This window comes from Bordetella genomosp. 11 (assembly GCF_002261215.1).
Lineage (GTDB): Bacteria > Pseudomonadota > Gammaproteobacteria > Burkholderiales > Burkholderiaceae_B > Bordetella_C.
The window spans coordinates 4,682,284-4,737,522 of the sequence record NZ_NEVS01000004.1 but is presented as its reverse complement, the minus strand read 5'-3'; the positions used below and the strand labels follow the sequence as shown (position 1 = coordinate 4,737,522).

Annotated in this window: 62 protein-coding genes (2 of these 62 cut by a window edge); 51 read left to right on the top strand and 11 right to left on the bottom strand. The window is 64.6% G+C overall.

Features of this window, described 5'->3' with window-relative positions:
- The 4 genes in view from CAL28_RS29080 to CAL28_RS29065 are tightly spaced (at most 40 nt apart) and all read left to right on the top strand, a layout consistent with a single transcriptional unit that may run on beyond the window.
- A protein-coding gene (locus tag CAL28_RS29080; protein WP_094844421.1) for a type VI secretion system Vgr family protein crosses the window boundary here: on the top strand, window positions 1–1,552 show its 3' portion. The gene continues 818 nt to the left of window position 1, outside the view; only the last 1,552 of its 2,370 coding nucleotides appear in the window; the start codon falls outside the window, past its left edge; the stop codon is at window positions 1,550–1,552.
- Window positions 1,553–1,589: 37 nt separating this feature from the next.
- Window positions 1,590–1,985: a hypothetical protein gene (locus tag CAL28_RS29075; RefSeq protein WP_094844420.1), complete on the top strand. Its 396-nt coding sequence runs from the start codon at window positions 1,590–1,592 to the stop codon at window positions 1,983–1,985.
- Between the two features lie 40 nt (window positions 1,986–2,025).
- The gene (locus CAL28_RS29070) at window positions 2,026–4,626 is read left to right on the top strand and encodes a DUF2169 family type VI secretion system accessory protein (protein WP_094844419.1); all 2,601 of its coding nucleotides are present in this window, start codon (window positions 2,026–2,028) and stop codon (window positions 4,624–4,626) included.
- Window positions 4,627–4,639: 13 nt separating this feature from the next.
- Entirely contained in the window at window positions 4,640–5,032 is a 393-nt protein-coding gene (locus CAL28_RS29065) for a DUF4150 domain-containing protein (RefSeq protein ID WP_094844418.1), read from the top strand.
- A gap of 406 nt (window positions 5,033–5,438) precedes the next feature.
- Here CAL28_RS29065 and CAL28_RS29060 read toward each other — a convergent pair whose 3' ends face one another.
- Window positions 5,439–5,876: a lysozyme inhibitor LprI family protein gene (locus tag CAL28_RS29060; RefSeq protein ID WP_141218264.1), complete on the bottom strand. Its 438-nt coding sequence runs from the start codon at window positions 5,874–5,876 to the stop codon at window positions 5,439–5,441.
- 287 nt (window positions 5,877–6,163) lie between these two features.
- A complete protein-coding gene (locus CAL28_RS29055; RefSeq protein ID WP_094844416.1) occupies window positions 6,164–6,883 on the bottom strand; it encodes an FHA domain-containing protein in 720 nt (239 codons plus the stop codon).
- A 415-nt stretch (window positions 6,884–7,298) separates the two neighbouring features.
- On the opposite strand from CAL28_RS29055, the gene CAL28_RS29050 reads away from it, so the two are divergent.
- The 17 genes from CAL28_RS29050 (at window position 7,299) to CAL28_RS28970 (ending at window position 20,051) form a co-directional block, all read left to right on the top strand.
- Complete coding sequence (locus CAL28_RS29050) at window positions 7,299–8,549, top strand: serine/threonine protein kinase (protein WP_141218263.1); 1,251 nt, start codon at window positions 7,299–7,301, stop codon at window positions 8,547–8,549.
- A 300-nt stretch (window positions 8,550–8,849) separates the two neighbouring features.
- Window positions 8,850–9,227: a 30S ribosomal protein S12 gene (rpsL, locus tag CAL28_RS29045; protein ID WP_066641807.1), complete on the top strand. Its 378-nt coding sequence runs from the start codon at window positions 8,850–8,852 to the stop codon at window positions 9,225–9,227.
- Between the two features lie 230 nt (window positions 9,228–9,457).
- Window positions 9,458–9,928 carry a 30S ribosomal protein S7 gene (gene rpsG, locus CAL28_RS29040; protein WP_066641805.1) on the top strand — a complete coding sequence of 157 codons (471 nt, stop codon included), beginning with the start codon at window positions 9,458–9,460 and terminating at the stop codon, window positions 9,926–9,928.
- 18 nt (window positions 9,929–9,946) lie between these two features.
- Window positions 9,947–12,052 (top strand): elongation factor G, encoded by a 2,106-nt coding sequence (fusA, locus tag CAL28_RS29035; RefSeq protein WP_094844414.1) that lies wholly within the window; start codon window positions 9,947–9,949, stop codon window positions 12,050–12,052.
- Window positions 12,053–12,129: 77 nt separating this feature from the next.
- Window positions 12,130–13,320: an elongation factor Tu gene (gene tuf, locus CAL28_RS29030; protein WP_094844413.1), complete on the top strand. Its 1,191-nt coding sequence runs from the start codon at window positions 12,130–12,132 to the stop codon at window positions 13,318–13,320.
- 62 nt (window positions 13,321–13,382) lie between these two features.
- Entirely contained in the window at window positions 13,383–13,694 is a 312-nt protein-coding gene (gene rpsJ, locus CAL28_RS29025; RefSeq protein WP_066357409.1) for a 30S ribosomal protein S10, read from the top strand.
- Window positions 13,695–14,077: 383 nt separating this feature from the next.
- A complete protein-coding gene (gene rplC / locus CAL28_RS29020; protein ID WP_176464132.1) occupies window positions 14,078–14,767 on the top strand; it encodes a 50S ribosomal protein L3 in 690 nt (229 codons plus the stop codon).
- 5 nt (window positions 14,768–14,772) lie between these two features.
- On the top strand, window positions 14,773–15,390 hold the full coding sequence (gene rplD / locus CAL28_RS29015) for a 50S ribosomal protein L4 (protein ID WP_094844411.1): 618 nt from the start codon (window positions 14,773–14,775) through the stop codon (window positions 15,388–15,390).
- Entirely contained in the window at window positions 15,387–15,683 is a 297-nt protein-coding gene (gene rplW / locus CAL28_RS29010; protein ID WP_066357397.1) for a 50S ribosomal protein L23, read from the top strand. Before rplD ends, rplW begins: the two co-directional genes overlap by 4 nt.
- Entirely contained in the window at window positions 15,684–16,511 is an 828-nt protein-coding gene (gene rplB / locus CAL28_RS29005; RefSeq protein ID WP_094844410.1) for a 50S ribosomal protein L2, read from the top strand.
- A 12-nt stretch (window positions 16,512–16,523) separates the two neighbouring features.
- Window positions 16,524–16,799, top strand: a complete 276-nt coding sequence (gene rpsS, locus CAL28_RS29000) for a 30S ribosomal protein S19 (protein ID WP_066641797.1) — start codon at window positions 16,524–16,526, stop codon at window positions 16,797–16,799.
- Window positions 16,800–16,802: 3 nt separating this feature from the next.
- A complete protein-coding gene (rplV, locus tag CAL28_RS28995; RefSeq protein ID WP_094844409.1) occupies window positions 16,803–17,132 on the top strand; it encodes a 50S ribosomal protein L22 in 330 nt (109 codons plus the stop codon).
- Window positions 17,133–17,141: 9 nt separating this feature from the next.
- Complete coding sequence (gene rpsC, locus CAL28_RS28990; RefSeq protein ID WP_066641790.1) at window positions 17,142–17,942, top strand: 30S ribosomal protein S3; 801 nt, start codon at window positions 17,142–17,144, stop codon at window positions 17,940–17,942.
- A 2-nt stretch (window positions 17,943–17,944) separates the two neighbouring features.
- A complete protein-coding gene (gene rplP, locus CAL28_RS28985) occupies window positions 17,945–18,361 on the top strand; it encodes a 50S ribosomal protein L16 (protein WP_066357379.1) in 417 nt (138 codons plus the stop codon).
- Between the two features lie 10 nt (window positions 18,362–18,371).
- Entirely contained in the window at window positions 18,372–18,563 is a 192-nt protein-coding gene (rpmC, locus tag CAL28_RS28980; protein WP_066641789.1) for a 50S ribosomal protein L29, read from the top strand.
- A gap of 2 nt (window positions 18,564–18,565) precedes the next feature.
- The gene (gene rpsQ / locus CAL28_RS28975; protein ID WP_094844408.1) at window positions 18,566–18,847 is read left to right on the top strand and encodes a 30S ribosomal protein S17; all 282 of its coding nucleotides are present in this window, start codon (window positions 18,566–18,568) and stop codon (window positions 18,845–18,847) included.
- A gap of 361 nt (window positions 18,848–19,208) precedes the next feature.
- Window positions 19,209–20,051: a hypothetical protein gene (locus CAL28_RS28970; protein WP_094844407.1), complete on the top strand. Its 843-nt coding sequence runs from the start codon at window positions 19,209–19,211 to the stop codon at window positions 20,049–20,051.
- Window positions 20,052–20,184: 133 nt separating this feature from the next.
- Here the strand turns inward: CAL28_RS28970 and CAL28_RS28965 are convergent, their stop codons facing one another.
- Window positions 20,185–21,612 (bottom strand): NAD-dependent succinate-semialdehyde dehydrogenase, encoded by a 1,428-nt coding sequence (locus CAL28_RS28965; protein ID WP_094844406.1) that lies wholly within the window; start codon window positions 21,610–21,612, stop codon window positions 20,185–20,187.
- Between the two features lie 313 nt (window positions 21,613–21,925).
- On the opposite strand from CAL28_RS28965, the gene CAL28_RS28960 reads away from it, so the two are divergent.
- The 23 genes from CAL28_RS28960 to CAL28_RS28850 all read left to right on the top strand — a co-directional run bounded on the left by CAL28_RS28960 (window position 21,926) and on the right by CAL28_RS28850 (window position 36,418).
- Window positions 21,926–22,681, top strand: a complete 756-nt coding sequence (locus CAL28_RS28960; RefSeq protein ID WP_254926265.1) for an aspartyl/asparaginyl beta-hydroxylase domain-containing protein — start codon at window positions 21,926–21,928, stop codon at window positions 22,679–22,681.
- 433 nt (window positions 22,682–23,114) lie between these two features.
- Entirely contained in the window at window positions 23,115–23,492 is a 378-nt protein-coding gene (gene rplN / locus CAL28_RS28955) for a 50S ribosomal protein L14 (RefSeq protein ID WP_066357374.1), read from the top strand.
- Window positions 23,493–23,502: 10 nt separating this feature from the next.
- On the top strand, window positions 23,503–23,823 hold the full coding sequence (gene rplX, locus CAL28_RS28950; RefSeq protein ID WP_094844405.1) for a 50S ribosomal protein L24: 321 nt from the start codon (window positions 23,503–23,505) through the stop codon (window positions 23,821–23,823).
- A gap of 12 nt (window positions 23,824–23,835) precedes the next feature.
- Window positions 23,836–24,375 carry a 50S ribosomal protein L5 gene (gene rplE, locus CAL28_RS28945; RefSeq protein ID WP_094844404.1) on the top strand — a complete coding sequence of 180 codons (540 nt, stop codon included), beginning with the start codon at window positions 23,836–23,838 and terminating at the stop codon, window positions 24,373–24,375.
- Between the two features lie 11 nt (window positions 24,376–24,386).
- Complete coding sequence (gene rpsN, locus CAL28_RS28940; RefSeq protein WP_094844403.1) at window positions 24,387–24,692, top strand: 30S ribosomal protein S14; 306 nt, start codon at window positions 24,387–24,389, stop codon at window positions 24,690–24,692.
- Between the two features lie 10 nt (window positions 24,693–24,702).
- Window positions 24,703–25,098, top strand: coding sequence for a 30S ribosomal protein S8 (gene rpsH / locus CAL28_RS28935; protein ID WP_094844402.1), 396 nt, complete (start codon window positions 24,703–24,705; stop codon window positions 25,096–25,098).
- Window positions 25,099–25,108: 10 nt separating this feature from the next.
- Window positions 25,109–25,642 carry a 50S ribosomal protein L6 gene (rplF, locus tag CAL28_RS28930; protein WP_094844401.1) on the top strand — a complete coding sequence of 178 codons (534 nt, stop codon included), beginning with the start codon at window positions 25,109–25,111 and terminating at the stop codon, window positions 25,640–25,642.
- 21 nt (window positions 25,643–25,663) lie between these two features.
- Window positions 25,664–26,029 (top strand): 50S ribosomal protein L18, encoded by a 366-nt coding sequence (rplR, locus tag CAL28_RS28925; protein WP_094844400.1) that lies wholly within the window; start codon window positions 25,664–25,666, stop codon window positions 26,027–26,029.
- A 15-nt stretch (window positions 26,030–26,044) separates the two neighbouring features.
- Window positions 26,045–26,566 carry a 30S ribosomal protein S5 gene (gene rpsE / locus CAL28_RS28920; RefSeq protein WP_094844399.1) on the top strand — a complete coding sequence of 174 codons (522 nt, stop codon included), beginning with the start codon at window positions 26,045–26,047 and terminating at the stop codon, window positions 26,564–26,566.
- 3 nt (window positions 26,567–26,569) lie between these two features.
- Window positions 26,570–26,755, top strand: a complete 186-nt coding sequence (rpmD, locus tag CAL28_RS28915; RefSeq protein ID WP_066357352.1) for a 50S ribosomal protein L30 — start codon at window positions 26,570–26,572, stop codon at window positions 26,753–26,755.
- 9 nt (window positions 26,756–26,764) lie between these two features.
- Complete coding sequence (gene rplO, locus CAL28_RS28910) at window positions 26,765–27,205, top strand: 50S ribosomal protein L15 (protein ID WP_086067516.1); 441 nt, start codon at window positions 26,765–26,767, stop codon at window positions 27,203–27,205.
- A 10-nt stretch (window positions 27,206–27,215) separates the two neighbouring features.
- On the top strand, window positions 27,216–28,547 hold the full coding sequence (secY, locus tag CAL28_RS28905; protein WP_094844398.1) for a preprotein translocase subunit SecY: 1,332 nt from the start codon (window positions 27,216–27,218) through the stop codon (window positions 28,545–28,547).
- Window positions 28,548–28,555: 8 nt separating this feature from the next.
- On the top strand, window positions 28,556–28,774 hold the full coding sequence (gene infA, locus CAL28_RS28900; RefSeq protein ID WP_066357346.1) for a translation initiation factor IF-1: 219 nt from the start codon (window positions 28,556–28,558) through the stop codon (window positions 28,772–28,774).
- 34 nt (window positions 28,775–28,808) lie between these two features.
- Window positions 28,809–28,922: a 50S ribosomal protein L36 gene (gene rpmJ, locus CAL28_RS28895; RefSeq protein WP_066357345.1), complete on the top strand. Its 114-nt coding sequence runs from the start codon at window positions 28,809–28,811 to the stop codon at window positions 28,920–28,922.
- 40 nt (window positions 28,923–28,962) lie between these two features.
- The gene (gene rpsM / locus CAL28_RS28890; RefSeq protein WP_066357338.1) at window positions 28,963–29,328 is read left to right on the top strand and encodes a 30S ribosomal protein S13; all 366 of its coding nucleotides are present in this window, start codon (window positions 28,963–28,965) and stop codon (window positions 29,326–29,328) included.
- A 15-nt stretch (window positions 29,329–29,343) separates the two neighbouring features.
- Window positions 29,344–29,745, top strand: coding sequence for a 30S ribosomal protein S11 (gene rpsK / locus CAL28_RS28885; protein ID WP_006216516.1), 402 nt, complete (start codon window positions 29,344–29,346; stop codon window positions 29,743–29,745).
- 11 nt (window positions 29,746–29,756) lie between these two features.
- The gene (rpsD, locus tag CAL28_RS28880; RefSeq protein WP_094844397.1) at window positions 29,757–30,380 is read left to right on the top strand and encodes a 30S ribosomal protein S4; all 624 of its coding nucleotides are present in this window, start codon (window positions 29,757–29,759) and stop codon (window positions 30,378–30,380) included.
- 184 nt (window positions 30,381–30,564) lie between these two features.
- The gene (locus tag CAL28_RS28875; RefSeq protein WP_094844396.1) at window positions 30,565–31,551 is read left to right on the top strand and encodes a DNA-directed RNA polymerase subunit alpha; all 987 of its coding nucleotides are present in this window, start codon (window positions 30,565–30,567) and stop codon (window positions 31,549–31,551) included.
- A 219-nt stretch (window positions 31,552–31,770) separates the two neighbouring features.
- A complete protein-coding gene (gene rplQ / locus CAL28_RS28870; RefSeq protein WP_094844395.1) occupies window positions 31,771–32,163 on the top strand; it encodes a 50S ribosomal protein L17 in 393 nt (130 codons plus the stop codon).
- Window positions 32,164–32,345: 182 nt separating this feature from the next.
- Window positions 32,346–32,687: a divalent-cation tolerance protein CutA gene (gene cutA / locus CAL28_RS28865; RefSeq protein ID WP_094844394.1), complete on the top strand. Its 342-nt coding sequence runs from the start codon at window positions 32,346–32,348 to the stop codon at window positions 32,685–32,687.
- 148 nt (window positions 32,688–32,835) lie between these two features.
- Window positions 32,836–34,812, top strand: a complete 1,977-nt coding sequence (gene dsbD, locus CAL28_RS28860; RefSeq protein WP_094844921.1) for a protein-disulfide reductase DsbD — start codon at window positions 32,836–32,838, stop codon at window positions 34,810–34,812.
- A 172-nt stretch (window positions 34,813–34,984) separates the two neighbouring features.
- Window positions 34,985–35,827: a hypothetical protein gene (locus CAL28_RS29660; protein ID WP_141218262.1), complete on the top strand. Its 843-nt coding sequence runs from the start codon at window positions 34,985–34,987 to the stop codon at window positions 35,825–35,827.
- Between the two features lie 93 nt (window positions 35,828–35,920).
- A complete protein-coding gene (locus CAL28_RS28850; RefSeq protein WP_094844392.1) occupies window positions 35,921–36,418 on the top strand; it encodes a hypothetical protein in 498 nt (165 codons plus the stop codon).
- A 21-nt stretch (window positions 36,419–36,439) separates the two neighbouring features.
- On the opposite strand, the gene hemB is transcribed toward CAL28_RS28850, so the two are convergent.
- Complete coding sequence (gene hemB, locus CAL28_RS28845) at window positions 36,440–37,459, bottom strand: porphobilinogen synthase (protein ID WP_094844391.1); 1,020 nt, start codon at window positions 37,457–37,459, stop codon at window positions 36,440–36,442.
- The gene (gene yihA, locus CAL28_RS28840; RefSeq protein ID WP_094844390.1) at window positions 37,456–38,079 is read right to left on the bottom strand and encodes a ribosome biogenesis GTP-binding protein YihA/YsxC; all 624 of its coding nucleotides are present in this window, start codon (window positions 38,077–38,079) and stop codon (window positions 37,456–37,458) included. Before yihA ends, hemB begins: the two co-directional genes overlap by 4 nt.
- Window positions 38,080–38,289: 210 nt before the next feature.
- On the opposite strand from yihA, the gene CAL28_RS28835 reads away from it, so the two are divergent.
- From CAL28_RS28835 to ccsB, 3 genes are all read left to right on the top strand, one after another.
- Window positions 38,290–38,991: a c-type cytochrome gene (locus CAL28_RS28835; protein ID WP_176464131.1), complete on the top strand. Its 702-nt coding sequence runs from the start codon at window positions 38,290–38,292 to the stop codon at window positions 38,989–38,991.
- Between the two features lie 229 nt (window positions 38,992–39,220).
- Window positions 39,221–41,224: a cytochrome c biogenesis protein ResB gene (locus tag CAL28_RS28830; RefSeq protein ID WP_094844919.1), complete on the top strand. Its 2,004-nt coding sequence runs from the start codon at window positions 39,221–39,223 to the stop codon at window positions 41,222–41,224.
- A 63-nt stretch (window positions 41,225–41,287) separates the two neighbouring features.
- Entirely contained in the window at window positions 41,288–42,577 is a 1,290-nt protein-coding gene (ccsB, locus tag CAL28_RS28825; RefSeq protein WP_440588451.1) for a c-type cytochrome biogenesis protein CcsB, read from the top strand.
- Between the two features lie 102 nt (window positions 42,578–42,679).
- Here the strand turns inward: ccsB and lysA are convergent, their stop codons facing one another.
- The gene (lysA, locus tag CAL28_RS28820; protein WP_440588425.1) at window positions 42,680–43,972 is read right to left on the bottom strand and encodes a diaminopimelate decarboxylase; all 1,293 of its coding nucleotides are present in this window, start codon (window positions 43,970–43,972) and stop codon (window positions 42,680–42,682) included.
- Window positions 43,969–44,277: an LPS translocon maturation chaperone LptM gene (gene lptM, locus CAL28_RS30145; RefSeq protein ID WP_254926264.1), complete on the bottom strand. Its 309-nt coding sequence runs from the start codon at window positions 44,275–44,277 to the stop codon at window positions 43,969–43,971. The genes lysA and lptM overlap by 4 nt, the downstream gene beginning before the upstream one ends.
- On the opposite strand from lptM, the gene cyaY reads away from it, so the two are divergent.
- Window positions 44,228–44,557 (top strand): iron donor protein CyaY, encoded by a 330-nt coding sequence (gene cyaY / locus CAL28_RS28810; RefSeq protein WP_094844387.1) that lies wholly within the window; start codon window positions 44,228–44,230, stop codon window positions 44,555–44,557. The two genes, lptM and cyaY, sit on opposite strands and share 50 nt — an antisense overlap.
- Before the next feature lie 39 nt (window positions 44,558–44,596).
- Here cyaY and CAL28_RS28805 read toward each other — a convergent pair whose 3' ends face one another.
- Window positions 44,597–47,035 carry a penicillin-binding protein 1A gene (locus CAL28_RS28805; RefSeq protein WP_094844386.1) on the bottom strand — a complete coding sequence of 813 codons (2,439 nt, stop codon included), beginning with the start codon at window positions 47,033–47,035 and terminating at the stop codon, window positions 44,597–44,599.
- Window positions 47,036–47,149: 114 nt separating this feature from the next.
- Between CAL28_RS28805 and CAL28_RS28800 the strand changes: the two genes are divergently transcribed.
- From CAL28_RS28800 to CAL28_RS28790, 3 genes are read left to right on the top strand one after another with little or no spacing between them, the layout of a single operon-like run.
- Window positions 47,150–47,776: a shikimate kinase gene (locus tag CAL28_RS28800; protein ID WP_094844385.1), complete on the top strand. Its 627-nt coding sequence runs from the start codon at window positions 47,150–47,152 to the stop codon at window positions 47,774–47,776.
- Window positions 47,773–48,849 carry a 3-dehydroquinate synthase gene (aroB, locus tag CAL28_RS28795; RefSeq protein WP_094844384.1) on the top strand — a complete coding sequence of 359 codons (1,077 nt, stop codon included), beginning with the start codon at window positions 47,773–47,775 and terminating at the stop codon, window positions 48,847–48,849. The genes CAL28_RS28800 and aroB overlap by 4 nt, the downstream gene beginning before the upstream one ends.
- A gap of 47 nt (window positions 48,850–48,896) precedes the next feature.
- A complete protein-coding gene (locus tag CAL28_RS28790) occupies window positions 48,897–50,030 on the top strand; it encodes a deoxyguanosinetriphosphate triphosphohydrolase (protein ID WP_094844383.1) in 1,134 nt (377 codons plus the stop codon).
- 125 nt (window positions 50,031–50,155) lie between these two features.
- Here the strand turns inward: CAL28_RS28790 and CAL28_RS28785 are convergent, their stop codons facing one another.
- From CAL28_RS28785 to uvrA, 3 genes are all read right to left on the bottom strand, one after another.
- Complete coding sequence (locus CAL28_RS28785) at window positions 50,156–51,655, bottom strand: DHA2 family efflux MFS transporter permease subunit (protein ID WP_094844382.1); 1,500 nt, start codon at window positions 51,653–51,655, stop codon at window positions 50,156–50,158.
- 183 nt (window positions 51,656–51,838) lie between these two features.
- Entirely contained in the window at window positions 51,839–52,504 is a 666-nt protein-coding gene (locus tag CAL28_RS28780) for a glutathione S-transferase family protein (protein ID WP_094844381.1), read from the bottom strand.
- Between the two features lie 161 nt (window positions 52,505–52,665).
- Window positions 52,666–55,239, bottom strand: partial view of an excinuclease ABC subunit UvrA gene (gene uvrA, locus CAL28_RS28775; RefSeq protein ID WP_094844380.1) — the 3' portion only. 324 nt of this gene lie beyond the right edge of the window; the window shows 2,574 of its 2,898 coding nt (coding positions 325–2,898); its start codon lies off the right edge, out of view; the stop codon is at window positions 52,666–52,668.

The window sequence follows — 55,239 nt, the reverse complement described above, 5'->3', positions numbered from 1 at the left end:
GCGTGTGCGCCTCGAAGGCCTGCAGTGCCGCCGCGAACTGGTCTCTGGCGCCTGCAACGCCCTGGGGTTCGCGCCGGGCTATCGCTTCAGCCTCGTCAACCATCCGCGTGGGGCGGAGAATCGCGAGTACCTGATCATCGCCGCGCACTATCACATCCGAGAAGGCGGCTACGCGAGCGGAACGCCCGATCCGATGGTGTTCGACGTGGGCTTCACCGTGCTGCCGGCCGAGATCCAGTTCCGACCGCCGCGAGTGACGCCGCAGGCCTATACGCATGGCCCGCAAACCGCCACCGTGGTCGGCAAGGATGGCCAGCAGATCTGGACCGACGAGTACGGCCGCATCAAGGTCCAGTTTCATTGGGACCGTGTCGGACAGCGCAATGAAAACAGCTCATGCTGGGTGCGCGTATCCAGCCCCTGGGCCAGCGGCGGCTTCGGCGGCATCCAGCTGCCGCGGCGTGGGGACGAAGTGGTTGTCGACTTCATCGGTGGCCATCCCGATCGGCCCATCGTCATAGGCCGCGTTTACAACGGCTCGAATATGCCGCCGTGGGATCTGCCTGCCAATGCAACGCAGAGCGGGTTCCTGTCGCGCTCGCAGGACGGAACACCCCGCACAGCCAATGCATTCATGTTCGAGGACAAACCCGGACAGGAAGAGATATGGTTGCATGCGGAACGCAACATGCGCACGGAGGTCGAGGCGGACGAGCACCGCAATGTCGACGGCTCGCGCACCACCTTCATTGGCGGCAACGACGCGACCACGATCATGGGCGCACGCTCCATCCATGTCCAGGGCACCGATGCCTTGACCGTCGGCCAGGCCCGTTCGGTCACTGTGACGGATAACGAGGCCTACACCGTCAATGGTGCGCGCACGCTGCACGTTGCCGGCGGCATGACCACGGAGCAGTTCGACCACGGATTGACCACGACGGTGGCGGCCGATGGCGAGACGCGCACCGTGACCGGTTTGTTCAAGGAGACGCTGAACACCGGACAGGAAGTCCACGTGACTTCGGGCGATGCGCTGCACGATGTGCAGGCGGGGACGCTGACGGCGCAGGCGCAGGGCCAGGTGTCCGTGCAGTCCTTCGCCGCCGGCATGGGATTGCTGGCGAAGGAGCAGATGCATGTCGAATCGCAGGCTGCCGGGATGGACGCAAGGGCGGCGCAACAGATTACCGTCACATCGACCGGCGCGGGCATCGATATGACGGCGCCGCAAAAGATCACGCTGACCAGCGACACCGATGTGGTGCTGAACGGCAAGCAGGTCAAGGATCTGTCGACCAAGAGCTGGCTCAAGGCCACGCCCTTCGGATTGAACCTGACCATCGCACAGGCCACGTTCGGGCTCGGCAACGCGACCGTATGGCGTTCGAATGTCGGCGTAGCGGTATCCAAGGCCGACGTCAGCGCCATCAAGACCGACATCTTCGGCATGTCGAGCAAGATAGGCGCGACCGAATACAAGAACAACGGTCTGGCGACGGAAACGACGGCGGCAAAGAATCTGCTGACGGGTCTGTTCACCATCATTTGACCGCGCGCCGGCAGGCATGCGCGGAAAGCGGGAGATCATGGAAGTATCGGGATTGCCGGATTGGCTGGGCTGGGCATCGCTGGTGTGTGTGATCATCGTCGCGGAAGGCGGCATGGCGCTGTACATGGTCAAGCGACGGCAGGATCGCGAGCGCGCGCGGCTGCATGAGGGCGAAGCGCTAAGGTGCACCGGTCATCCGGCCACCGCGCGCATTCTGCGGACGGTGGATACCGGCACACGGCTGGGCGCCGACAGGTTTTTCGTTTGGAGGCTCAGGCTTGCGGTGGACCACGCCCCGCACGGTTCTTTCGAGACCGAAGTGCAGGTGCCGGTTTCGCCGGCGCGTTTCGGCGATTTCGCGGAGGGGCGCGACATTCCCGTGCGTGTCGATGTGAGGACCCGCCGCGTGATCGTGGACCAGCGCACGGAATGAGCGTCGCGATGCTGCCGCGCGCGATGACCGGGGCATACGCATGCGCGTCGTAAAGCCATCCCGCCTTAGCGTGCTGACGCGTCCTTACCGCCGGCATGGCACCGACGTGCTGGGCACGGCCGTCATGGCGCTGGCGACCCTGGACGAGCGGCCCGCGCTGATGCCGGAGCAGGAGTTGTGGCGAGTGGCGTCGGAGGAGGCCGGCGGACTGCTGGATCTGGGCATGCCCAAGGCCGATCCGGAGTTCCTGATCAGCGGGCTGGCCTATACGCGGCACCAACCGGACAAGACCGCATGCGCCGTGCGGGCCCGCGTGGGCGGGCTGGACAAGTCTTTGCTCGTGTTCGGCGACCGTTACTGGCTGGATGGTCGCGCCACCGCACCCGAGGCCTTCGATGCGATGCGCGTGGACTGGGCACACACCTATGGCGGTCCCGGGCATGCGGGCAATCCGCTGGGGTCGGGCATGCGCGCGCGGCGTATCGACGGCACGCAAGCGGTGCCGTTGCCCAATGTGGAACATCCGCGCGGGCGCGTATCGCGGCCGGGGCAAGACGTGCCTCCGGCCAGTTTCGACGCCATCGCGCCCGACAACCCGGCACGCTTCGCGCGCATGGGCTCGCGATACGGCCAGGATTGGCTGCAGCGGGAATTCCCCGGCTTCGCCGCCGACATGGACTGGCATTACTTCAACGCGGCGTCTCCGGATCAATGGTGGGCAGGACGTGCCGAAGTCCCGGCCGGCGCGGAGTACGAGATCTGGAATATGCATCCGGATCGTCCCGTGCTGCGCGGGCATTTGCCGACGTGGCGCGTGCGTTGCTTCGCCGGCGGCCATGGGGACGCTCCCCGATTGCGGGAAATTCCCATGCGACTGAGCACGGCATGGTTCTTCCCGCATCGCGATCGGGTGCTGCTGATCTGGCATGGCGCGTTGCAGATCGCCGAGAGCGACGCCGCCGATATCGCCCACGTCATGCCGGCCATCGAGCTGGCCGACGCCAGCCGAGGCATGGACCATTACCAGGATGTCCTGCGCCGCCGCACCGATCCCCGCGAAGGCGCTATCCATGCCTTGCGCGATGGCGATCTGGCAGAGGCAGCGCTCTATGCGGATGCACCTGATGCGCCTTTGCCCGATATCGCCGCGCGGCCGCTGGTTCGCAATATGTACGCCGGCGCGGAGCGGCGGCGCCGGGCATCCCGGCAGACGCTGGCGGACGAAGGGCTGGACCCGGACGACTTCCTCGCACCGCCCATGACGATGCCGCCGCGCATGAAGATCGACGATCTGCCCATGCTGCTGGAGCAGGCCAGCCAGGAACGCAAAAAAGGTGAAGCGCTGTTGGCGCAGGCGCGCGATACGTTGCTGCGCGATCCCGACCTGCAGCGCTTCGGCGAGGCTGCCGGTATGGACGTGGACGCCATCGCGCGGCCGGACGGGGGTGGCCCCATGGCCGCGCGCTTCGATCCCGGGGCGCTGAAGCGGCAACTGCGCGAGTTCAGGGAGCGGTTTCCCCAGGCAGCTGCCAGCCGGGCGTCCTTCGCGGCGCAAGCCGATCGGCTCTATCTGCAAACCGCGCATCTCGGCGCGGCGCCTGAAGCGATGCCGCCGCTTCGCGCGCGGCGCACGCGGCGGCGGATATCGGCCATCCATCAACGCACTCGCGACTTCACCGGCATGCACCTTGTCGGCGCCGATCTGTCGGGCCTGGACCTGCGGGGCGCCTGTTTTCGCGGTGCATCGCTGGAAGGGGCGAAGCTGGATGGCGCATGCCTGGACGACTGCGACTTCACGCAAGCGGTGCTGGCGCGCGTGTCGATGACCGGCGGTTCGCTGGCGCGCGCGCGGTTGCAGCGGGCCAACATCGCCGATGCGCGTTTCGACGGTGTATCCCTGGAGGCGGTGGACCTGGACCAGGCGACGGTGGAAAGCGCGCAGTTCTCGTCCTGCTCATTCGCCGGGGCGCGGTTGATCCAAACGCGGCTGGGCGAAAGCCGCTTCGCGCATTGCGATTTTCGCGGCGCGACGCTGGAGGAAGCCGTGCCGCTGAAAGCGGTCTTCCAGGCTTGCGACTTTCGCGAGGCCATGCTGCGCCGCTGCGCTTTCATGGAATGCACGCTGGCGGAAACGGCGTTTGCCCATGCCGGCCTGATACGGTGCGCCTTTGTCCATACCGGGTTTGGCGCCGGGATGGACTTCAGCGACGCGCGGTTGGAAATGTCGTCGTTCTCCGCCGGCACCGTGCTTCGACACGCGTGCCTGGACGGCGTCGAGCTACGGCAGTGCGGCCTGCGGGGCGTGCACCTGGAAGGCGCCAGCCTGGCGCGTGCCAGGCTGCATGGCAGCGATCTGTCCGAATGCGTCTTCGTCGGCGCGTGCCTGGACGGCATCGACGCGGCCGAAAGCCTGTTCGTGCGCGCCGATTTCACCGGCGCAACGCTGCGCGGCGCGAATCTGATGCAGAGCCTGCTGGGCAGGGCCGATTTCACGCGCGCGGATTTGCGCGACGCGAACCTGTTTCGCGCTGACGTCGGGGAAGCGGTCCTGGATGGCAGCACGTCATTGGACGGCGCCTATACCGAGGGCGCCAAACTCTGGCCTCGTCGCCGCACGGGCACGGCGGGTCCGGCCTTATGACAACGGAGCGGATATGTTTGCGAACTGCCAACTGATGGGTGTGGACCTGGCCTTTCCGGATTGCTGCAAGACGCCCCCGGCGGCGATGGCGCCGCTGCCGTATCCCAACACGGCCCTGGGGCCCACCGCGATACCGAATGCCTGGAACGTGCTGTTCATGGCCGCGCCCGCCCACAACATGGCAACCATCACGCCCATTACCCTGGGCGACACGCCGGGCGTGGCGGGGGGCATCATTTCGCAGACCTTCATGAGCCAGTCGCGCCATTTGACGGGAGCCTTTACCGTCCTGATCCTGGGCACGCCGGCAACCCGCATGACCAGCCTGTCGCTGCAAAACCGCGTCAACGCGCTGGGCATGCGAATCGTGCCCAGCCAGCCTACCGTACTGTTGCTGGCGCCCTGAGCGGGCGCGCCCGAGCCGACCGCGCGCGCTTTGCGACGCCGGCCGCTTTGCAGCCTCGATGATCGGGAAATGCGCGAACGCTCGAAGAAAAACTTCAACGGATCCAGCGATTCGTTCTTGATTTTTGACCTGTTTACGGTTTGTTTCGAAGGACGCTTCGCAGGCAGAACCAGCTGATATATTGCGGGCCCATCGCCATCTCCTGTTTTCCTGCATATGCGAAAAAAATAAAACGCCTTGGAAGCATGTTTCGAATCGCCCCTGCGATCGTTCTTTCTTTGATGCTGTCGGCCTGGTGTCGGGGCCACAAACGCCAGCGCATTCGACAATCCCGATGCGACGTTTTCGATCAGCATGCAAGCCGCACCTGTCCCGGCGAACTAGGCGCATCGCAGGCATTCAGCCATCATTGATCGCTTGGGTCCAGCGCCTGTGCCCAGTTCTTTCGCATCGCCGCCAGACGCGCGACGTAGACGGACTCGAGGCACGCGGCATCTTCGCAGCGGTCTCGTACGTTGGCGCGCCAGCGGGCCTGTTCTTCGCCAAGCGGATCGATAAGCTTACCGGTTTCGCCATCGCGTCCGGCGGTCTCGTTTTCGATCTTGTCGAACAACACTTTCATCTGGTCGTCGAGACCGGAGAGCTTGGGAACCGAGCAGATCAGGTGTTCGACACGGGTTTTGGCGAACTTGCAATCAAAGCCGGCCGCGTGGGCCATGCCTGGCGGCAATAGCGCGGCCAGCGCGATCGCCCCGCCCATGCCCAGGCGCGTCGTCAGGCGATTACTACGCCAAGATCGCCGCAGCGTCAGCATGCCCATCCCAATTTCTGAAAAAAAACCCACGCCGTTTCCCTATCGCTGGTGCCGTTGATCCCGTGAATACTCGAGGCGTTCGAGTGGCGCCAGTGTTCACTGGACCCGCACCGAAGCGCTGCACGCACTGTAAACCACTGCGTATTTTGCCTCGCCGCCGCGCAATTCCACCCATGCGGACTGCGCGCCTCGCTTGCAGGGACCCCTCGAGGTGGTGACTTCGCCCCGGCGTTTTTCGGCATCCGACATTCCCGCCGCCCTGCGGTCATGTCCAGTGGGCTGCGAATCTGATGCCGGGCCTGCGGGACAGGGCCGGCCTAGCGGCGCGGGCGTGGCGGCGTCATCGGGTTGCCGTATTCGGGGGAGTCATCGCGCATGGCGCCGTGGCCGTGCGCGCCGGTGACCGGACGCAGCGTGTCGCCTATGGGTTCGGCCCTGCGCGCCGACAGTGGATCGTCGGCCGGCAACATGGCCGGCGTCGGATCGGACAGCGCATGGTGCACGCCGCCGGGGTCCGGGAACAGGGCCAGCGGATCGCGCTGGGCGGCATCGTGGGCCCAGCCGTCGTCGCGCAGTTGCGCCAGCGGATCGTCCGGATTGCGCGATACCGCGCTTTCCATATCGAAGGGATGCACGCCCAGTTCCGACATGCTTGCGACCGGGAGGGTGCCGGGACCGATCAGGTCGCCGAATACATCGGCCTGGGCCGGTCCCGCGCCGGCCTGCCCGACGGTGGTATCCGCGCTCAGTACGTAAGGTCCGATCGTCACTTCGTCGCCGTTTTCGAGCAATTGGTCGCGCGCTGCGGGCAGCGGCATCCCATTCACCGTCACGGCGCTCATGGCGCTCAGGTTTGCCAGGCGCCAACCGCCATCGCGATAACGCAGGGCGGCCTGGACCCGGCACAGGCCGGTTGCGTCAGGCAGGGCCAGCTGGTTTTCCAGGGCGCGTCCTATCGTGCCGCCGGGGGCCAGGAAAACGGCGGCCGTGGGCGTGTGCGGTTGGGCATCGAGACGGCGGTTCACGGTCAGCTTCATGGTTCGGATCTCCGCGGCGCGGGGCCGTGTCGTCGAAAGGGAAGTGCGCGGAAGTCAGGGCGGCGGCAGCGCCGTCGCCGATAGCCAAGGGCAACGCAACCGTCGATGATAGCCAGGGGCGCGGCGGCGACTCGTCTATTTTTGCAGTCCAATATTTCTTCTTATGACGGCGCGGCAGGGGCCTCCCGCCGGGCGCGGCGTATGGAGAAAAAACCTGGCGAAAACCTCGGGACATCGTGCCAGCGCGGGCGCTTCATGATTCAATCCATTTTTCGCCATCGGCAAAACGATGGATAGCGCGCTGGCATGAACCATACCAAGGGGCAGGTGGCCTGACGCAGCGCACGCCGCGGACGCGGGGCGCACGGCGGGTCGCCGCGTGGGAGAGCGGGAGATGGGTTTCGGAGTCAAAGCGATGTCTGTATCACCGGCCTTTATGCCTGGGGCGGCACATCCCGCGCCGGAGCCCTTCGGATATCGACCCCTGGCCGCGATCGCCGCCGCCGCGGCGGGCGGTGTGCCGCAAAAGCGGATCGGACGCGTGGTGTCCGAAATTGCGCCTGAATTGATGGCGGCGCACGAACAGGGCAAGGTCCATGGCGCGATTTCCGTCCATACCGTCGGGCTGGACGAGTTCGGTTATGCCCATCTGATGGTGCCGGCGTTGTACCCGGATCACGCGGGTGCCATGGAGCCCGCTTCCTGCTTCGCCGCGGTAGAGCAGTTCGATCCGGATGCCGTGCAGGCCTGCGGCCCGTGGACCGACGTCTATGCGCTTTGCGCCGTCATGTGTTCCCTGGTCAGCGGTTCGCCGCCGCCGCACGCCTTGGCACGGCGGGCGGAGGACCAGTATGTCCCTCTGGCCACCCGCAAGCCCCGCGGCTACGACGAGGCCTTTCTCGCGATGATCGACCGGGGCCTGTCTCTGGAGCCCACGCAGCGGCCGCAATCGGTGGCGGACCTGTGCGCCATGCTGGGAATATCGTGCGTGCCCGAGACCGAAGAGGACGCTTCCGCCCAGACCGGCATGGCCGGCGCGTCGGCCGCCGCCGGCCATGCCGCAGGACAGCAACGCAGCGCCGCCGGGCCGCGGCGCCGGCTGGGCGGCCTTGTCGCGGTGGTATTCGGCGTGATGGTCGTCGCCGGCATCTGGCTCTGGACTGGCGAGCAGGACGCCCGGGACACCGCGCCTTCGCGGACGGCCGCCGTATCGCCGCGCCCGGCCGCGTACCCCCGTCCCGCGCCGCCCGTAGCCGTCCCGGACGATACCGGCACCGAGGGCGCCGCGGCGGGCCTGCCCGATGCCGCCGATGAGGCTGGCCGGTCTCCCGATCCGCAATCGCTGTCGGCGGCGCCGCCTGCCGCGCCCGGCGCCCGGGGGGATGCCTCCCCGTCAGGGCAGGCACCCGCCGCTTCGGAAGCCGCCGATCCGGCCGCTTCGCGTCCCGCCCGTCCGGTCGCCGTGGTGGTCAAAGTGGACGTGCAGCCCTGGGGAGAAATCTTCGTGGACGGCGTGTCCCGTGGCTTGAGCCCGCCCGTCAAGACGTTGACCCTGCCCGCGGGCCGCCACACGGTGGAAGTCCGCAACGCCGACCTGGCGCCGTACCGGGTCTCTCTGGACCTGAAGCCCGGCCAGCCCGCCGCTATCCGGCACGTATTTCGTTGATCCCTCCGTCCCAGGGATTTCCCTGGGAAATCTTTTGACAGCCCGGGCAATCTACGCTAAATTCACGGGCTCACTGATTTATTCGCGTGCAAAACCGACCAGGCCGACCGGGCTTACCGAAGGCCGCCATGGTCGCTTTGTGCGCTTTATTTGTCTGCAAGACCCGCTCTTTTACGTAATTGTTTGAGGCGGTTTTGCGCGAACTGCCTCCCCTGTGATCCGTGGCAGCAAGGCCGCCGCGGCGGAGGGGGCGAGTACGAAAGTACTTACCAGTGGTACGTAAAAGGGATTTCAAAGGTCATGCCTACCATCAGCCAACTCGTGCGCAAGCCGCGCGAAGTCAGCATCGTGAAGAGCAAGAGCCCCGCGCTCGAAAATTGCCCTCAGCGACGCGGCGTGTGCACCCGTGTGTACACCACCACCCCCAAGAAGCCGAACTCCGCCCTGCGTAAGGTCGCCAAGGTTCGCCTGACCAATGGCTACGAAGTCATTTCGTACATCGGCGGCGAAGGCCACAACCTGCAGGAACACTCCGTCGTGCTGGTGCGCGGCGGCCGTGTCAAGGATCTGCCGGGCGTGCGCTATCACATCGTCCGCGGCTCCCTGGATCTGCAAGGCGTGAAGGATCGCAAGCAGGCCCGTTCGAAGTACGGCGCCAAGCGGCCGAAGAAGGCCTGATAGGGCGGCGGCACCGCGTGGTTCTCACGCGATGCGCTCCCTTCCGCGTGCCGTGCCGCCGCAAGGCTGGCCTGGCCCGTGTGACAAGCAATGCCGGTGGGCGGCACGCCGCCCGCCACCCGTGCAGCCGCGCCCGGTTTGGCGCGGCACGTAAGTGGTCATCCCGTCTGGATGGCCGTGGCCATGGCCCCAGGCCGTGGTTCAACTGAACTGACACAAGGAAGCAAGAAATGCCCCGTCGTCGTGAAGTCCCCAAGCGCGAGATTCTGCCCGATCCCAAGTTCGGCAGCGTCGAGCTCGCCAAGTTCATGAACGTTGTGATGCTGGACGGCAAGAAGGCCGTCGCCGAGCGTATCGTCTACGGTGCGCTGGAGCAGGTGCAAAGCAAGAGCGGCAAGGATCCGCTGGAAGTCTTCAGCACCGCCATCAACAACATCAAGCCCATCGTCGAAGTGAAGAGCCGCCGCGTTGGCGGCGCGAACTACCAGGTGCCGGTTGAAGTGCGCCCCGTGCGCCGCCTGGCCCTGGCCATGCGCTGGCTTCGCGAAGCCGCGAAGAAGCGTGGCGAAAAGTCGATGGATCTGCGTCTGGCTGGCGAACTGCTCGATGCGTCGGAAGGTCGCGGCGCCGCGATGAAGAAGCGCGAAGACACGCACAAGATGGCCGAAGCCAACAAGGCTTTCAGCCATTTCCGCTGGTAATCAAAGGATTTATCAATCATGGCTCGCAAAACCCCCATCGAGCGCTATCGCAACATTGGCATCTCTGCGCACATCGATGCAGGGAAGACCACTACGACGGAACGCATCCTGTTCTACACCGGCGTCAATCACAAGATTGGCGAAGTCCACGATGGCGCTGCCACCATGGACTGGATGGAACAGGAACAGGAACGCGGCATCACGATCACGTCGGCCGCGACGACCGCGTTCTGGCGTGGCATGGCCGGCAATTACCCCGAGCACCGCATCAACATCATCGACACCCCGGGACACGTGGACTTCACCATCGAAGTCGAACGTTCCATGCGCGTGCTCGACGGCGCCTGCATGGTGTATTGCGCGGTGGGTGGTGTGCAGCCGCAGTCCGAAACCGTCTGGCGCCAGGCCAACAAGTACGGCGTGCCGCGCCTGGCCTTCGTCAATAAGATGGACCGCACCGGCGCGAACTTCTTCAAGGTCTACGACCAGCTGAAGACGCGTCTGCGCGCCAATCCCGTGCCCATCGTGATCCCCATCGGCGCCGAGGACGGCTTCACCGGCGTGGTGGACCTGATCAAGATGAAGGCCATCGTTTGGGACGAGGCCAGCCAGGGCACGAAGTTCGACTACGTCGACATCCCGGCCGAGCTGCAATCGTCCGCCGAGGAATGGCGCGAAAAGCTGGTGGAATCCGCCGCGGAATCCTCCGAAGAGCTCATGAACAAGTACCTGGAAACGGGTGAGCTGTCGGAAGAGGAAATCAACCAGGGCATCCGCTCGCGCACCATCGCTGGCGAAATCCAGCCGATGCTGTGCGGCACCGCCTTCAAGAACAAGGGCGTGCAGCGCATGCTGGACGCCGTCATCGACTACCTGCCTTCGCCCGTGGACATCCCCCCGGTCGACGGCCAGGACGACGAAGGCAATGCGATCAATCGCAAGGCCGACGACAGCGAGAAGTTCTCCGCGCTGGCGTTCAAGCTGATGAGCGACCCCTTCGTCGGCCAGCTGACCTTCGTGCGCGTGTATTCCGGCGTGCTGAAGTCCGGCGATACCGTCTACAACCCGATCAAGGGCAAGAAGGAACGTATCGGCCGCATCCTGCAGATGCACGCGAACAACCGCGAGGAAATCAAGGAAGTTCTGGCCGGCGACATCGCCGCCGTGGTGGGCCTGAAGGACGTCACGACCGGCGAAACGCTGTGCGATATCGATTCGCACATCCTGCTGGAACGCATGGAGTTCCCCGAGCCCGTCATCTCGCAGGCCGTGGAACCCAAGTCCAAGAGCGACCAGGAAAAGATGGGCCTGGCCCTGTCGCGCCTGGCGCAGGAAGACCCCTCGTTCCGCGTGCGTACCGATGAAGAATCGGGCCAGACCATTATTTCCGGCATGGGCGAACTGCACCTGGAAATCCTGGTCGACCGCATGAAGCGCGAATTCGGCGTGGAAGCCAACGTCGGCAAGCCGCAGGTGGCGTACCGCGAAACCATCCGCAAGACGTGCGACGAAGCCGAAGGCAAGTTCGTCAAGCAGTCCGGCGGCCGTGGCCAGTACGGCCATGTGGTCATCAAGCTGGAACCCCTGCCGCCTGGCGGCGCGGGCTTCGAGTTCGTCGACGCCATCAAGGGCGGTGTGGTTCCTCGCGAATACATCCCCGCGGTCGAAAAGGGTATCGTCGACACGCTGCCTTCGGGCATCCTGGCGGGCTACCCCGTCGTGGACGTGAAGGCGACGCTGTTCTTCGGTTCGTACCACGACGTGGACTCGAACGAAAACGCGTTCCGCATGGCCGCTTCGATGGCCTTCAAGGAAGGTATGCGCAAGGCGTCGCCGGTGCTGCTGGAACCGATGATGCACGTCGAAGTCGAAACCCCGGAAGACTATGCCGGTACGGTCATGGGCGACCTGTCGTCCCGCCGCGGCATGGTACAAGGGATGGACGATATTCCTGGCGGTGGCAAGATCATCAAGGCCGAGGTACCGCTGGCCGAGATGTTCGGTTATTCGACCAGCCTGCGTTCGCAGACCCAAGGTCGTGCCACGTACACGATGGAATTCAAGCAGTACGCTGAAGCTCCGAAGAACGTGGCCGACGAAGTTATCGCAGCCCGTACCAAGTAAATTATCCGCGATCCGCCCCGGCCGCGCCGGGGCGCCGCAATTACCGAGTTCCTTGAAAGTTCAAAGGATAGAAGATCATGGCAAAAGGCAAGTTTGAACGTACCAAGCCGCACGTGAACGTGGGTACGATCGGTCACGTGGACCACGGCAAAACGACGTTGACGGCGGCGATCACGACGGTGCTGTCGAACAAGTTCGGCGGCGAGGCGAAGGCGTACGACCAGATCGACGCGGCGCCGGAAGAGAAGGCGCGCGGGATCACGATCAACACGGCGCACGTGGAATACGAGACGCAGACGCGTCACTACGCGCACGTTGACTGCCCGGGCCACGCGGACTATGTGAAGAACATGATCACGGGCGCGGCGCAGATGGACGGCGCGATCCTGGTGGTGTCGGCCGCTGACGGCCCGATGCCGCAGACGCGCGAGCACATTCTGCTGAGCCGCCAGGTGGGCGTGCCGTACATCATCGTGTTCCTGAACAAGGCGGACATGGTCGATGACGCGGAGCTGCTCGAGCTGGTGGAAATGGAAGTTCGCGAGCTGCTGAGCAAGTACGATTTTCCTGGCGACGACACGCCGATCGTGAAGGGTTCGGCCAAGCTGGCGCTGGAAGGCGACAAAGGCGAGCTGGGCGAGCAGGCGATCCTGAAGCTGGCCGAGGCGCTGGACACGTACATCCCGACGCCGGAGCGTGCGATTGACGGTACGTTCCTGATGCCGGTGGAAGACGTGTTCTCGATCTCGGGTCGTGGCACGGTGGTGACCGGCCGTATCGAGCGCGGAGTGATCAAGGTTGGCGAGGAAATCGAAATCGTCGGCATCAAGCCGACGCTGAAGACGACCTGCACGGGCGTGGAAATGTTCCGCAAGCTGCTGGACCAGGGCCAGGCGGGCGACAACGTGGGGATTCTGCTGCGCGGTACCAAGCGCGAGGAAGTCGAGCGCGGTCAGGTGCTGGCCAAGCCGGGTTCGATCACGCCGCACACGGATTTCGACGCCGAGGTGTACATCCTGTCCAAGGAAGAGGGTGGCCGTCATACGCCGTTCTTCCAAGGCTATCGTCCCCAGTTCTACTTCCGTACGACGGACGTGACGGGCACGATCGAGCTGCCCAAGGACAAGGAAATGGTTCTGCCGGGTGACAACGTGTCGATCAAGGTGGCGCTGCTGGCACCGATCGCCATGGAAGAAGGCCTGCGCTTCGCGATCCGCGAAGGCGGCCGTACCGTGGGCGCCGGCGTCGTCGCCAAGATCCTCAAGTAATTCCGACGCCACGGGGCGGGTCCGAGGACTGATCCGCTCCTTCTCGTTCTTTAGGAAACACCATGAAAAACCAGAAGATCCGCATCCGCCTGAAAGCGTTCGATTACAAGCTGATCGACCAGTCGGCTGCTGAAATCGTCGATACGGCCAAGCGTACCGGTGCCGTCGTGCGCGGTCCCGTTCCGCTGCCCACGCGCATCCGCCGCTATGACGTGCTGCGTTCGCCGCACGTCAACAAGACGTCGCGCGATCAGTTCGAAATCCGTACCCATCAACGCCTGATGGACATCGTCGATCCCACCGACAAGACGGTCGATGCGCTGATGCGCCTGGACCTGGCCGCCGGCGTGGACGTCGAAATCGCGCTCGAGTAATCGCGCGCGCGTCCAGCAACGCGAGCATGGCCGCCGATATGCAGATATCGGCGGCCATGTGTTTTTTATGTTCCATGTCCGTCCGCGCGATTCGTCCGGGAAGATGTGCCCGTGGCGGATATGCCGCGAAGCGGGCGCTGTGCTTGCACGAATCCCCGGAAAACTGCTAAACTCGCAAACTTGCCATTTTTGGCAGGGAAGTGCATGCGTGCGGCATGTGCGCGTTGTGGCCGTTTGGTGCCATTGCTTTGATGTCAGACGTTAAGTCCGACAAAAAAGCCGGGCAAAAACGGGACGGCGCCGACAACCGCCGATAACTGTAGGGCAAGCCGTTACCTTGCCCGATTAGCCCCGACCAATCGTAGTCGGGAATGGAGAAAACGATGTCGAATTCGACACCCACGCCCGCCGCGTTCCGGCTCGGGCTGGTGGGTCGCAAGGTCGGCATGACCCGCATTTTTACCGAGGAAGGTGAATCCATCCCGGTAACCGTGCTGGACGTGTCGAACAACCGTGTGACCCAGGTGAAGTCTCTGGAAGCCGACGGCTACGCCGCCGTGCAGGTGACTTACGGTACGCGCCGCGCCTCGCGCGTGCCCAAGGCCCAGACGGGCCACTACGCCAAGGCCGGCGTTGAAGCCGGTAGCATCCTCAAGGAATTCCGCCTCGATCCCGCTCGCGCCGCTGAATTCGCGGCTGGCGCGGTCATCGCTGTGGAAAGCGTGTTCGAAGCCGGCCAACAGGTCGACGTCACGGGCACCACCATCGGTAAGGGTTTCGCCGGTACGATCAAGCGCCACCACTTCGGTTCGCAGCGTGCGTCGCACGGTAACTCGCGTTCGCACCGCGTGCCCGGCTCCATCGGCCAGGCGCAGGATCCCGGCCGTATTTTCCCCGGTAAGCGCATGTCCGGCCATCTGGGCGATGTGACCCGTACCGTCCAGAACCTGGACATCGTGCGCGTCGACGCCGAGCGCGGCCTGCTGCTGGTCAAGGGCGCCGTCCCGGGCCACAAGGGCGCGGATATCGTCGTGCGTCCGGCCATCAAGGCCCCGGCCAAGAAGGGAGCATAAGCATCATGGAACTCAAGCTCCTGAATGAACAAGGTCAGGCCGCGACGTTCAGCGCGCCCGACACCGTTTTCGGTCGCGACTACAACGAAGCGCTGATCCACCAGGTCGTGGTGGCTTTCCAGGCCAATGCCCGCAGCGGCAACCGCGCCCAGAAGGACCGTTCGGAAGTCAAGCACAGCACCAAGAAGCCCTGGCGCCAGAAGGGTACCGGCCGCGCGCGCGCCGGTATGACCTCGTCGCCGCTGTGGCGTGGGGGCGGCCGGATTTTCCCGAACTCGCCCGACGAGAACTTCAGCCAGAAGGTCAACAAGAAGATGTACCGCGCCGGGATCCGTTCGATCCTGTCGCAACTGGCTCGTGAAGACCGCATCGCCGTCGTCGATACGTTCACGCTGGATACGCCCAAGACCAAGCTGGCTGCGGCCAAGCTGAAGGATCTGGGCCTGGATTCCGTGCTGATCATCACCGACAGCGTCGATGAGAATGTTTATCTCGCCACCCGCAACCTGCCGCATGTTGCCGTGGTCGAACCGCGTTACGCCGATCCGCTGTCGCTGATCCACTATCGGAAAGTGCTGATCACCAAGCCGGCCATCGCTCAACTCGAGGAGATGCTGGGATGAACACCGAACGCTTGATGCAGGTGCTCCTGGCTCCGATCGTGACCGAAAAGGCCACGTTCGTCGCCGAGAAAAATCAGCAAGTCGCTTTCCGCGTGGTCGATACGGCCACCAAGCCGGAAATCAAGGCTGCCGTCGAACTGCTCTTCAAGGTGCAGGTCGAATCCGTGCAGGTCCTCAATCGCAAGGGCAAAGTCAAGCGCTTTGGCCGGTTCGTGGGTCGCCGTCGCAACGAGCGCAAGGCCTACGTGTCGCTCAAGGAAGGCCAGGAAATCGACTTTGCGGAGGTGAAGTAAATGGCCCTCGTGAAAATGAAACCGACCTCCGCCGGCCGTCGTGGCATGGTGAAGGTCGTCAGCCCGAACCTGCACAAGGGCGACCCGGTCGCCTCCTTGCTGGAAAAGAAGAAGCGTGGTTCCGGCCGTAACAACAACGGCCATATCACCGTTCGTCATCGCGGCGGTGGCCACAAGCAGCATTACCGTATCGTCGACTTCCGTCGCGACAAGGACGGCATCCCGGCCAAGGTCGAGCGCCTGGAATACGACCCCAACCGTACGGCACACCTGGCACTGCTGTGCTATGCCGACGGCGAGCGTCGCTACATCATCGCGCCCCGTGGCCTGGAAGTCGGTGCCTCGCTGGTGTCGGGCATCGAAGCCCCCATCCGCGCCGGCAACACGCTGCCGATCCGCAACATCCCGGTCGGTACGACGATCCACTGCATCGAGATGCTGCCCGGCAAGGGTGCCCAGATGGCCCGTTCGGCCGGCGCTTCCGCCGTGCTTCTGGCCCGCGAAGGCACTTACGCCCAGGTGCGCCTGCGCTCCGGCGAAGTGCGCCGCGTGCACATCGAATGCCGCGCGACCATCGGCGAAGTCGGTAATGAAGAACACAGCCTGCGCCAGATCGGCAAGGCCGGTGCAATGCGTTGGCGTGGTGTGCGTCCGACGGTTCGTGGCGTGGCCATGAACCCGGTGGATCACCCGCACGGTGGCGGCGAAGGCCGTACCGGTGAAGCTCGCGAGCCGGTCAGCCCCTGGGGTACTCCGTCGAAGGGTTACAAGACCCGTCGCAACAAGCGGACGAACAACATGATCGTCCAACGGCGCAAGCGCAAGTAAGAGGCGAACACTATGTCACGTTCGATCAAGAAAGGCCCGTTTGTCGATTCGCACCTGATCAAAAAGGTGGATACGGCTGTCGCGGTCAAAGACAAGAAGCCGATCAAGACCTGGTCGCGCCGTTCCACGATCCTGCCCGAGTTCATCGGCCTGACGATCGCTGTGCACAACGGCAAGCAGCACGTTCCCGTGTATATCAACGAGAACATGGTCGGTCACAAACTGGGCGAGTTCGCGCTGACCCGTACGTTCAAGGGTCACGCGGCGGACAAGAAGGCCAAGAGGTAAGCGATGGAAACGACTGCCATTATCCGTGGTGTTCACATCTCGGCGCAGAAGACCCGTCTGGTCGCGGACATGATCCGCGGGCAGAAGGTTTCGCGTGCACTCGAGATCCTTACCTTCTCCCCCAAGAAGGCCGCCGGCATCCTGAAGAAGGCTGTCGAGTCCGCTATCGCCAATGCAGAGCACAACGACGGTGCCGACATCGACGAGCTGAAAGTCACCACGATCTACGTGGACAAGGCTCAGTCGCTGAAGCGCTTCTCGGCTCGCGCCAAAGGCCGCGGCAATCGTATCGAGAAGCAGACCTGCCACATCACGGTTAAGGTCGGCGCCTAAGGAGTCACGATGGGTCAGAAAATTCACCCCACTGGGTTCCGCCTCGCGGTAACCCGCAACTGGTCCTCGCGTTGGTACGCTGACGACAAGGCTTTCGGCGGCATGCTCGCCCAGGATATTCGCGTTCGCGAATACTTGAAGAAGAAGCTGAAGAGCGCTTCGGTCGGCCGCGTGGTCATCGAGCGCCCGGCCAAGAACGCCCGCATCACGGTGTACTCGGCTCGTCCGGGCGTCGTCATCGGCAAGCGCGGCGAGGATATCGAAAGCCTGAAGGCCGATCTGCAGCGTTTGATGGGCGTGCCCGTCCACGTGAACATCGAGGAAATCCGCAAGCCGGAAACCGATGCGCAGCTGATCGCCGATTCGATCTCGCAGCAGCTGGAAAAGCGGATCATGTTCCGCCGTGCCATGAAGCGTGCCATGCAGAATGCCATGCGTCTGGGTGCCCAGGGCATCAAGATCATGAGCTCGGGTCGCTTGAACGGCATCGAAATCGCTCGCACGGAATGGTATCGCGAAGGCCGTGTGCCGCTGCATACCCTGAAGGCGAACATCGACTACGGCACCTCGGAAGCCCACACCACCTACGGTGTGATCGGCATCAAGGTCTGGGTCTACAAGGGCGACATGCTGGCCAACGGCGAACTGCCGCCCGAGACCGCCGCGCCCCGCGAAGAAGAGCGTCGTCCGCGTCGCGCCCCGCGTGGTGACCGTCCCGACGGCGGTCGTCCCGGTCGCCCCGGCGGCGGTGGCGGTCGTGGCCGCGGTCCCCGCAAGGCGGATGCTGCCCCGGCGCCTGAAGGAGAATAATCATGCTGCAACCCTCACGCAGAAAGTATCGCAAAGAGCAGAAGGGCCGTAATACCGGCCTGGCCACGCGCGGCACCAACGTGTCGTTCGGCGAGTACGGCCTGAAGGCGACCGGTCGCGGCCGCCTGACCGCCCGCCAGATCGAAGCCGCCCGTCGTGCCATCAACCGTCACATCAAGCGTGGCGGTCGTATCTGGATCCGCATCTTCCCGGACAAGCCGATTTCGCAGAAGCCGGCAGAAGTCCGTATGGGTAACGGTAAGGGCAACCCGGAATACTGGGTCGCCGAGATCCAGCCCGGCAAGGTGCTCTATGAAATGGAAGGGGTCAGCGAAGAGCTCGCACGCGAAGCTTTCCGCCTGGCCGCCGCGAAGCTGCCGATTTCGACGACGTTCGTCGCGCGTCACATCGGTGCTTAAGGAGTCCTAAATGAAAGCCAGTGAACTCCGCTCGAAAGACGCCGCCGAGCTGCAGAAAGAACTCGAAAGCCTGCTCCGAGCCCAATTCGGTCTGCGCATGCAGAAGGCCACGCAGCAACTTGCCAACACCAGCCAGCTGGGCAAAGTGCGCAAGGACATCGCGCGCGTACGCACCGTGCTGACCCAGAAGGCAGGGAAATGATCATGACCGAAACCCAAAACACCCAACAAGCCAAGCGCAAGCGCACGCTGGTCGGCAAGGTCGTGTCCAACAAGATGGACAAGACGGTTGTCGTGCTGGTGGAACGCCGCGTCAAGCATCCGATCTACGGCAAGATCGTCATGCGCTCGAACAAGTACAAGGCGCACGACGAAACCAACCAGATCAATGAAGGCGACACCGTGGAAATCGCGGAAGGCCGCCCGATCTCCCGCTCCAAGTCCTGGAGCGTGGTGCGTCTGGTCGAAGCTGCCCGCGTCATCTAAAGCCGGCGCATTCGGGGTGAAGTCTGCCCCGCAAGCGCATGTGCCGTCCGCTCCTGTATGACGCCTGGAATCGAGGGCGAGGGGATGGCGGCATTACGGTGCGGTAAGAAGTAAACCAGGGGCTTGCCCAGCCCTTGGGATGCGTTACGAAACCCTTGGCCTTGCCAAGGGTTTTTTCGTTTCCGCGCCCGATGTGGCCCACTGCCGCGCGCGACGGCTTCATCCTGGCACGAAGGTCCCGCCAAGCCGGCATCGCATGGCGTGGGCAATCCTGCGCGCGTGCAAGCGGCGGTCGCCGACTCGAGGGAACCAGGGGTTTCCTGCTCATACTCAGAAATTCCCGTCATCTGAGGAGAGTGCAATGACGCAGCTCGCGCCGTTCGGTACCGTGCCCATCCCACCGCCTGCCGGCCCACCGGTTGGCTCCGCGCAAAGTCCATCCATCGCAACGAAGAGCGGTAACGACCTGGCCGCCACCCTGGATGCCTACCATGTACCGGCGCCCGGCGCGCATGGGTCGGAAGATACCCTGCGGCTTGCGGACACATCGCCGCGCGGCGCGGCCTCGTATTCGATGAGCGCGGCTTTCCTGCGCCTGCGTCGCGCCGCATCCGAATTTCCGACAAGAGAGGCAGGTCCTCGCGAAGCCATCGCGGGCGTGCCGTTTGCGGAAGACTTCGGCATCCAACTGCTCGATACGTTCAGGCAAAGCACGCTGTCGACCTGGGAGCGCGCGGACCTTATGGAACAGGCCTTCACCGAGTGGCGCCGCGAAGGCCCATCGCCGCAAGCCGCCACGCGCTTGCAGAGCATCCTGGCCCCCGGCTATGTCGATACGCCGGAAGAACCCAAAGGGGCCGTCATCATGGACGCGCTGGCCCTGCACCTTATCGACCGCGGCCGCTACGCGCCGCTGGTACGGGACTACATCGACAGCCTCGAGCGCACCGGCGAGTACGACTCGCTTATCGACGCGCTGCTTCGGGACTTTCCGGACAAAAACAGGGAATGGGCATCGCGCGCGCTGGCCGTCACGCTGCATACGTGGAACGAGCCTCTGCCGGCGGACCTGCGCGCGGAAGACGCATCGCCCGACGAGCCCGCGTTCGACATGAACACCCGGATCCAGAAGCTATATCGGCTGATGAATCCCAATGCCCGGCGGGACGGGAATGACGGCGAAGGCGAGGGCGACGGCAGCTGAACGGACGCGGGGCCGGGATCTCCGGCACGCTTCGACGAAGCGGTGGCGGAGGGGCCGGCGACACGCCCACGCCGGCCTTCGCGGAAGGCCGGCGGCCCGAGCCGGGCGCCGTTCCCCGTGCCTTAATCCGCGGTCAAATATGCGTGATGAACTTCGTGACCAGGTAGCCGTCGAAGGTCTCCGTGCCGCCTTCGCTGCCGATGCCGCTATCCTTTACGCCGCCGAACGGCGTCTCGGCCAAGGCGCTGCCGAAGTGATTGATATTGACCATCCCCGCCTCCAGTGCATTCGATACCTTGGTGGCGGTCTTCAGCGAATTGGTGAACACGTACGACGATAGGCCGAACGGCAAGCTATTGGCGCGCTTGATGGCTTCGTCCGTATCGGTGAAAGGCACCACCGGCGCCAGCGGGCCGAAGGGCTCTTCCGTCATCAGCATGGCGTCTTCGGGCAGGTCGGTGATGACCGTGGGCGCGAAGAAGTGGCCGGCGCGTTCGATAGGGGCCCCGCCCAGCACCACCTTGGCGCCTTTCTCGATCGCGTCCTCGACGAACCGGCTCATGGTGGGCACGCGGCGTTCATGCGCCAGGGGACCCATTTCCGTGCCGGCTTCCAGACCGTTGCCCACCTTGATGTTCTTCAGCACATCGGTAAAGCGCGCCAGGAACTTGTCATAGGCGCCCTTCTGCACATAGAAGCGGGTGGGAGACACGCAAACCTGGCCGGCATTCCGGATCTTGAAGCGGGCCAGCATTTCGGCCGCGCGGTCGATATCGGCGTCGTCGAACACCAGCACGGGCGAATGGCCGCCCAACTCCATCGTGCTGCGCTTCATGTGCGCGCCAGCCAGTGCCGCCAGGTGCTTGCCCACCGGAACCGAGCCGGTGAAGGAGATTTTGCGGACGATGGGCGAACGGATCAGGTATTCCGAAATCTTGGCCGGTTCGCCCCAGACGATGTTCAGGCAGCCCGGCGGCAGGCCGGCGTCGTGGAACATGCGCGCGATCGCCATGACGGCGCTGGGCGAATCTTCCGGACCCTTGAGGATGATGGTGCAACCGGCGCCCAGGGCGGCGGCGATCTTGCGGATGGCCTGGTTGTACGGGAAGTTCCAGGGAGTGAAGGCGGCGCACACGCCGATCGGCTCGCGCACGACGAACTGGCGGACGTCGGGATTGCGCGGGGGGATCACGCGACCGTAGATCCGGCGGCATTCCTCGGCGTGCCATTCGCAGTGTTCCGAGCAGCTGGTGACTTCCAGCACTGCTTCGGCCAGCGGCTTGCCTTGGTCCATGGTCATGTTGCGGCCGATTTCCTGGGCGCGCTCGCGCGACAGTTCGGCGACTTTGCGCAGGATACGCGAACGTTCCATGGGCGATGTACGGCGCCAGGACTCGAAAGCGCGCTGGGCCGCCTGCAGGGCGCGGTCGAGGTCGGCCTCGGTGGCGTGCGGCAGCTTGCCCAGGACCTCGAGCGTGGCCGGATTGGTCACGTCCTGGCTCTGGCGACCGTCGCCCGACAGGAATTCGCCATCGATATACAACGCCAACTGTTCGTACATGCTGTTATCCCTCGTTGGAAAATTGGATGCGGCCGACGCCGCGCCACTATCAGTCTATACCGCCCACGCCGGGCGCCGCTGCTTATGGGCGATGCGGGCCCCGGGCTGTCAGGTCCGGGTAGTGCTCGCGGTATTATCCTCTGCGGGCCGGAACCCTGGAGGATTCCCGTCGTCAATAAGAAGCCCCGACGACGGGCCGGCACGCCGGCAATGCCCACAGGCAAGCCTGCGCCCCGCGGCCCGGTTGCATCGACAAGGAATTTGCCGGACCCGACCAGCAAACGAAATAAGCCGATATAAGCCGACCCATACCGTGCAGCCACTCGATACCGCCCCGACCAAGAATCCCCCGTCCCTTTTTTCCCGAGCTTTCTTTGCCCTCGTGGACATCGTGCACAACGCGATCGCGCGGGCATCCCTGGTTGGGGACCATCCCATCTTCGACAATGCGGCCTTTCCCTGGCTGCCGGGCCTGGAAGCCCAAACCCCCGCCATCCGCGCCGAGTTGCTCGAAATCCTGCGCGACCGCGACCGGCTGCCGGCCTTCCATGAGCTGTCGCCCGATGTCGCTACCATTACCACGGACCGGCAGTGGAAGACCTTCGTCTTCATGGCCTATGGCCTGCGGGCCGAGCGCAACATCGCGCGCTGTCCCGCCACGGCGCGGGCCATCGCGGCGATCCCGGGGATACGCACGGCGTTCTACTCCATCCTGGAGCCAGGCAAGCGCATACCCATGCACCGCGGTCCCTACAACGGCGTGCTGCGGCTGCATCTGGCGCTGGTCGTGCCCGAACCCCGGGACCGCTGCTGGATCGAAGTGGATGGCCAGCGCTACGTCTGGCAAGAGGGGCGCGCCGTGGTGTTCGACGATCTGTATCCGCACCAGGTCCATAACGATACCGACGGGCTGCGGGTGGTGCTCTTCGTCGATTTCGACCGCCCGTGCCGCTGGCCGGTCAGCTGGCTGAACCGCCTGATCCTGGCCGTGGCCCCCATGACGTCCGAAATCCGTCAGTCCAAAGCCAACCACGACGTGTGGGAAAAAGGCTACTACGGGCGGGATTGAAGATAGCACTTGCGCGGGTTGTGCCTTCCGGGCTAGAATTGCTAGCTTTCCCGAAGAACCTCTTCGGATCTTCAAGCGCCAGGGCGGTCAGGCCGCCCCGGGCAGGCGAGATCCAGGCGGGCTTGGGGAAATCCGCAGGATACCAGCTCTGGTTTCGTCCAGATTCAGGATGCGGGTTCGCAGCAGTCGATGTATGGGTTACCCCTTGGGAAAGCGATCCAGGGGCAGTCCCGGGAGACGAAGCCCGGGAGCACCCGGCAAGCGGCCTTGGGAATCCCGTCACGAATCGCCCGGCGGACCGGAGTTATCAAACCCTTACGGGACCAAAACTGACGAAAAGGGCGGTTTTGCCCGCGCCATGGCGGCGGCCTGCAAAGGCTGGCGCCGACGGGGCGGCAGCGGCACTTTTCGTTAAGTTGGAACAGGAAAAATCATGATCCAAATGCAGACCACGCTGGACGTGGCCGACAACACTGGTGCGCGCCGAGTGCGGTGCATCAAGGTGCTCGGCGGATCCAAGCGCCGTTATGCCGGTATCGGCGACATCATCAAAGTCAGCGTCATCGACGCCGCGCCGCGCGGCCGCGTCAAAAAGGGCGAAATCTACAACGCGGTGGTGGTGCGTACCGCCAGCGGTGTGCGCCGCAAGGACGGTTCGTTGATTCGTTTCCCGGGCGTCAACGGCAATGCCGCCGTTCTGCTGAACGCCAAGAAGGAACCGATCGGCACCCGCATCTTCGGACCCGTGACGCGCGAGCTGCGTACCGAGCAGTTCATGAAGATCGTGTCGCTGGCCGCGGAAGTGCTGTAAGGAGCCCACGATGAACAATATTCGCAAAGGTGACGAAGTCATCGTCCTGACCGGTCGCGACAAGAAGCGTCGCGGCACGGTGCTGCAGGTCGTGAGCGCCGACTACGTGCTGGTTGAGGGCGTGAACGTCGTCAAGAAGCACGCCAAGCCGAATCCCATGGCCAACAATCCTGGCGGCATCGTCGAGAAGACCATGCCCATCCATATTTCGAACGTCGCGCTGTTCAACCCGGCAACGGGCAAGGGCGACCGCGTCGGTGTCAAGGAAGTCGATGGCCGCAAGGTGCGCGTCTTCCGTTCCAATGGTGCCGAAGTCGGCGCCAAGGCGTAAGGAGCGTAAGACATGACTCGTCTGCAAGACCTGTATCGCGACAAGATCGTCGGCGACCTCAAGGCCAAGTTCGGCTACCAGAGCTCGATGGAAGTGCCGCGCATCACCAAGATCACGCTGAACATGGGCGTATCCGAAGCCGTGGCCGACAAGAAGGTCATCGAGCACGCCGTGTCGGATCTGACCAAGATCGCCGGCCAGAAGCCTGTGATCACCAAGACCCGCAAGGCTATCGCCGGCTTCAAGATCCGTGAAAACTATCCGATCGGCTGCATGGTGACCCTGCGTGGCGAACGGATGTACGACTTCCTGGATCGCCTGGTCGCCGTGGCCTTCCCGCGCGTGCGTGACTTCCGTGGCGTGTCCGGCCGTGCTTTCGATGGCCGTGGCAACTACAACATCGGGGTGAAAGAGCAAATCATTTTCCCCGAAATCGAGTACGACAAGATCGACGCGTTGCGTGGGCTGAACATCAGCATCACCACCACTGCCAAGACCGACGAAGAAGCCAAGGCGCTGTTGACGGCGTTCAGCTTCCCGTTTCGCAATTAAGGGACGATGACGTGGCCAAACTCTCACTCATCAATCGCGACATCAAGCGTGCCAAGCTGGCTGACAAATTCGCCGCCAAGCGCGCCGCACTGAAGGCGATCATCGACGATCAGTCCAAGACTGACGAAGAACGTTACCAAGCTCGGCTCAAGCTGCAACAGCTGCCGCGCAACGCCAACCCCACCCGCCAGCGCAACCGCTGCACGGTGACGGGTCGTCCGCGTGGCGTGTTCAGCAAGTTCGGCCTCACGCGCCACAAACTTCGCGAAATGGCGATGAAGGGTGAAATCCCCGGCATCACCAAGGCCAGCTGGTAGGAGAACAGATATGAGCATGAGCGATCCGATCGCCGATATGCTGACCCGCATTCGCAATGCGCAGCAAGTTGACAAAGTCACGGTGACCATGCCGTCCTCGAAGCTGAAGGCCGCCATCGCTGCCGTGCTGAAGGACGAGGGCTATATCGATGGTTTCGAGGTCAAGGGCACGCAGGCCAAGCCTGAGCTCGAGATCGCCCTGAAGTACTACGCCGGCCGCCCGGTTATCGAGCGCATCGAACGCGTCTCGCGCCCCGGCCTGCGTATCTACAAGGGCCGTAGCAACATTCCCGAGGTCATGAACGGCCTGGGCGTTGCCATCGTCTCGACCTCGCGTGGCGTGATGACCGACCGCAAGGCTCGCGCCAACGGCGTGGGCGGCGAAGTCCTGTGCTACGTGGCCTAAGGAGAGTCGAATGTCACGTATAGCCAAATACCCGGTCGAAGTGCCGAAGAACGTCGAAGTGGCGTTGAAGGAAGACCAGATCACCGTCAAGGGTCCGCTGGGCACGCTCGTGCAGGCGTTGACCGGAGACGTGGTCGTGAAGCTGGACGAAGGCAAACTGACCTTCGTCGCGGCGAACGACAGCCGTCACGCCAATGCCATGTCCGGCACGGTGCGCGCGCTGGTCGCGAATATGGTGACGGGTGTCAGCAAGGGTTTTGAACGCAAGCTGAACCTGGTGGGCGTGGGTTACCGCGCCCAGGTGCAAGGCGACGTCGTCAAATTGCAACTTGGTTTCTCGCACGATATCGAGCACAAGCTGCCCAAGGGTATCAGCGCGAAATGCCCCACTCCGACGGAAATCATCCTCAGCGGATCGAATCTGCAGGAAGTGGGCGAACAGGCGGCCAAGATCCGCGCCTATCGCAAACCCGAACCCTACAAGGGCAAGGGCGTGCGCTATGCGGATGAACGCGTCGTCATCAAAGAAACCAAGAAGAAGTAACGGCGGACGCAAGGACGAATCATGGACAAGAAAGTATCCCGTTTGCGTCGTGCGGTTCCCACCCGCCGGAAGATCAACGAACTGCGCGTTCATCGCCTGTCGATCTTCCGCTCGAACCTGCACATCTACGCGAACATCATTTCGCCGGAAGGCGACCGCGTTCTGGTCAGCGCTTCCACGTTGGAAGCCGAAGTGCGCAACCAGCTCGCCGGGCAGACCGGCCGTGGCGGCAACAAAGCCGCTGCCGAACTGGTGGGCAAGCGCGTGGCCGAGAAGGCCAAGGCCGCCGGTATCGAACTGGTTGCCTTCGATCGCTCGGGCTTCCGTTACCATGGCCGCGTGAAGGCGCTGGCCGATGCCGCGCGTGAAGCCGGTCTCAAGTTCTAAGCGAGGATCAGTCAAATGGCTAAACCACAAGGCAAAGGCGCCGTGGAAAAAGAGAACGACGACGGCCTGCGCGAAAAGATGATCGCGGTCAACCGCGTCAGCAAGGTGGTCAAGGGCGGCCGCACGATGAGCTTCGCCGCGCTGACCGTGGTCGGTGACGGCGATGGCCGCATCGGCATGGGCAAGGGCAAGGCGCGTGAAGTGCCGGTGTCGGTCCAGAAGGCGATGGAACAGGCCCGCCGCGGCCTGTTCAAGGTCGCCCTGAAGAACGGTACCCTGTATCACAAGGTGATCGGCAAGCATGGCGCCGCCACGGTGATGATCTCCCCGGCTCCCGAAGGTACCGGCGTGATCGCCGGCGGCCCGATGCGTGCTGTCTTCGAAGTGATGGGCGTGCGCAACATCGTCGCCAAGAGCCTGGGTTCCAGCAATCCTTACAACATGGTCCGCGCCACGCTGAACGGCCTGCGCGCTTCCATGACTCCGTCGGAAGTCGCGGCCAAGCGCGGCAAGACCGTCGAAGAGATCCTGGGGTAAGTCATGGCTCAGAAGCAGATCAAAGTCACCCTGGTGCGCTCGGTTATCGGTACCAAGCAATCCCACCGCGATACCGTTCGCGGCCTGGGCCTGCGCCGTATCAATAGCTCGCGCGTCCTGCAAGATACGCCTGAGGTGCGCGGGATGATCCGTACTGTGGATTACCTGGTCACCGTTACGGAAGTCTAAGGAATCGCGATGTCTGAAATTCAACTCAACACGCTGAAGCCCGCCGAAGGCAGCAAGCATGCCAAGCGCCGTGTCGGCCGCGGCATCGGCTCCGGCCTGGGCAAGACCGCCGGGCGCGGCCACAAGGGTCAGAAATCGCGTTCGGGCGGCTTCCACAAAGTCGGCTTCGAAGGCGGTCAGATGCCGCTGCAGCGTCGCCTGCCCAAGCGTGGCTTCACGCCCCTGGGCCAGCACCTGTACGCCGAGGTCCGCCTGTCCGACCTGCAAAAAGTGCCCGTCGACGAAATCGACGTCCAGGTGCTGAAGCAGGCCGGCGTGGTCGGCCAGCAGGTCCGCTACGCGAAGGTCATCAAGTCTGGCGAACTGTCGCGCAAGGTCGTGCTCAAGGGCATTACCGCGACGGCCGGCGCTCGCGCCGCCATCGAGGCCGCGGGCGGCTCGCTCGCCTGAGAGGTGATCAGTGGCTAACGCACAGGCACTGGGCAAGACCGGACCGCGTTACGGCGATCTGAAGCGCCGTTTCGTATTCCTCGTGCTCGCCTTGGTGGTTTACCGCCTGGGCACCCACATCCCCGTGCCGGGCATCAACCCGGACGCGCTTGCTGATCTGTTCCAGCAGAATCAGGGCGGGATCCTGGGCCTGTTCAACATGTTCTCCGGCGGAGCGCTGTCGCGGTTCTCCATTTTTGCCCTGGGGATCATGCCGTATATCTCGGCATCCATCATCATGCAGCTGATGTCGGTGGTGATCCCATCGCTCGAGGCTCTGAAGAAGGAAGGCGAGGCAGGCCGCCGCAAGATCACGCAATACACCCGCTACGGCACGGTCGTGCTGGCGCTGGTGCAGGCGGTGGGGATTTCGGTGGCGCTGGAATCGCAGCCCGGGCTGGTTACGGATCCTGGCTTGCTGTTCCGTTTCACGACGGTGGTCACCCTGCTGACCGGCACCATGTTCATCATGTGGCTGGGCGAGCAGATCACCGAGCGCGGATTGGGCAATGGGATTTCCATCCTGATCTTCGCGGGTATCGTGGCGGGATTGCCCAATGCGCTGGCCGGCCTGCTGGACCTGGTGCGGACGAATTCGATGTCGGTGCTGTCGGCGCTGTTCATCGTGGCATTGGTGATCGTGGTAACGGCTTTCGTGGTGTTCGTGGAACGCGGTCAACGCAAGATCACGGTCAACTACGCCAAGCGCCAGGTCGGGAACAAGATCTATGGCGGCCAGAGCTCGCATCTGCCGCTGAAGCTGAACATGGCCGGCGTGATTCCGCCGATCTTCGCTTCGTCGATCATCCTGTTCCCGGCGACGATCACCAGCTGGTTCTCCAGCAGCGAGCACATGCGCTGGCTGGGTGACCTGGCCGCCGCGCTGTCCCCGCGTCAGCCGCTGTACATCACCCTGTATTCGGCCGCGATCATTTTCTTCTGCTTTTTCTATACGGCCCTGGTTTTCAACAGCCGGGAAACTGCAGACAACCTGAAGAAAAGCGGTGCCTTTGTCCCTGGCATCCGTCCCGGCGAACAGACTGCGCGCTATATCGACAAGATACTGATGCGCCTGACGCTGGCGGGAGCGCTGTACATCACCCTGGTGTGCTTGTTCCCCGAATTTCTGGTCATGCGTTGGAATGTGCCGTTCTACTTCGGCGGCACATCGCTGTTGATTATCGTCGTGGTGACGATGGACTTCATGGCTCAGGTTCAGGCCTACATGATGTCTCACCAGTACGATTCACTGCTCAAGAAGGCCAACTTCAAGGGCTCGAACTCGAACCTGCCGATGCGTTAAGCGAAAAGATGGCGAAGGACGAATTCATACAGATGCAGGGCGAGGTGCTGGAAAACCTCCCCAACGCGACATTCCGCGTCAAGCTTGAAAACGGCCATGTGGTGCTGGGCCATATTTCCGGCAAGATGCGTATGCATTACATCCGGATCCTGCCGGGCGACAAGGTCACAGTGGAGCTCACGCCCTATGACCTGACGCGAGCCAGGATCGTCTTCCGCGCGAAGTAGGCGGACGGGTTTACGGAATAACAGGGAGTCACCCATGAAAGTATTGGCATCGGTTAAGCGGATCTGCCGCAACTGCAAAATCATCAAACGTCACGGCGTGGTGCGTGTCATCTGCACCGACCCGCGGCACAAGCAGCGTCAGGGCTGATCGCTCGGCCTCCACGCAATAGAATATTCAAGGAACAGTCATGGCCCGTATTGCTGGCATCAACATTCCGCCGCATCAGCACGCCGAGATCGGCCTGACCGCCATTTTTGGCATTGGTCGTACGCGCGCCCGCAAGATCTGCGAAGCTGCTAATGTGCCCACTACCAAAAAGGTCAAGGATCTCACCGACGCCGAGCTGGAGCGTATCCGCGAGCACGTTGGTGTGTTTACCGTAGAAGGCGACCTGCGCCGCGAAGTGCAACTGTCGATCAAGCGTCTGATCGACCTGGGCACCTACCGTGGCATGCGTCATAAGCGCGGTCTGCCCGTGCGCGGCCAGCGCACCCGCACCAACGCCCGTACCCGTAAGGGTCCGCGTCGTGCTGCGGCGTCCCTGAAGAAATAATCGAGGAACAGGATTATGGCGAAAGCTTCCACCAGCGGCGCCTCGCGCGTGCGCAAAAAGGTCAAGAAGAACGTTTCGGACGGCATCGCGCACGTCCACGCGTCCTTCAACAACACCATCATCACCATCACGGATCGCCAGGGCAATGCCTTGTCCTGGGCGACGTCGGGTGGCGCTGGCTTCAAGGGCTCGCGCAAGTCGACGCCGTTCGCGGCGCAGGTTGCCGCCGAAACGGCCGGCCGCGTGGCGCTGGAGTACGGCATCAAGACGCTGGAAGTCCGCATCAAGGGCCCCGGCCCCGGCCGTGAGTCGTCGGTCCGTGCGTTGAACGCGCTGGGCATCAAGATCTCGAGCATCGCCGATATCACGCCCGTGCCGCACAACGGCTGCCGTCCGCCCAAGCGTCGTCGTATTTAAGGGGAATCCTCGTGGCTCGTTATATTGGACCCAAATGCAAGCTCTCGCGGCGCGAGGGCACCGACCTGTTTCTGAAGAGCGCCCGCCGTTCGCTGGATTCCAAGTGCAAGCTGGATTCCAAGCCCGGTCAGCATGGCCGCACTTCGGGTGCCCGTACGTCCGACTACGGTCTGCAGCTGCGTGAAAAGCAGAAGCTGAAGCGTATGTACGGCGTGCTGGAAAAGCAGTTCCGCAAGTATTTCCAGGAAGCCGATCGCGTTCGCGGCAATACCGGCGAGAAGCTGATTCAGTTGCTGGAATCGCGTCTGGACAACGTCGTCTACCGCATGGGCTTCGGCTCCACGCGTGCCGAGGCGCGCCAGCTGGTCAGCCACCGCGCGATCGAACTGAACGGCCATACCGCCGACATCGCTTCGATGCTGGTGAAGGCCGGTGACGTGATTTCCGTGCGTGAAAAGGCCAAGAAGCAAGGCCGTATCCGTGAATCTCTGGATCTGGCGACCAGCATCGGCCTGCCCCAGTGGGTCGATGTCGACACCAGCAAGATGACGGGTGTCTTCAAGCAGGCTCCGGACCGCGCCGACGTTGCGCGCGACGTCAACGAATCGATGGTCGTCGAACTGTATTCGCGTTGATAAGGCGCGCCGCGGCAGCGCGGCGCCCTCGACGACGCGACCACCGATCGCACGTGCATCTCCTGTTTTACCCGCTTGCCGACCCGCAAATGCCCGTTTCGGGCATTGCGGGTTTGCGAGTTTTTGTACTTCCATCAGCCTTATCGGTGTAACGAGCCGAGGGTATTGAAAAGGAAACAAGTCAATGTCCACTCAAGGTTTTCTGAAACCGCGCTCCATCGAGGTCGAACCCGTTGGGACCCACCATGCCAAGATCGTCATGGAGCCCTTCGAGCGCGGTTACGGTCATACGCTGGGTAACGCCCTGCGCCGCATCCTGTTGTCGTCCATGACGGGCTATGCGCCGACGGAAGTCCAGATGACCGGCGTCGTGCACGAATACTCGACCATCGCGGGTGTGCGCGAAGATGTCGTGGACATCCTGCTGAATCTGAAGGGCGTCGTCTTCAAGCTGCACAACCGCGACGAAGTCACCCTGGTCCTGCGCAAGCAGGGCGAAGGCGCCGTGCTGGCCAGCGATATCGAGCTGCCGCACGACGTGGAGATCGTCAACCCGAACCACGTGCTGTGCAATCTGACCGAAGCCGGCAAGATCGAGATGCAGATCAAGGTCGAGAAGGGTCGCGGTTACGTGCCGGGTAACGTGCGCGCGTTGTCGGAAGACCGCACACACACTATCGGCCGTATCGTCCTGGACGCTTCGTTCAGCCCCGTGCGCCGTGTCAGCTACGCGGTCGAAAGCGCCCGTGTGGAGCAGCGTACCGACCTGGACAAGCTGGTACTGGATATCGAAACCAACGGCGTGATTTCGCCCGAGGAAGCGGTACGCCAGGCGGCCCGCATCCTGATGGACCAGATCTCGGTGTTCGCGGCGCTCGAAGGCGCGGGCGACTCGTACGAAGCCCCGGTCCGCGGCACGCCGCAGATCGATCCGGTGCTGCTGCGCCCGGTCGACGACCTGGAGCTGACGGTGCGTTCGGCCAACTGCCTGAAGGCCGAAAATATCTACTACATCGGCGACCTGATCCAGCGTACCGAGAACGAACTGCTGAAGACCCCGAACCTGGGTCGCAAGTCCTTGAACGAAATCAAGGAAGTGCTGGCTGCACGCGGTCTGACGCTGGGCATGAAGCTGGAGAACTGGCCCCCGCTGGGTCTCGAGCGTCCGTAGTAGGTTCACCCCCGAAGCGCTGCGCGCTTCCCCGTCAAGGGGGCGACGCTGGCGGACCGGCGGAGCCGGATCCGCGGCGTCCTGGGTGAGGTGAGACCTGGTTTTTGCGTTTGGTTTTTGTTTTTTTCACTACTGGACCGCGGCATGGCTTCATGCCGATAGAAGATCCGGATAACCCGGCGGCCGCGAGGCTGTCTTTAGATTCAAAAGGAAATTGTCATGCGTCACGGTAATGGTTTGCGCAAGCTCAACCGCACCAGCAGCCACCGTCTCGCCATGTTTCGCAACATGGCCGTTTCGTTGATCACCCACGAAGCGATCAAGACCACGCTGCCGAAGGCCAAGGAATTGCGCCGCGTCATCGAACCCCTGATCACGCTGGGCAAGGAGCCCACGCTCGCGAACAAGCGTCTGGCGTTTGCCCGTCTGCGCGATCGCGACGCCGTGGTCAAGCTGTTTGCCGAAATCGGCCCGCGCTATGCCGCCCGCAACGGCGGTTATACCCGTGTGCTGAAGATGGGCTTCCGCCAGGGCGACAACGCTCCCATGGCTTTCATGGAACTGGTTGACCGTCCGGAAGTTGCGGAAACCGAAGAAGGTAGCGCCGAGTAAAACGGCGATATCCGATCGGCGAAAGGCGAGCCCATGGCTCGCCTTTTTGCTTCCGGGGACCGTACCCGGGCGCTGGGCAGCAAGGGGGGCTGGCGCGCCGGGCGCGCGGTGCCCGGCAGGCCGGCATGGGGACCGATAAAATGAGGCATGCCGACCGATAGGGGCGAATGATGGAGACAGGAATGTCCGGCGATGACGATATGCTGCTGGTGATCAGCAATGCCCCCGATCTCCTGTTGGCCAAGCGGATCGCGCATGTGGTGGTGGAGCAAGGCCTGGCGGCCTGTGTGAACCTGGGTGCGCCGACGCTGTCCATCTACACATGGAAGGGGCAGGTGGAGGGCGCCGAGGAAATCCCGATGTGGTTCAAGACCACGGCGGGACGTGTCGAAGCCCTGATGCAGGCGATCGCCCGCATGCATCCCTATGAAGTACCCGAAATCATCGCGGTTCCCGTAACGGCCAGCGCCCAGCCGTATCGGGACTGGGTGCGCGAGCAGACCGCGCCGCAATCCGGCCGGTAAACCCGATTTGAACGAGATGCCAATGCCGCCGTTACATCCGCAGGCCGTCTGGGCCGGTGGTCCCCACGAGCCGTCGGCCCCGCGCCGATCCGTGCGACGGCCTGTACGCGCCCAGCCCTTCGGCACAGGGGACCGGCTGGGCCGCCTGATGTCGGCCCTGGCGCTGGTGCTGGTGTGGCTGGCCTTGGTACTGCCCACCCCCGTCCGGGCCGAGCGCGACTTCCTGACACCGGAGCAGGCATTTCCGTTCGCCGCCACGATGGAAGGTCCGGCCACGGTACGGATCGACTATGCCGTGGCGAGCGGCTACTACATGTACCGGGAGCGCTTCGCCATCGCCGCGGATCCGGCCAGGCCCGGCGTGCTGGGGGACCCGGTATTTCCGCCCGGCGAAGTGAAGTACGACCCGACGTTCGACAAGAATATGGAGGTCTACCACAAGCCGATCTCGATACGCGTGCCGCTGCACCCCGGCGAAGGCGCCTTCACCCTTAATGTGACCGGCCAGGGATGCGCGACTCAGGGGGTGTGCTATCCGCCAATGACGCATACGGTTTCGCTGCAACCGGTGGCGGGCGGGTATCGGATTGCGGGTATCGGGACGGCGGATCCCTCTGTCGCGGCCGCGGTGGTCGCCGCCGGCGCGGGCTCGCCCGGCGGCTTCTCGTCCGCGCCGCCCGTCGGCGCGGCATTGACCGCGGCAACCCCGCCGGGCGCGGGCGGCACGGTGGAACAACCCGGAGCCGCCGCCCCCGCCGCGCGGGCCGGCCTGCCGGACGATTTCAGCGCGCTGGCCCGCAGCGACGATGTCGGCCTGGCGGGTGCGATCGCGGGAATGGGATGGCTGAAGACCGCGGGGGTGTTTTTCCTGCTGGGGGTGCTGCTGTCGCTCACTCCCTGCGTACTGCCCATGATTCCCATTCTTTCATCGGTGATCGTCGGCGCCGGACAGAACCGGCCGGCGACCCGCCGGCGGGGGCTGGGCCTGGCGGCGGCCTACGTGCTGGGCATGTCGCTGGTCTACACGGCCCTGGGCGTCGCGGCGGGCCTGAGCGGCATCGGCCTGGCGGCGTGGCTGCAGACGCCCTGGGTTCTGGGTGTATTCGCGGCGCTGCTGGCGCTGCTGGCCCTGGCCATGTTCGACGTGTTCACGCTGCAGGCGCCGGCCAGTGTGCAGACCGGGCTGAGCAACTGGCTGTCGCGCGTTCCCGGCGGGCGCGGCACAGGCGCGTTCGTGATGGGCGCGGTGTCTTCGCTTATCGTCGGCCCTTGCGTGGCGGCACCCTTGGCGGGGGCGCTGGTGTATATCTCGCAGACCCGGGATGTGGTCCTGGGCGCCGCCGCGCTGTTCGCCATGGCATGGGGCATGGGCGTACCCCTGCTGATCGTCGGCGGTTCCGCGGGCAGCTTGTTACCGAAGGCCGGGCCATGGATGGATGGCGTGAAGCGGCTGTTCGGCATGTTGCTGCTGGCCACCGCATGGTGGATGCTGATCCCGCTGGTGCCGGTGTGGCTGCAAATGGTGGGATGGGCGTTGTTGGGCCTGGTCGCGGCCGTGATGCTGCGGGCGTTCGAACCCCTTCCCGCGGCGGGCGGTACCGGCCGGATGTTCGCCAAGGGCGCCGGCTTGTTGCTGGCGCTGCTTGCCGTCATTTTGCTGGTGGGCGCCGCGAGTGGCGGGCGCGACGTATTGCGGCCTTTGTCGCAGCTTGCCCTTGGCGATCCGGGCGGCGCGCGCGGCATGGCCGGTCGTCCCGCGGACGCGCAATTGCATTTCATGCCCGTGCGTTCGGTGGCCGAGCTGGATGCGGCCATCGCCGGCGCCGGTCGTCCGGTCATGCTCGATTTCTATGCCGATTGGTGCGTGTCCTGCCGCGAGATGGAGCAGTTCACCTTCACCGATCCTGCCGTGGCGGCGCGTATGTCGGGCATGCTGTTGCTGCGCGCGGACGTGACCGCGAACAATGCCGACGATCGGGCGCTGCTGAAGCGCTTCGGCCTGTTCGGCCCGCCCGGCATCGTGTTTTTCGGCGCCGATGGCCAGGAGCTTGGCGATGTGCGCGTCATCGGCTTCCAGGACGCCCGCCGTTTTACGGAGTCCCTGGATCGGGTCGCGACCCGTTAGCAAAATATCCGCGCGCCGCTCGTTTTTGCGCCGAATGCCCGCATCGCGATAATAGTTCGGACACATTTAATGGTGGAAATAATCGTCTATGGCGATTCAGACCAATCCATCATTATGTGGCTGCATCTCGCTCTGTACACTTTCAGTCTCTTGCTGCTTATGGGAGATTGGAATGTCGAATATCGCAAATATACGCAAAGGGAGCGACATCGCGGTCGCTCCGGCTCGTCCATGGTCTTCAACGGTTCGCCCGGTTATACAGGGCCTTGAATCGCTTAAGTCCTTTATCGCAAGACTCGCCCATTATCTGAATATCGTTCCCTATTCTTCCGCGGGCCGCCCGGATCGCGGGAAAGGGCTGGCGGCGAGCAGGAAACCGCGTTTTCATTCCATCGAATATCGCGGCAAGGCAAGCACGGGTTCCACCGGGCGGCTAGAGGGCGGCCCCAGGCTGCGGGCAGTAAGACGGCGGCGAGATTTCTATTACGACAACGACTATTACTCGAACATCGGTCACGCTGCGCCCATACTGAGCCAAAAGCCGGAGCGCCGCCGCAAAGGCAGGCCTGCGCATGGCCAGTATTACGAGGGGTACGATCGGCCTATCGCTACGCTCGCGGGATTTTCAGGACAAGCCGGAAGAGTCGAAATAGAACGGCAGTGGAAAGAAGAAATAGAAAGGTATATCAGGATGGGGGGCGATAAAGACCGCTTCATCGATTTCATCAGCGCGGCGAAAACCGGTTTTCCGAATGAGCGGGATCGGGATGCAAACGAAAAAGTCAGGCTATTCAGGGAAGACTTTATTCGTAAGGCATCCAGGGAAGATATCGTGCATATCATGGCCTTGCACGAGAATATCCGTTCCCGACTGGAACAATCCCGGGCCGCCTGCCTTGCTGAGGGCAAGCTCCGCACATACCGGGAATGCACCGGCCGGGTCAGCAGGCTCGACCGCGGCCTGCGCCAGCTGCAGTTCATCCTGAAACGGAAGTCCGCACGATTCGCGGTTTGACGGTACAAGGCCAGATATGGCCGATAGCAAGGAGGAACCGCGTCTTTGCCTTTCTCCACCAGTGTCCGTACCCGATCATGGAAATTGATACGTATGAACCGCGGCAGGTTTCTGTCACATGGGCGCGGCCGGACGCTGGCGGCGCTGGGCATCTTGCTGGCCGGTGCCTCGTTGGCCTGGGCATCGCCGGAATGCGGCATCGGCCACGCCGCCCCGGCGGGCTGCACGTCCGCCCCCATCCTGCGGCGTCCGGCGAAGCCCGCGCCCCGTGCCGCTGACAGCCCGTATCGCTTGAACACCGGGCCGCGCGGGACGGACGGCGCGGGACCCGGCACCTCCGGCTGGGACGATCGCCGCTCGGCCGCCCCGCTGCCGGGCGGCGCGCGATCGAGCGATGGCGACGGCGCGTCGCTGCGTCCCTACACGCGGATAGAAGAGCTCTCAGGGCGGCGGTATACCGGAACGAAGGTCGAAAGGCCGCTGGGCCCGGACGTTACCGTCTATGGCGTGGCCGAGCGCTCGGATGATGTGCCCGTATCCCGGGCCGGCACGCGCGAGCGGATCGGCGGCGGTGTCCGGGTGCAGTGGTAGCCGCCGCGCGCCGCGGATCGATCAGGACGCGTGGCTCTTGAGCCACCGGGCCGCGTCGATGGCGAAGTAGGTCAGGATGCCGTCGGCACCGGCCCGCTTGAATCCCAGCAGCGCTTCCATCATGACTTTGTCGTGATCCAGCCAGCCGTTGGCCGCGGCGGCTTTCAGCATGGCGTATTCGCCGCTGACCTGGTACGCGAAAGTCGGCACGCGGAAGGCATCCTTTACCCGCCGCAGGACGTCCAGATACGGCATGCCGGGCTTGACCATGACCATATCGGCGCCTTCGGCCAGGTCCGCGGCCACTTCGCGCAGGGCTTCGTCGATATTGCCGGGGTCCATCTGGTAGACGGCCTTGTTCGATCTGCCCAGGTTGGCCGCCGATCCCACCGCGTCGCGGAAGGGGCCGTAGAAGGCGCTCGCGTACTTGGCGGAATAAGCCATGATGCGGGTGTGAATGTGCTGGGCATCTTCCAGCGCCTGGCGTATGGCGCCGATGCGCCCGTCCATCATGTCGCTGGGGGCGACGATGTCCACGCCGGCCTGCGACTGCACCAGCGCCTGTTTCACCAGGATCTCGACCGTGGGTTCGTTCAGCACATACCCGGCTTCGTCGATCAGGCCGTCCTGTCCGTGGCTGGTGTAGGGATCCAGCGCCACGTCGGTCAGCAGGCCCAGTTCGGGAAAGCGTTTTTTCAGTTCGGCGACCACGGTCGGGACGAGGCCGTCCGGGTTGGCCGCCTCGATGCCGTCCGGCGTCTTCAGCGCGCTGTCGATGACCGGAAACAGCGCCATCACCGGGATGCCGAGTTCCATACAGGTTTCCGCGACCGGCAGCAGGGTGTCCAGCGAATAGCGCACCACGCCGGGCATCGACGGCACGTCCTGACGCAAGCCCTTGCCGTCGGCGACGAACACGGGGTAGATCAGGTCGTTGGCGGTCAGCGTGTTTTCGCGGACCAGGCGGCGCGTGAAATCGTCGCGGCGCAGGCGACGGGGCCGGGACGCGGGAAAGCCCGCCGATACGATGTGGTGATTCATGGCACTACCTTCGGAGAGATCCAGTTTTCGATGTGCTCGGTCGCTTCTTCCAGGCCGATGCGGTCCGGCGCCGAGAACGGCACGGTATGCAGCGCGCCGATATCCGCCAGGTCCTTGCGCACGGTGAAGACGGTGCGCATGCGCTGGCCGTAAGGCAGTTTGTCGGCCTTGGTCAGCAGCGCCAGGACCGGGCGGCCCGTGGGCGCGATGAAGTCCGCCAGCCGGCGGTCCAGGTCGGTCACGCCGCGGCGGATGTCGATCAGCAGGACGATGCCCACCAGCGACGCGCGCGTGGCCAGGTAACCGCCGAGCAGTTCGGCCCATTTGTCGCGCTCGCCCTGGCTGATGGCGGCGTAGCCGTAGCCGGGCAGGTCGACCAGGAAGCCCATCGGACGTTCGGGGTCGTAGGGGTCCGGCAGGCCGAACATATTGATCAAGCGCGTCCGTCCCGGCGTCTTGCTGGAAAAGGCCAGGCGGCGCTGGTTGGTCAGGACATTGATGGCCGTGGACTTGCCGGCGTTGGAACGGCCGACGAAACAGACTTCCGGCGCGCCGGGCGGCGGCAGCTGGTCCAGGCGGGCTGCCGAGATGAAAAAGGAGGCGCGATGGAGGAGGGACACGGGGATGGTAAATAGAGGGGTACGAGCCCTATTGTATAATCCGGCGTTTGCAAGGGTGGGCGCCAGTCCGCTGACGGTGTAGCACGCCGCGTCGCATCACAGAACTCGGGGTATACCGGCAGCTCGTGGGCAGGCGAATGGAAAACATAGGCAAATCATAAACGGCGCGTACCAGCGCCGTGAGTCGATGCTGCGAACGTCGAGGTTTTCATGAAGCGTGTGCTGTCCCGGATGTTGGTTGTGGGCGGGTTGGTGTTGGGTACGACCGCCGTTTTTCCGAGTTTCGCGGCCGATGCTTCGGCGCCGGCGGCCAAGCCGGACGCTGGGAAGGGCGAACAGCTCTACACCAACGGCGACCAGGCGCGCGGCATCATCGCCTGTGCGAGCTGTCACGGCGCCGCCGGCAACAGCACCATTCCCACCAATCCCAATCTGGCAGCCCAGGCGCATGAATACCTGGCCAAGCAGTTGGGCGATTTCCAGCTCAAGCAGGGTGCCAAGGTGCCGCTGCGCAACGGTGCGGGCGGCAATCCCACGCCCATGACCGCCATTGTGCAGTCGCTGACGCCGCAGGACATGCAGAACATCGCCCTGTACCTGTCCCAGCAGCAGCTGAAGGAACCCGCCACCGCCGGCCAGAAATCCCTGGTGGATCGCGGCCAGACCATCTGGCGCGCCGGCCTGCCCGACCGCAATGTGCCGGCTTGCGCGTCCTGCCACTCCGCCAACGGGGCTGGCGTTCCGGCGCAGTATCCCCGCCTGTCGGGCCAGTTCCCCTCTTATATCGAAGAGCAGCTGAAGCTTTTCCAGGATGGCAGCCGGAACAACAGCGAGCCCATGCACGAGATCGCCAGCCGCATGACGGCCGACGATATCAAGGCGGTTTCCGACTACGCCGCCGGCCTGCGCTGACGGTGCGGCCCGTGCACGAACCATTGCGCGGGCGCCCTGTCTATACTTGTCCAGATCGGGCCACCCGCCCGGACACGATGAGTGCGAAGCGCTTATGATGGCCCGAAGACCCTAGCAAGGGGGCGCCCGGTCGTTCAGGCGGCCCCCTTTTCCCATGCATCAGAATCCCCCGACCCTACGCCACGATCTGCGCTCCCTGCCCGGGGATATGCTGGAGCTCCTGGGCTCCATGCGTTTCGCCGTCAGCCTGCTGATGTTCATCTGCATTGCCAGCATCGTCGGCACGGTGCTGGTGCAGAACCAGGCATCTTCCGCCTACATCGACCAGTTCGGGCCGTTCTGGTATGGCGTCTTCGACAAGTTTTCCCTCTGGCACGTCTACAACAGCTGGTGGTTCCTGGTCATCATGTCATTCCTGGTGGTTTCCACCGGGGTGTGCCTGACGCGCAATGCGCCCAAGATGCTGCGCGACGCGGTGTCCTTCCGCGAATATGTGCGCGTGTCCAGCCTGCGCGCCTTTCCGCAGCGGGTGGAGTTCGACAGCGGCGCGGCGTCGGCGGATACCCTGGGCCGCACCCGCCAGTTGCTGAAGTCGCTGGGCTATGCGGTCAAGGAGCGCCAGGATGGCGATGGCGTGCTGCTGGCCGCCAAGAAAGGCAGCGCCAACCGGCTCGGCTATATCTTTGCCCACACGGCGATGATCGTGATTTGCGTCGGTGGCCTGCTCGATAGCGAGCTGGCGGTACGCGCGCAGGTGTGGCTGGGCGGCAAGAAGCCCATCGTCGAGAACATGCTGATCAGCGAGGTGCCGCCCAGCGGCCGGCTGTCGGTGAACAACCCGAGCTTCCGCTCCAGCATGATGATTCCGGAAGGCGGACGCGCGAACAACGCGGTCGTCATGGTGGGCGACGGCGCCCTGGTGCAGCCGATCCCCTTTACCCTGACGCTGAAGAAGTTCATCGTCGACTACTACTCGACGGGCATGCCCAGCCGCTTCGCCAGCGAAGTCGAGGTGCGCGACCCCGATACCGGCAAGACCTTCGACAAGACCATCGAAGTCAACGAGCCGCTGCGCTACAAGGGCGTCACGGTGTACCAGTCCAGTTTCGACGATGGCGGCAGTTCCGTGCAGTTGCGCGGCTACCCGCTGCGCGGCGGCGATGCGGCGCCGTTCGAGGTGTCGGGCACCGTGGGCAAGAGCAGCGATACGGGCAAGGATGCCCCGGCCGACGCGCGCGGCCTGAAGGTGGACATCACGGCGCTGCGTCCGATCAACGTCGAGGACCTGTCGGGCGGCGCGCCCAAGCCGGCCCGCGATTTCGTCCAGAACGTCGCGTCGGTGGCCGGCAGCGCGGCGGGCAAGCGCAACGAGCATCTGCGCAACGTGGGCCCGGCGGTCGAATACCGCCTGATCGACGCCAGCGGCCAGGCGCACGAGTTCCGCAATTACATGCTGCCGGTGGTGCTGGACGGCTTTCCGGTATTCCTGGCGGGCGTGCGCAACAATGCCGGCGAGAACTACCGCTACCTGCGGCTGCCGGCGGACGATGACAACTCCGTCGCCGAATTCATGCGCCTGCGCGCCTTGCTGGCCGATCCGCAGGCGCGCAAGGAGGCGGCTCGCCGCTTCGCGGAAAAGAATGCCCCGGCGGGCAGCGACCGCCAGCCGCTGGAGACCGCCGCGGAACGTGCGCTGCAGACCTTCTCCGAAGGCGGCCTGCAGGCGGTGGCGGGTTTCCTGCAGAGCAATGCGCCGGCATCCGAACTGGAGCGCGCGGCCGATATCGTGGTGCGCCTGATTGGCGCCAGCGTGGGCGAGCTGCGCGTCATGGAGCGCGAGCGGGCGGGATTGCCACCGCTGCCGACCGAAGGCCCGGCCGCCGAACGCGCCGAAGTCTGGTCGCGCGTCGCGGTGGCCGCGCTGTCCGATCTGGCGATGTATCCGGCGCCCGTATTCTTCGCGCTGTCGGATTTCAAGCAGGTGCAGGCCAGCGTGTTCCAGGTCAGCCGCACGCCCGGCAAAAGGGCGGTCTATATCGGTTGCCTGCTGCTGATATTGGGCGTGTTCAGCATGTTCTTCATCCGCGATCGCCGTGTCTGGGTGTGGGTGGCCCCTGGCCCGGAAGGCCGCGGCAGCGCCGTGTACGCGGCAATGACATCCCAGCGGCGTACACTGGACTTCCACCGTGAATTCGACCGGCTCAAAGAGGCGCTGCTGCGCCTGAAGCAGTGAGGTAGCAAGCTCATGTCCGAATCCGCAATTTCCTCCGCGCACGAGAATCTGTGGCAGGAAGGTATGGCCGAAAGCGGCGACGCGCGCGTCCGGCGCGGTCGTCCCGACTGGACCGATGCCGTGTTTTTCCTGCTGCTGGCCGTGGGGGCGGGTTATGCGCTGACGCGCTTTGCCGGCTCCATGGATTATTACGAGAAAGTCATCCTGAGCGGCGCCGTGCTGGTGCTGACCTGGCTGGGCTGGCTGTGGCGCCCCCTGCGCCGGCTGATAATCGCCGCGGCGCTGGCCAGCGGACTGGCGGTGATGCTGTACGGGCATGACCTCGGGCGTGCCGAGGACGTGTTTTTCCTGAAGTACCTGCTGTCCTCGCAGTCCGCCATCCTGTGGATGTGCGCGCTGTTCGTGCTGGCGACGGTCTCTTACTGGCTGGGCCTGTTCAGCCCGACGGCCGCCTGGCTGGGCACCGCGCTGACGTGGGGCGCGGTATTCGCCGGCGTGACCGGCATGCTGGTGCGCTGGCGCGAAAGCCATCTGATGGGCCCGGACCTTGGCCATATCCCGGTCAGCAACCTGTACGAAGTGTTCGTGCTGTTTTCGCTGATCACGGCGCTTTTCTACCTGTACTACGAGCGCCGCTACGCAACCCGCGCCCTGGGCGGTTTCGTGCTGCTGGTGATTTCCTCGGCGGTGATGTTCCTGCTGTGGTACGCCTTTACCCGGGATGCCGCGCAGATCCAGCCGCTGGTGCCGGCGCTCAAGAGCTGGTGGATGAAGCTGCACGTGCCGGCGAATTTCATCGGTTATGGCACGTTCTCGCTGTCGGCCATGGTGGGCTTCGCCTACCTGGTGAAAGAGCATGGCGAAACGACGTCCTGGCGCAAGCTGGCCCCCTTGTTCATCCTGGGCGTGCTGCTGTGCGCCGAACCCATGGTGTTCCGCACCAAGGGCTTGTCGGCGGCATGGATGGAGTATTTCGGCGTGGGCGCGGTCATCGTCGGCGGCATCCTGCTGGGCCGGCGCCGCGTGGCGGCGGCATTGCCGCCGCTGGCGGTGCTGGACGACATCATGTATCGCGCCATCACCGTCGGCTTCGCCTTTTTCACCGTGGCGACCATCCTGGGCGCGCTGTGGGCGGCCGACGCCTGGGGTGCCTACTGGCAATGGGATCCGAAGGAAACCTGGGCGCTTATCGTCTGGCTGAACTACGCCGCCTGGCTGCACATGCGCCTGATCAAGGGCTTGCGTGGGGCGATGGCGGCCTACTGGGCTCTGGTCGGACTGTTGATCACCGGGTTCGCCTTCCTGGGCGTGAACATGTTCCTGTCGGGCCTGCATTCCTACGGGCAGCTGTAGTCCGGGCGGCGGGTTTCGCGCATAGGAAAAAAGGCGTTCTTCCCTGGGAAGAACGCCTTTTCGGGTGTCGTGGACCGCTGTGCCGCCCGGCCCCGAGGGGACTCAGGGCAACGTGGTTTCCCCGCGCAGCAGGTCTTGCACCGTTTCGCGTTGGCGGATTACATGGAATTCCGTGCCGTCGACCATGACTTCGGCGGGACGCGGACGCGTGTTGTAGTTGCCGGCCATGACCATGCCGTATGCGCCGGTGGATTCGATGGCCAGTACGTCGCCGCGCTCGACCGCCAGGGCACGCTGCCTGGCCAGCCAATCGCCGCTTTCGCAGACCGGGCCGACGACGTCATATTCCTGCGTGGCGCCGCCGCGCGGCTGCACGGGCAGCACGCCGTGCCAGGCATCGTATAGGGTCGGACGGATGAGGTCGTTCATCGCGGCGTCGACAATGGCGAAATTGCGGGCTTCCGCGTGCTTCAGGAACTGCACGGTCGTCAGCAGGACACCCGCATTGCCCACCAGCGAGCGCCCGGGTTCCATGATCAGCTTCAAATGGCCCCAGCCGCGCGCGTCCAGGCGTTCATAGACCTGGCCCAGCAGCGTGGCCGGCTGCAAGGGCGTTTCGTCGGTATAGCGGATGCCCAGGCCGCCGCCCAGGTCCAGGTGCTCTATCGCGATGCCGGCGGCGCGCAAGCCGTCGATCAGGTCCAGCAGCTTATCGAGGGCGTCCAGGTAGGGCGCGACATCCGTGATCTGGGAGCCGATGTGGCAATCGACGCCGGTGACGTGCAGCCCGGGCAGCGCCGCGGCGGCCCGGTAGACGCGCGGGGCGTCGGCGATGGCGATGCCGAATTTGTTTTCCTTCAGCCCCGTCGAGATATACGGGTGGGTGCCCGCATCCACGTCGGGATTCACGCGCAGGGACACGCGGGCCGTCTTGCCGAGGGAAACCGCCACGTCCGACAGCAAGTGGAGTTCGGCTTCGGATTCGACGTTGAAGCACTTGACGTCCGCCTCGAGCGCCTTGCGCATCTCCCAGGCCTGTTTGCCGACCCCGGAAAATACGACCTTGGCCGGATCCGCCCCCACCGCGAGTACGCGATGCAGTTCGCCACCGGACACGATGTCGAAGCCGGCGCCCAGGCGGGCGAATTCCTTCAGCACCGCCAGGTTGGAATTAGCCTTCATGCCGTAGCACACGAGGACGTCGCGCCCGGCGACGGCGACGCGGTACGATTCCCAGGCGGCCTGCAGCGCCGCGCGCGAATACACGTATAGCGGCGTGCCGAGGCGCTCCGCCAGCATCTGCAGGGGCACGCCTTCCGCGTGCAGGGCGCCGTTCTGGTAATGGAAATGCGGATAGCCGGCCGGCTGCGCCGGCGCGGAAGAGATAGGATTCATTGTTGCGTCGCGGACGGCGGGTAGTCGGGAAGGGCCGGCACCAGGCGAACCCCGGGTGCGGCACGGAATGTCAGTGGCGCCACGACTTTGGGCGGGGGCTTGAGCACGGGCGCCTGCGACGGTGCTATGAGCGGGCCCTTGTAGCCGCAGGCCGCGAGCGACGCGGCGGCAGCCAGCGTGGCTACAATGCGTAGAGCGGTACGGCTGTATGCCGGGTGGGACACTGGGAACTCCGTAATTCTTGCAGATTGGATTATGAACGAAACCGAATTTCTTGCGTTGGCGGAGCAGGTGCTGGACAGCATCGAAAGCCAGGCTGACGACTGGGCCGGGTCGCTCGATGTCGACGTGGAAGCCAACCGCAGCGGCAATGTACTGACCCTGGTCTTCGAAGACGATACGCACGTCGTCATCAACAGCCAGGCCGCCATGCAGGAAATCTGGGTGGCGGCGCGCAGCGGCGGTTTTCACTACCGCTACGACGGCCAGCACTGGCTGGATACGCGCGGCGGGCCGCCCTTGCACGACGCCTTGTCGCAGATCTGTTCTGACGCGGCGGGCGCGCCGATCACCGTCAAGGTGTAGCGCACCCCACGTGCGATAGCCCGTGGCGCGAGCCCGGGGCTATTGCTGTCCGGGCACGGATCCTTCGCCGAAACTGGTCCCGCCGGGCCTGCCGTCGCTGTTGGCCGCGCGCAGCGAATTCAGGAGATCGCCCAGGCTATCCGAGCCCGGCGCCGGCAGCCCCAGGCGCGCCACGGCCTGGCCGGGCGGGAACTCCGAGAAATAATATTCGCCGTTGTCGACAAGCAGCCCATCAGGCCTGGGCCGTTGTTTCTGCTCCGGGACGCCCTTGAGCATTTCCTGCATGTACGTCAGCCAGATCGGCAGGGCCGCGCCGCCGCCGGTCTCGCGCGAACCCAGGGACTTGGGCTGGTCATAACCCAGCCACGCCGTCGCTTCCAGGCTGGGGGTATAGCCGGAGAACCAGGCGTCCACGGATTCGTTGGTGGTGCCGGTCTTGCCCGCGATATCGTTGCGCTTGAGTACGACGCGGGCGCGTGCCGCCGTGCCGTAGGTGGCGACGCCGCGCAGCATGTCGTCCATCACGAAGGCGGTGCGCGGATCGATGGCCCGCGCCGCCGAATCGCCGGCAACCAGCGGTTTGGACTGCATGATGACCTTGCCGCTGCTATCGGTGACCCGGTCGATCAGGTAGGGCGTGATGCGGTAGCCGCCGTTGGCGAATACAGAATAGGCGCCCGCCAGTTGCAGCGGCGTGACCGAACCGGCGCCCAGCGCCAGCGGCAGCACGGCGGGCTGGCGCGATTTGTCGAAACCGAAGCGCGTCAGGTAATCCTGCGCATACGCGGGGCCGATGGCCTGCAGGATGCGGATGGAAACCATGTTCTTGGACTTGTACAAGCCCTGCCGCATGGTCAGCATGGGTTCGTATTCGTTGCCGTAGTTCTTGGGCGCCCATGCCTTGGATCCGGTCTGCGCGGCGCTCAGCGCGAACGGCTGGTCGGAAATCTGCGTGGCCGGCGTCAGCCCGCGTTCCAGGGCAGCCGAATAGACGAACGGCTTGATATTGGAGCCCGGCTGGCGCCACGCCTGCGTGACACGATTGAAGTTGCCGCGGTAGAAATCGAAGCCGCCCACCATGGCGCGGATGCCGCCGTCCTGCGGCGACAGCGAGACGAAGGCCGCCTGCACCGACGGCATGTTCAACACTTCCCAATCGTCCGGCCCGATCTTGTGGATGTACACCACGGAACCGCGGCGGATGCGCTGATCGTCCTTGGCCTTGGGATTCAGGGCGCGCGCGACCACCGACAGCACTTTCTTGTCGTTGATGGTGATGACTTCGCGCGAACTGCGCGCCACTTTGATTTCAGTGGGGCTGGCGGACAGCACCACCGCCACCAGCAGGTCGTCGCTGTCGGAATACTTGTCCAGCACGCCGTCCAGTACATCGTCCAGGGCTTGCGGATCTTTCTCGACGCCGGCGGGCAGGTCCAGCTGCGCTTCGGGGCCGGGGTAAGGCGCGCGGCGGGTGTAGTCCAGCACGCCGTCGCGCACGGCCCGGTAGGCGACTTCCTGGTCCTTGGACTGGACCGTCGTGTAGATATTGATGCCGCGGGAGTAGACGTTGTCCTGGTACACGCCATAGAGCAGCTGGCGCGCCAGTTCGGCCACGTACTCGCCATGGATGGAGTAGCCCCCGGCCGGCGTGCCTTCCGCCGACTTGATGACGATGGGCTGGGCCATCGCCTCTTGGTATTCCGGGTCCGTCAGGTAGCCCAGGCTGCGCATGCGGCCCAGAACGTAGTGCTGGCGCACTTCCGCGCGCGGCAGGTTGGAAATGGGATTGAAGCGCGACGGCGCCTTCGGGATGCCTGCCAGCATCGCGGCTTCCGCCGGTGTGATCTGCGACAGCGGCTTGCCGAAGTAGGTGCGCGACGCCGCGGCGAAGCCATAGGCGCGATGTCCCAGATAGATCTGGTTCATGTATAGCTCGAGGATCTGGTCCTTGCTCAGGCTGGACTCGATCTTGAACGTCAGCAGCAGTTCGTAGAACTTGCGGGTGTAGGTCTTTTCGGACGACAGGTAGAAGTTGCGCGCCACCTGCATCGTGATGGTGCTGGCGCCCTGCGACTTCGACATGCTGATCAGGTTGGTCAGCCCCGCCCGCACCACGCCGGCCCAGTCGATGCCGCCATGCTGGTAGAAACGGTCGTCCTCCGCGGCCAGGACGGCGGACTTCATGACGTCGGGGATTTCGTTGAAGCGCAGCACGTTGCGCCGTTCTTCGCCGAACTCGCCTATCAGCACTTTGTCGGCGGTATAGACCCGCAGCGGGATGCGCGGACGGTAGTCCGTCATCGCGTGCAGGTCGGGCAGGTTCGGCCAGGCCAGGGCGAGGGCCATGCCGCCCAGCAGCAAGCCGCAGCCCGCCAGTCCGGCGCAGAAAATGCCCAGCTTGAAGAAGAAACGGACAAAGGGGGAGCCGCTCGAATCGGGCTTTTCTTTCTTGGAAGTAGGAGTCTGGGGCTTGCTCATCGCCGCGATTTTACGGGGAACCCGCGCCCCCGATCCGGGTGTGCGCGCGGTTTCTGTAACAGCGTGGTTCAGTGTGGCGCGCGGGCAACTGATCCCAATGGGATAATACGCTTTATGAACGCGTCCCAACCCGATTGCGCGGCCGCCGCGCCGGCAGCCGAACCCGAATCCGCCACCTGCGCCGCCAACTGCGCCACGCCGCTGGCCAGCCTGCCTTACGACACGCCGATTTTCCTGGTCGGCATGATGGGCGCGGGCAAGACCACGATCGGCCGGTCGCTGGCGCGCGTGCTGGGCCGCGAGTTCGTCGACCTGGACCACGAACTCGAATCCCGCTGCGGGGTACGCGTGCCGGTGATCTTCGAGATCGAGGGCGAGGCGGGCTTCCGCCGGCGGGAAGCCGCCGCGCTGGCGAACTGCGCCGCGCGGCGGGGCATCGTGCTGGCCACCGGGGGCGGCGCCATCCTGGCCGAAGAAAACCGCGCCGTGTTGCGGCGCCAGGGCATCGTCATCTACCTGCGCGCCAGTGTGGATGAGCTGTATCGCCGCACCTGCCGCGACCGCAACCGGCCGCTGCTGGCCACCGCCGATCCGCGCGCTACGTTGCGCGATCTGCTGGCGCGGCGCGAGCCGCTGTACCAGGAAGTCGCCGACCTGACCATCGAGACCGGCTGCATCCCCGTCAGCACCCTCGTCAAGCACCTGGTGCCCAAACTGCAGGCCTACGAGAAGAAAACATGAATGTCGTCGACGTCGCCGTTCCCGGCGCCCGCTATCCCATACGTATCGCGCCGGGCCGGCTCGATTGCCTGGACGAGGCCATCCCGGCCGACGCCACCGCCATAGGCCTCGTCACCAATCCCACGGTCGCGTCCCTGTATGCCGAGCGCGCCGAGCGTGCCCTGGCCAGGACAGGCCGCAAAGTCGTGCGCATCGAATTGCCCGATGGCGAGGAACACAAGGACTGGCGCACGCTGAACCAGATCTTCGACGCGCTGCTGTCCAACGGCTTCGACCGGCGTTCCGTGCTGGTGGCGCTGGGGGGCGGCGTGATCGGCGATATGACGGGGTTCGCCGCGGCGGTCTATATGCGCGGCATCCGCTTCGTGCAGGTGCCCACCACGCTGCTGGCGCAGGTGGATTCGTCGGTCGGCGGCAAGACCGGCGTGAACCATCCGCTGGGCAAGAACATGGTCGGCGCTTTCCACCAGCCGGTGGCGGTCGAAATCGATACCGACGTGCTGGCCACCCTGCCGGCGCGCGAAGTGTCCGCCGGGCTGGCGGAAGTCATCAAATACGGCATGATCCTGGACGCCGGTTTCTGGGCGTGGTGCGAAGAACATGCCACGTCGCTGCGCGCGCTGGATCGCCGCGTGCTGGGACATGCCATCCAGGTGTCGTGCGAACTGAAGGCCAAGGTCGTGGCGCAGGACGAGCGCGAGTCCGGCCTGCGCGCCATCCTGAACCTGGGCCACACTTTCGGCCACGCGATCGAGTCCGGGCTGGGCTATGGCGCATGGCTGCACGGCGAAGCGGTGGGCTGCGGCATGGTGCAAGCGGCGGAACTGTCGGCGGAAGTGGCCGGTTTCCCCGTGGCGGACGTGGCCCGCGTCAGGAAGCTGGTCGAGGCCATCGGCTGCCCGACCACGGCCCCCGACCTGGGCGCGGAACGCTGGATGGCCTTGATGCGGGTGGACAAAAAAGCGGAAGGCGGCGAGATACGCTTCGTCCTGACGCCACGTATCGGGCAGGCCATTACCCGGGCCGCGCCGGAGGACGCCGTGCGGCGGGTGCTGGCGCGTACCGTCGGCTGATCGTGCCGGCGTGGGTCCGATAGACAGGAATCAACCATGATCGCCCTATGAACACAGTCGCGGACATACTGGCTGCCTACGCCGCCAATCCCCTCCACAGCCGGGGTCGCGCGCATGCCGAACCCCCGCCGCAGAACCGCAGCGAATTCCAGCGCGATCGCGACCGCATCATCCATTGCACGGCGTTCCGCCGCCTGGAATACAAGACCCAGGTCTTCATCAACCACGAGGGCGATCTTTTCCGCACGCGGCTGACGCACAGCCTGGAAGTCGCGCAGATCGCGCGCACGCTGGCCCGCAGCCTGCGCGTGAACGAGGAACTGACCGAGGCCATCTCGTTGGCCCATGACCTGGGCCACACGCCTTTCGGCCACGCCGGCCAGGATGAACTGAACGCCTGCATGCACGAGCTGGCGCCCGGCGCCGGCGGCTTCGAACATAACCTGCAAAGCCTGCGCGTGGTCGATGAGCTGGAAGAACGCTACGCGGCCTTCAATGGCCTGAACCTGTGCTTCGAAACGCGCGAAGGCATACTCAAGCATTGCTCGCTGGCCCATGCGCGGCAGCTGGGTGCCGTCGGCGAGCGCTTCATCCGCAGGCGGCGCCCGTCGCTGGAAGCCCAGCTGGCCAACCTGGCGGATGAAGTCGCCTACAACAACCACGACATCGACGACGGCCTGCGTTCCGGGCTGGTCACCGTGGAGCAGCTGCGGCAGGTCCGCTTCTTCGCGCGCCATTACGACGCGGTTGTCGCGCAGTATCCGGATGTCTCGCAGCGGCGCATGATCGCCGAGACCATCCGGCGCATGATCAATACGCTGATTGTCGACCTGACCACGCACACCGCGGCCCGCATCGCGCAGCATCGGCCCGGGAGCGTGGAGGATGTGCGCGAGGCGCCGGCGCTGGTGGGATTCTCCGAAGAGACCCGCGCCGAAGCGGACGAGTTGAAGCGCTTCCTGTTCGAAAACCTGTACCGGCATTTCCGCGTGATGCGCATGACATCCAAGGCGCGGCGCATCGTGCGGGACCTGTTCACCGCGTTTTTGTCGGATCCCCGTTTGCTGCCGCCCGATTACCAGCGGCGCGACGGACAGGCCCGCGCGATCGCCGACTACATCGCCGGCATGACGGACCGCTACGCGATGCGCGAGCACAAGCGGCTGTTCGATATGTCCTAGCCCGCGTGGGCGCCAGAGGCCCGCCGGGACCGGTGCGTCGTGTCATGTGCGGGTCTGCCCGGGCCTGCGCCGGCTTCCGCGCCTCGGTGTTGCTGCCGGCGCGCTATCGGTGCATCCCGGGTCCCTCAGCGATGCGAGCCGGAACCCTGCGGCAGCGTTTCCGCGGTCGAACCGTGGTCCCCGCGCTCTGCGTGCTCCGCACGTTCGCCGTGATCCGCCTGCAGGCGCGTGCGCAGCCAGCATCCGCCCAGGATCGCGGCCGCCAGCGCAAATGCCGCGCCGCACAGGAAGGCGAGCTGGTATCCCTGGTTCAGCGCGATGGCCGGGGCCGTGCCCGCGGCCTGCGCCATGCCGGTGCGCGCCGCGGCCAGGCTGACCAGTACCGCCAGGCCCAGCGATCCGCCCATCATGAAAGAGGTATTGACGATGCCCGATGCCAGGCCGGATTCGCTGGGCTGCACGTCGCTCATCGCCGCCAGCAGAACGGGATTGAAGGCGATGCCCGCCCCCAGGCCCAGCAATAGCATCCCCGGCAGCACGTGCAGGACGAAACTTCCCTGCGCGGGGGCGTAGCCGAACAGCACCAGGCCGACGGCGGCGATCAGCAGGCCGATGCCCAGCGGCGCCCGGATGCCGAAGCGCATGACCAGCCGTGCCGATAGCCCCAGTGAGAACGCCGCCATGATGAGGTTGGCCGGCAGGAAGGACAGGCCGACCTTCATGGCGTCGTAGCCCAGTACCAATTGCAGATACAGCGCGGAGATAAAAAACCAGGCGAACATCGCGGCCGCCCACAGCACGCCGACGATGTTGGAAATTGCCAGGTTGCGCAGGCGGAACAGGCGCAGCGGCACGAGCGGCGCGCGCACGCGGGATTCGATGACGAGGAACAGCGCCAGAAGGACCACCGCCGATGCCAGCATGGTGATGGATTGCGGGGAGCCCCATCCCGCCGTGTTGCCGTTGACGACGGCATAGACCGCCAGCATCAGGGCCGCCGTGATGGTGACCGCGCCGCCGATGTCCAGCGGACCTTCCGCGGCCAGGCCGCGGCCTCGCGGAATCAGCGCCAGGCACAGCGCGTACACCGCCACGCCGATAGGCAGGTTGACCAGGAAGATCCAGTGCCAGCTGAGGGTGGATGTGAGCAGCCCGCCCAGCAGTACGCCGATGCTGCCGCCGCCCGCGCAAACGAAGCCGTAGATCCCCATGGCCTTGGCGCGCTCCGCCGGTTCGGTGAACAGGTTCATCACCAGCGAGAGGGATACGGCCGACACGACCGCGCCGCCCAATCCCTGCACGGCGCGTGCGCCGATCAGGAATTCGCGCGTGTGCGCCATGCCGCAGGCCAGCGAGGCTACCGTGAAGAATGCCAGGCCGGCCAGGAACATGCGCCGGTGTCCATACAGGTCGCCCAGGCGTCCGCCCAGCAGGAGGAAACCGCCGAAGGTCAGCATATAGGCGTTGACCACCCATACCAGCGAGGTTTCCGTGAAACTCAAATCGGCGCGGATGGAGGGCAGCGCCACGTTCACGATGGTTGTGTCCAGCACGATCATCAGCACGCCCAGGCATAGCACCGTCAGGGCGTACCAACGTTTACGGCCTTCGATGCCGTGTGTCATGGGTTTTCTCCGGTTGTATTGCGCACCGTGTGCCGGCCGGGCACGGTGGATCGATGGCAAGGCGCCGCCCGGCAAACCGGGCGCGTTTCCATGACGACGATCGGTTCGACCGGATTTCGACATCCGGCCGACCTGCGGCGCGTTGCCGCCGCAATTTTCCACCCGCCGGTGCAGGCCCCTGGCCTACCGCTGCGTGCGGTAGGGTTCGTCCTGCGGCACGAACAGCCCTTCCGCCTTTGCCTCGCGTATCCATGCCTGCATGGCGGGCAGGGACAGCACGGCGTCCATGTATTCCCGCACCGGCCCCGCGGCCGCCGTGACACCGTAGGTGATGAAGCGCGAGACGACCGGCGCGAAGAAGGCGTCGGCGATGGTGAAACCGCCGAACAGGAAGGGGCCGCCCTTTCCGTATTCCGCCCGGGTGTCCTGCCAGATGGCCTGCACGCGCGAGATGTCCTGCTGCGCCGCCGGCGTGATGGTCACGCCGGGCAGCAGCGCCTCGATGTTCATGGGCAGGACGTTGCGCAGGTCGCTGAAGCCGCTGTGCATGTGCGCCGCCAGCGCGCGCGCCCGGGCCCGGGCCTTCTGGTCGGCCGGCCACAGCCGCGCCTGCGGATGGCGTTCCGCCACGTATTCGCAGATGGCCAGCGAATCCCAGATCGCGAAGTCGCCGTCCAGCAGCACGGGCACCGTGCCGGCCGGGGTAATGGGGGCCAGGCGCGCCGCGAATTCCGGCGTGTACAGCGCCAGCTTTTCTTCCTTGAACGGAATGCCGCCCGCGCTGAGCGCGAGCCAGGGCCGCAGCGACCACGACGAATAGTTTTTATTGCCGATCAGAAGGGTGTACATAGGCGCTCCAGGATAGTCCGGCTTGTTTGCAGCGACGTGTCCGCCCGCACGGAACGTTCTGGGAAATCCGCTTCGCCCGGCGAGCGCCACGATCGTGCGCCGCGCCGCGTCCGGCGCGCCGGGGCAGGACGCGAAACGGCTTTGCCCGGTGAGTTGGAAGTCTACTTGGCTTTCCGGCGCAGCGGCGTCGCGGCCGGCGGTGTGCCCCGCGCGACGTCCAGCACGCGCCGCAGGTAATGGCCCGTATGGCTGTCCGGGGCCTCGGCGACGGATTCCGGCGTGCCCTGGGCCACCACGCGGCCGCCGCCGTCGCCGCCTTCGGGACCCATATCGATGATCCAGTCCGCGGTCTTGATGACGTCCAGGTTGTGCTCGATGACCAGTACCGTGTTGCCGGCATCGACCAGCTGGTTCAATACTTTCAGCAGCAGTTCGATGTCATGGAAATGCAGCCCGGTCGTCGGTTCGTCCAGGATATATAGCGTGCGTCCGGTGCTGCGTCGCGACAGCTCCTGCGACAGCTTGACCCGCTGGGCTTCGCCGCCGGACAGCGTGGTCGCGCTCTGGCCCAGGCGCAGGTAAGAGAGCCCGACGTCCATCAGCGTGTGGAGCTTGCGCGAGATGGCCGGCACCGAATCGAAATATTCCAGCGCCTGTTCCACCGTCAGGTCCAGCACTTCGCTGACATTGCGCCCCCGGTAGCGGATTTCCAGGGTTTCGCGGTTGTAGCGCTTGCCCTGGCAGACGTCGCAGGGCACGTACATGTCGGGCAGGAAGTGCATTTCCACCTTGACCACGCCGTCGCCCTGGCAGGCTTCGCAGCGGCCGCCCTTGACGTTGAAGCTGAAGCGGCCCGGGTCGTAGCCGCGCGCCCGCGCTTCCGGGACCCCGGCGAACAGTTCGCGGATGGGCGTGAACAGCCCGGTGTAGGTCGCCGGATTGCTGCGTGGCGTGCGGCCGATGGGGCTTTGGTCGACGCTGATGATTTTGTCGAAGTGTTCCAGGCCTTCCAGGGAGACGAAGGGCGCCGGTTCGGTCTGCGCGTGATGCAGCTGGCGCGATACCGCCACCGCCAGCGTGTCGTTGATCAGTGTGGATTTACCCGAGCCGGACACGCCGGTCACGCAGACCAGCCGGCCGGCGGGCACGCGCAGGTCCACGTCCTTCAGGTTGTTGCCGCTGGCGCCCGCCACCACCAGCCAGGGCAATTCGTCGTCCACGGGACGGCGCTGCGGCACCTGGATGGCGCGGCGTCCGCTGAGGTATTGCCCCGTCAACGATTGCGCGTCGTCCTCTACCTGCGCGGGCGTGCCCTGCGCGACGACCTGGCCGCCGTGCTCGCCGGCGCCAGGGCCCATATCCACCACCCAGTCGGCGGAGCGGATCATGTCTTCGTCGTGTTCCACCACGATCACGCTGTTGCCCAGGTCGCGCAGATGCTGCAGGGTGCCGATGAGCCGGTCGTTGTCGCGCTGGTGCAAGCCGATGGAGGGCTCGTCCAGCACGTACATGACGCCCGTCAGGCCCGAACCGATCTGGCTGGCCAGCCGGATGCGTTGGGCCTCGCCGCCCGATATGGTGTCCGCGCTGCGGTCCAGCGACAGGTAGTTCAGGCCCACGTTGTTGAGGAAGCTCAGGCGCGCCTCGATCTCGCGCACGATGCGTTGCGCGATTTCCTGCTTGGCGCCCGTCAGCGAAAGTTCCTGGAACCAGCGCAGGCATTCCGACAGCGGCATGCCTTCCACTTCGTAGATGGCCAGGCCGCGGCGTTCGCTGGTGTCGCGCTTTTCGTCGCCGATCAACACGTGGCGCGCTTCGGCGCGCAGGCGCGAGCCATGGCAGTCCGGGCATACCTTGATGTTGCGGTATTTGCCCAGTTCTTCACGCACCGTGGCGGAATCGGTTTCCTTCCAGCGCCGTTCCAGATTGGGGATGACGCCTTCGAAGACATGCCGCTTGACCGTGCTGCGGCCTTTTTCGTTCAGATAGACGAAGGCGATTTCCTCGTCGCCGGAGCCGTACAGCACCTTGTCGCGCACGGCGTCGGGCAGGCTTTCGAACGGCGCCTCGATATCGAATTCGTAATGCGCCGCCAGGCTGGTCAGCAGCGAATGCGTGAAGGCGTTGCGGCGGTCCCAGCCACGGATGGCGCCCGCCGCCAGGCTGAGTTCCGGAAACGCCACCACCCGTTTGGGATCGAAAAAACCGACCTGGCCGATGCCGTCGCACGAGGGACAGGCACCCATCGGATTGTTGAAGCTGAACAGGCGCGGTTCCAGTTCGGGCAGGCTGTGGCTGCATACCGGACAGGCATAGCGGCTGGAAAACACCTGTTCGCGCTCGTTGTCCATATTCAGCGCCACGACGCGGCCGTCGGCCAGCGCCAGCGCGGTTTCGAAGCTTTCCGCCAGGCGCTGCCCGCTTTCGGCGCGCACGCGCAGGCGGTCGATCACGACATCGATGTCGTGCTTTTCCGTTTTCTTCAGCGGCGGCATGCTGTCGATTTCGACCATTTGCCCGTCCACGCGCAGCCGCACATAACCCTGCGCCTGCAGGCTGGCGACTTCGTCCTCGAAGCTGCCTTTGCGCGCGCGGGCGACCGGCGCGAGTATCGCCAGCCGCGTATCGGCCTGCCAGCCCAGCACGGTGTCGACCATCTGGCTGACGCTTTGCGCCTGCAGCGGCAAGCCGTGATCGGGGCAGTACGGGGTGCCCACGCGGGCGAACAGCAGCCG

Coding starts and splice junctions, on each gene's coding strand:
- CAL28_RS29075 (WP_094844420.1), top strand. CDS start 1,590: ATGGAAGTATCGGGATTGCCGGATTGGCTGGGCTGGGCATCGCTGGTG.
- CAL28_RS29070 (WP_094844419.1), top strand. CDS start 2,026: ATGCGCGTCGTAAAGCCATCCCGCCTTAGCGTGCTGACGCGTCCTTAC.
- CAL28_RS29065 (WP_094844418.1), top strand. CDS start 4,640: ATGTTTGCGAACTGCCAACTGATGGGTGTGGACCTGGCCTTTCCGGAT.
- CAL28_RS29055 (WP_094844416.1), bottom strand. CDS start 6,883: ATGAAGCTGACCGTGAACCGCCGTCTCGATGCCCAACCGCACACGCCC.
- CAL28_RS29050 (WP_141218263.1), top strand. CDS start 7,299: ATGTCTGTATCACCGGCCTTTATGCCTGGGGCGGCACATCCCGCGCCG.
- rpsL (WP_066641807.1), top strand. CDS start 8,850: ATGCCTACCATCAGCCAACTCGTGCGCAAGCCGCGCGAAGTCAGCATC.
- rpsG (WP_066641805.1), top strand. CDS start 9,458: ATGCCCCGTCGTCGTGAAGTCCCCAAGCGCGAGATTCTGCCCGATCCC.
- fusA (WP_094844414.1), top strand. CDS start 9,947: ATGGCTCGCAAAACCCCCATCGAGCGCTATCGCAACATTGGCATCTCT.
- tuf (WP_094844413.1), top strand. CDS start 12,130: ATGGCAAAAGGCAAGTTTGAACGTACCAAGCCGCACGTGAACGTGGGT.
- rpsJ (WP_066357409.1), top strand. CDS start 13,383: ATGAAAAACCAGAAGATCCGCATCCGCCTGAAAGCGTTCGATTACAAG.
- rplC (WP_176464132.1), top strand. CDS start 14,078: ATGTCGAATTCGACACCCACGCCCGCCGCGTTCCGGCTCGGGCTGGTG.
- rplD (WP_094844411.1), top strand. CDS start 14,773: ATGGAACTCAAGCTCCTGAATGAACAAGGTCAGGCCGCGACGTTCAGC.
- rplW (WP_066357397.1), top strand. CDS start 15,387: ATGAACACCGAACGCTTGATGCAGGTGCTCCTGGCTCCGATCGTGACC.
- rplB (WP_094844410.1), top strand. CDS start 15,684: ATGGCCCTCGTGAAAATGAAACCGACCTCCGCCGGCCGTCGTGGCATG.
- rpsS (WP_066641797.1), top strand. CDS start 16,524: ATGTCACGTTCGATCAAGAAAGGCCCGTTTGTCGATTCGCACCTGATC.
- rplV (WP_094844409.1), top strand. CDS start 16,803: ATGGAAACGACTGCCATTATCCGTGGTGTTCACATCTCGGCGCAGAAG.
- rpsC (WP_066641790.1), top strand. CDS start 17,142: ATGGGTCAGAAAATTCACCCCACTGGGTTCCGCCTCGCGGTAACCCGC.
- rplP (WP_066357379.1), top strand. CDS start 17,945: ATGCTGCAACCCTCACGCAGAAAGTATCGCAAAGAGCAGAAGGGCCGT.
- rpmC (WP_066641789.1), top strand. CDS start 18,372: ATGAAAGCCAGTGAACTCCGCTCGAAAGACGCCGCCGAGCTGCAGAAA.
- rpsQ (WP_094844408.1), top strand. CDS start 18,566: ATGACCGAAACCCAAAACACCCAACAAGCCAAGCGCAAGCGCACGCTG.
- CAL28_RS28970 (WP_094844407.1), top strand. CDS start 19,209: ATGACGCAGCTCGCGCCGTTCGGTACCGTGCCCATCCCACCGCCTGCC.
- CAL28_RS28965 (WP_094844406.1), bottom strand. CDS start 21,612: ATGTACGAACAGTTGGCGTTGTATATCGATGGCGAATTCCTGTCGGGC.
- rplN (WP_066357374.1), top strand. CDS start 23,115: ATGATCCAAATGCAGACCACGCTGGACGTGGCCGACAACACTGGTGCG.
- rplX (WP_094844405.1), top strand. CDS start 23,503: ATGAACAATATTCGCAAAGGTGACGAAGTCATCGTCCTGACCGGTCGC.
- rplE (WP_094844404.1), top strand. CDS start 23,836: ATGACTCGTCTGCAAGACCTGTATCGCGACAAGATCGTCGGCGACCTC.
- rpsH (WP_094844402.1), top strand. CDS start 24,703: ATGAGCATGAGCGATCCGATCGCCGATATGCTGACCCGCATTCGCAAT.
- rplF (WP_094844401.1), top strand. CDS start 25,109: ATGTCACGTATAGCCAAATACCCGGTCGAAGTGCCGAAGAACGTCGAA.
- rplR (WP_094844400.1), top strand. CDS start 25,664: ATGGACAAGAAAGTATCCCGTTTGCGTCGTGCGGTTCCCACCCGCCGG.
- rpsE (WP_094844399.1), top strand. CDS start 26,045: ATGGCTAAACCACAAGGCAAAGGCGCCGTGGAAAAAGAGAACGACGAC.
- rpmD (WP_066357352.1), top strand. CDS start 26,570: ATGGCTCAGAAGCAGATCAAAGTCACCCTGGTGCGCTCGGTTATCGGT.
- rplO (WP_086067516.1), top strand. CDS start 26,765: ATGTCTGAAATTCAACTCAACACGCTGAAGCCCGCCGAAGGCAGCAAG.
- infA (WP_066357346.1), top strand. CDS start 28,556: ATGGCGAAGGACGAATTCATACAGATGCAGGGCGAGGTGCTGGAAAAC.
- rpmJ (WP_066357345.1), top strand. CDS start 28,809: ATGAAAGTATTGGCATCGGTTAAGCGGATCTGCCGCAACTGCAAAATC.
- rpsM (WP_066357338.1), top strand. CDS start 28,963: ATGGCCCGTATTGCTGGCATCAACATTCCGCCGCATCAGCACGCCGAG.
- rpsK (WP_006216516.1), top strand. CDS start 29,344: ATGGCGAAAGCTTCCACCAGCGGCGCCTCGCGCGTGCGCAAAAAGGTC.
- CAL28_RS28875 (WP_094844396.1), top strand. CDS start 30,565: ATGTCCACTCAAGGTTTTCTGAAACCGCGCTCCATCGAGGTCGAACCC.
- rplQ (WP_094844395.1), top strand. CDS start 31,771: ATGCGTCACGGTAATGGTTTGCGCAAGCTCAACCGCACCAGCAGCCAC.
- cutA (WP_094844394.1), top strand. CDS start 32,346: ATGTCCGGCGATGACGATATGCTGCTGGTGATCAGCAATGCCCCCGAT.
- dsbD (WP_094844921.1), top strand. CDS start 32,836: ATGTCGGCCCTGGCGCTGGTGCTGGTGTGGCTGGCCTTGGTACTGCCC.
- CAL28_RS29660 (WP_141218262.1), top strand. CDS start 34,985: ATGTCGAATATCGCAAATATACGCAAAGGGAGCGACATCGCGGTCGCT.
- CAL28_RS28850 (WP_094844392.1), top strand. CDS start 35,921: ATGAACCGCGGCAGGTTTCTGTCACATGGGCGCGGCCGGACGCTGGCG.
- hemB (WP_094844391.1), bottom strand. CDS start 37,459: ATGAATCACCACATCGTATCGGCGGGCTTTCCCGCGTCCCGGCCCCGT.
- CAL28_RS28835 (WP_176464131.1), top strand. CDS start 38,290: ATGAAGCGTGTGCTGTCCCGGATGTTGGTTGTGGGCGGGTTGGTGTTG.
- CAL28_RS28830 (WP_094844919.1), top strand. CDS start 39,221: ATGCGTTTCGCCGTCAGCCTGCTGATGTTCATCTGCATTGCCAGCATC.
- ccsB (WP_440588451.1), top strand. CDS start 41,288: ATGGCCGAAAGCGGCGACGCGCGCGTCCGGCGCGGTCGTCCCGACTGG.
- lysA (WP_440588425.1), bottom strand. CDS start 43,972: ATGAATCCTATCTCTTCCGCGCCGGCGCAGCCGGCCGGCTATCCGCAT.
- cyaY (WP_094844387.1), top strand. CDS start 44,228: ATGAACGAAACCGAATTTCTTGCGTTGGCGGAGCAGGTGCTGGACAGC.
- lptM (WP_254926264.1), bottom strand. CDS start 44,277: ATGCTGTCCAGCACCTGCTCCGCCAACGCAAGAAATTCGGTTTCGTTC.
- CAL28_RS28805 (WP_094844386.1), bottom strand. CDS start 47,035: ATGAGCAAGCCCCAGACTCCTACTTCCAAGAAAGAAAAGCCCGATTCG.
- CAL28_RS28800 (WP_094844385.1), top strand. CDS start 47,150: ATGAACGCGTCCCAACCCGATTGCGCGGCCGCCGCGCCGGCAGCCGAA.
- aroB (WP_094844384.1), top strand. CDS start 47,773: ATGAATGTCGTCGACGTCGCCGTTCCCGGCGCCCGCTATCCCATACGT.
- CAL28_RS28790 (WP_094844383.1), top strand. CDS start 48,897: ATGAACACAGTCGCGGACATACTGGCTGCCTACGCCGCCAATCCCCTC.
- CAL28_RS28785 (WP_094844382.1), bottom strand. CDS start 51,655: ATGACACACGGCATCGAAGGCCGTAAACGTTGGTACGCCCTGACGGTG.
- CAL28_RS28780 (WP_094844381.1), bottom strand. CDS start 52,504: ATGTACACCCTTCTGATCGGCAATAAAAACTATTCGTCGTGGTCGCTG.